Here is a 57671-nt window from a genome sequence, read left to right as displayed (position 1 = left end):
TCGCCGTCGCCCTGTAGTACCACCGCACCGGAACCGGTCGGGCACCACGGCCCATCCCCTACGGTCGGCGCCAGCCCTGACCGGCTCCACCCCCGTTGCACCCCGCGCCGAGGGCCGGCGCTCTGCAGCCGCCTCTCTCAGCTTGCCCGGGCCGCAGCAGCGGCGGATCCGGTGCCGGCCCCGTGCGCACCACCTGGCGCCCCGGGTCGGGGCGCCCCGCAAGCCCGGCCAGCGAAGTGGCCAGCCGTTCCCTCTTCCACCCTCAGGAGGTTTCCTCGCCATGTCCGAGCGACTGTGGTTCCGCGTCGACGACGTCCTGCCGCTCGCCGAACACGCCGCCGCCACCTGCGCGCACCGCCGGATCCGGCAGCAGTATCGGGCCGGCGTCCCGGACCAGGCCGCGCTCATCTGGTCCCACGACGCCGACGGTGACTGGTTGTCCTCCAACGGCGTCCCCCGCTGGTACGACACCGACGGCGCCGACCACCGCGTCCGCGCCGAAACCTGGACCCACACCGCCACCGGCGCCACCGGCAACCCGATCCCTACCGACGACGGACACGGATTCCTGCCCCTGCACACCGAACACGTCGACGGCCGCCGAGACCTGCTCGACCTGCTCCGCTGCGCCCGCCGCCACGAGATGCGCTGGTTCGGGCTGCACCCGGACCCGGCGAGCGACGTCCGCTACCGCATCGTCCGCAGCCGCGGCGACATCACCCCGCCGCTTGCCACCTGGGCCCCGGCGACGGTGACCTGCGACGTGGTCGGCGGCGGCTCCTACCGCGCCATGGTCGCCACCGGCTACACCACCCTCTCCCGCGCCGGGGTGCTGTGCCGCTTCCCCCGGTTCGCGGTGCAGCGCATGGCCGCCCACCTCGACGCCCTCCACCCCGGTGACATGCCCGGCGAGCATCCCCGGCTGCGGTTCGACGGCGACGAGGTCACCGTCGAGTGGGAGGACGACGACGGCCTGGACAGCCGCTGGGTCGAGCACGACCGGGTCGTCCCGGACGCCAACCGCTGCTACGCCATCGGCGCCTACCAGTGGCCCTGGAACCGTGTCGCGTCCGAGGCGACGACCCGCGCCACCGACCCAGAGGGCCGGTCGCGGTGATCGTTGACGAGGTGTTCCACCAGCGCGGCCACGGCACCTACGAGCTGACCCGGGTGCACCACATCGACGGGTACGTCCTGCGGGTTCGGGTCTGCCGCGATAGCTACGCCACGCAGAGCACGGCGGTCGCTGAGGTCCTCACCCCGCTGTTCACCTGGACGATCATCGCGAGCAGCCCCGGTAGTGGCTGGCACCGCACAACCCCAGCCACGCCCCCGGACGCGACACCGCTGATCACGGTCGCCGACGAGGTACTGCAGCGGGCCCGGCGGATCCTTCCCGTGCCGCCTCCGTTCACCACGCCCGGCCGCTAACCCGCCGAGACCACACCTTCCCGCGCCGCCCTGCCGGCCCGGTCGCACCTCGCGCACCAGCGGACGCCGTCCGGCACCGCGCCTTCCGAACCTCCATCCGCCCGCCGCATCAAGGCGGCCGACCTGGGTCCGCGGTCCACCGTCGCTGACCCGCCTTCTCACTGGCACCACCTGGCCGATGCCCGGCCACCCGCGCACTCGCGCACACCCGGGCACGGCCGTGCCCGGGTTTCCCGCCCTCCAGAAGGGAACCCCTCTCATGAGATCCGCCACCAGGCCGTCCTCCGGCCGCCAGCCCAGCATCGCCGTCATTGGCGGCAGTATCACCGGCCCGGTCACCGCGCTGCTGTTGCTGCACGCCGGATTCGACGACGTCACCGTCTTCGAGGCCGCGCCGGCGTCCGCGCCGCTGGGCGGCGGCCTCATCGGCCTGGAACACCCCGCCCTCGACGTGCTCGACCGCCTCGACATCGGCCAGCACGAGTTCGTGGCCCACGACTCCGAGGCCATCGTTCAAATGACCGTCCGCGACCGCCAGCCGGCCGAGACGATCCGGCGTACCTATCCGGGGCGGAACACCACCTGGACGCTGCTGCACCAGGCGCTGATCCGCCGCCTGCCCGCCGGTGTCCTGCACACCGGTATGACGGTCACCGCCCTGGCCGAGCAGGCCGGTCGGCCGGTGCTGCGGTTCCGCGACGGCCACACCGCGGCCGCCGACCTGGTCGTGTTCGCCGACGGCCGGTCCTCCACCGGCCGCCGGCTGCTGGATCCCGAGCGGGCTCTGCGGTACGCGGGCTACGTCGCCCACCGCGGCGTCGCCGACATCGCCCCCGAGCCCGGCCTGCGGGATTTCCTGCGGTTGCAGCCCTGCCCGGGCGTGCAGTTCAACCTCGCCCCGGTAGCCGGAGGATGCGACTGGACCTTCTACCTCAACTGCACCCGCACCGAGTACGCGCAGCGGTTCGGCGCCGACCCCACCCGCCGGGTCTTCGCCCTGCCCCGGCACGTCAGCCCCGCCGCCCGCGCCCACGTCGACACCCACGCCGACCTGCTCCTCCCGGCCGACCATGCCGCCGTCGTGCACGCCACCACCACCCGGATGGCGGTACCGGTCCTCGACATCACCCCACCGCAGCGCATGGTCTGGCCCGTCGGCGCCGGTCACGCCGTTCTGCTCGGCGACGCCCTCGCCCCCGTGCGCCCGCACACCGCGCGCGGCGCCAACAACGGCATCGAACAAGCTGCCGGCCTCGCTGCCGCCCTCACTCAGCACCGCAAGTACCGAGCTGACCTCACCGCCGCCCTGCGTGGCTGGCAACGCCGACATCTGCCCGCCGCCGTCGCCGCTGTGCACCGCGGGCCCGTCATCGGCCACCAGCTCGGCCTCGGCACCCACCAGCCCGCCTAGTAACCCACCCAAGAGGAAAGGAGGTGGCCCTCGTGGCCACCAAGACCACCGCGATCCTCATCGACGACCTCGACGGCTCAACTGACGACGTCGCCACCTACCAGTTCGCCTTCAACGGCGTCACCTACGAGATCGACCTGTCCGGCGGCAACTTCGACCGGATGGCCGCGGCGTTCGGCCCGTTCATCACCGCCGGACGGCGCCTGCCGAAACAACCCCGGCCACCACGGCGGCAGGACGACACCGCGACCGGCCGCACCCAGAGCCAGGAGATCCGCACCTGGTGGTGGACCGTCAACTGGCAGGAGCTGAACCTGCCCCAGCCACGAACCGGCGGCGTCATCCCCGCCGCGGTGCGCGACGCCTACCACGCCGCCCACTGACCCCGGTCCCTACCGTGCCGTCCGGCGGGCGATCACCGGGCGGCACACCTGGACGCGCCCCGCAGAGTCCCGCATCCCGGGCAGACGACTTGATCAAAACCCGATCCGAAGCGTGCATCAGTGCACGCCTCACCCAGCGACCCCTGCCGAGGGCAGGAGAAAGGGGGCCACGCGCCCATGACCAGCACCCCCACCAGCACGACCACCGGCACGGCCGCACCAGCGCCACTGGCACCCAGCGTCGAGAAGGTCCTCGCCGCGCTGCACCGGCTCGGCGAGGCCACCGCCGCCGCCATCGCCACCGACGCCGGCCTCGGCTACTCCACCACCACCCCGAAACTGCGCACCCTGCACACCGCGGGGCTGGCCGAGCCCACTCGAAGCGACACCGGACCCACCCTGTGGCGGCTGACCGACGCCGGCCGCGCGCATACCGAACAGGGCGGACACGGTGAGCCCGCAGCGGAGCCCGCTACCCGCGACACCGACACACCCGGTACCTCCGCCGGTCACGGTCCGATCGGCGACGACAGGCAGGGCACTGGGGAGGCTGACGACAAAGACGGCGACGATCGGCCAGCCGTTGAGGCCGCCGGCGGGCAGCCGAACGCCCTCCAGGAATCGGCATCGCCGGCTCCTGGTGATGCCGACGCGGTAGCCGAGGCGGCCGCTGAGGCCGAGGGCACCGAAACCGAGCACGGCGACGACAACGCCCGCTCGACTGCCGAGCTCGAGGTGCCAATCGCGGTCGACAGCATCGGCCAGGCCATCGGAGCGACGTCCGCAGCGAACGATGCGGACGCCGAACCGGCCACACCGGATGGTCTGCCTGCTGGCACGACCACCGACAGCACCACGGGTGAACCCAGCACGGAAGCACCGGCCGCGCCGCCGACCACGCAGACGACGGGCGAGGCGGCACAAACCCCTACCCGGCGGGCGTCGGGCTCCCTGCGCGGCGCGATTCTCGACGTCCTCGAGGCCAACCCCGGCCGGCAGTACAAGGTCAGTGAGCTGTGCAAGCTGGTCGACCGGGCCAACGAGGGAACCGGCGCGAAGAAGGCCAGCGCGGGCGCGGTCCACAACGCCGCCGTGAAACTCGTCGGAACCGGGCGAGCGGTCCTGGTCGCCGAGAAACCCGCCACGTTCGCCCTCGCCGACCCGACCGCCTGAACGACCCCGCCCTGCCGGTAGCCCGGAGGCGGGCGTCGAACTTCCCGGAACCACGCCCGCCCCCGGTGCTCCTTACTACAGAAGGAGCGTCCGAAGTGTCTCCCATCCTGACCTCGATCGTCACCGCCGCCGGTGGAGTCCTCGCCGGTCTCGCCCTCGCCGCAGCGCTGCTGTGGCGCCAGCAGCAGGCGCTGGCCCGCGCCCGCTACGCCGCCGGCCACGACGACACCACCGGCCTACCGAATCGGCGGGCCCTGCTCGCCGCCCTCACCCGCGCCACCCGCGCCGATGCCCCGTTCGGGCTCGTCCTGCTCGACCTCGACGGCTTCAAAGCCGTCAACGACACCTTCGGCCACGAGGCCGGCAACGACGTCCTCACCGAGGTCGGCCGGCGGCTGGCCGCCCTGCGAGGGCCGGTGCGCCTCGCCGCGCGCCTGTCCGGCGACGAGTTCGCCCTGCTGGTCGACGGCGGCCCCGACGACGTTGCCGCCGCAGCCCGCGCCGCCTGGCGGGCGGTCGGCCGCCATTCCGTCGACCTCGGCGCGCACACGCTGACTCTGCGCGCCAGCGTCGGGCATACCAGCGCCGCCCTCGGCGTCAGCCCGCGGGCCCTGCTGCACCAGGCCGACACCGCGATGTATCAGGCCAAACAATCCGGTGCCGGAGTCCATGGCGCCACCGCCATCAACAGCCGCACCGGACCGCCGCCGGGTTCCCGCCCGCGGGACCTGCGTCGCCGCTAACCGCTCACGGACACCGAAGGGGGTCGCCCGCCGACGACGTGCGCGAGGACAGCGTTCTGCCGCGTCTCGGCGGGCACTCGTGGATCGCCCTGCCCTGGCAAGATCACGGCGGGAGGTCGAGTCATTGCAGTACACGTGGGTTTCGTCGGCTGGCGGGCCGCTGCTCGTCGCCCCGCAATCGGCGCTGTCACTGTGGAGCGGCGCTGATAGCACGGATGGTCCCGTGGAGAGCTGGGGGGACTACGGCCGGGCGTGCGCGATCGACGGTTACGTCGGCGTGGTCGCCGTCGGTCAGCGGCAGGCGCTTGTTCTGGGCGATGAGCCGGCAATGACGACGTACCTGTCCTCGGAACGGCTGTTCCTACGGTGGGCACCGGCGTACGAGGAAGACGACCTGGTGAGCGCTGCACGCCGAGCGGTACGTGATGTCGTGGATTGGGACGCATATGAGGATGTCCGCTGGGTGGTGAACGGGCCAGTCGTGCTGTTCGATTCGGCGTGGCCGGGGGCGGAGTTGGAGCCCGACAACCACCTCGTGATCGATCTCTGCCCGGGCGAATACCGGGTCCGTGCGACGTACCGCGCCGATGGTGACACCTGGATGGTCCTCGTTCAGCTTCAACCCGTGTCATGAACTCGCACTACCGGGAGGCAGACGCAGATTTGATCAGGACATCCGGATCTGCCGTCGGCCGGACGCAATGGGTTGCGGGCACCGGGCAGCATCCGCGTTCCCGGCAAAGTGCTCATCCACCCGCCGAGGCCGCACATTGCAAGGAAATGCGTCACTGCCAAGATTGTCGTGAATCATCCGGCGAGCCGTCACACCCGATCAAGGGGACACGTGCTCGTCCAGTGCGGCGCCGATCATTGATCGGAGTCGCGCGGCGTTGTCGTAGACCTGCTGGTGACGCTCACCGAACTTGATGACCGGCGTCCGGAGCGCCGCTTCCTCTGCGAAGTGGTGCACCGCGCGGCACAACGTCACCTGACCGGCGGCGAAGAGGCAGTTCGCCAGATTGGTCAGCAGGTTGCACCAGTTGATGCTGAAGTCCCAGGGAACGGTTCGCCAGTCGAGAAGAAGGGCGATGTTGCCCGTGGTGATCGGCATCAGCTCGCCCGACTGCCGGCGGATCCGGCAGACCGCATGCCACTGGAGGACCACGGCGACGACGTAATCGCCCGTCGCGTGCAGCAGGTTGCCGTAACGACCCACGAGCAGGGCGAACTCGGTCGTGCCCAGCGAGTCCCGGCCGAGGTCCAGGGCAGCCTGGTAGAGCGTTTCCGCCTCGGCGAGGCGGCCCCGTTGGCGGACGACGGCGGCGAGATATCCCAACTGCTCTGCTCGTTCCGCTGTACCAAAATCGCTGCTTTTCTCCATGATCCGGCAGACGAGGGCCCTCGCGGCCTCCGCCTCCTGCAGCTCCGCGCGGTCCCAGTGGCGCTCCGACGCCTCAAGTAGCAGATCAGTGACCGGCCGACCCACGATCAGATAGTCGTCGACGATCTCGGCGAGGTGCTTGAGCGCGGTGAGGACCGGCAGCCCGGTAGGGTCACGGTCGGTGTTGTCGCCTCTGAGGATGCGTTCGAGCAGCTTCGTCGCCGCATTCAAGATGATACGGTCCGAGTCCTCGGGCGAGAAGCACCTCAGCAAGTGGATGGTGCTGTCGCGAGCTTCTCTCGCCCCGAGGACCGCAACGGCCGAGCTGGCCGTCTCGACGGCGCTACCTATGCGGCCCTCGGCGTGGTCGATCGCGGCGCGGATCAGCGTCCGAACACCCTGAGGCAGAGCAGAGCAAACCTCTTCCGGAAGATCACGAAGAGCGTCGAAGTCGCGGATCCTGGCGAGCTGGTCGGCCAGGGCGATCGCGCAAGCCCCGGTATAGTCGATCTCCACGCCGACGCTCCGGGCGCCCAGGCTATCCCGGTATCTGTGTATCGCAGCCTCGCTCGTCACGCCCACCCGGAGGACATTGACGGCTTGATCCGGTGGCAGGAGCCCGACGCGGGCGAGCACGAAGGCCGCAGCGCCGGACAGATGGCAGTCCGCGGTCGCGACCTCGGTCAGGATCTGCGTGGCGGTGTGGGTGTTTTCGTCCTTGACGGCGAGCACACCACGCGCGAATCTCAGAGTGGCGGAGTCGGCGACCCGCGGATCCTTGTCGATCGTCGTCAGGACCGTGCTCAGCTCCTCGCGGCTGGCGCCGACGGCGGCCGTGTAGGTCCAGAACTCGACGAAGTACTGGAGCATCTTCCGGTTGTCGAGGTCCGACGCGAGCTGAGCTCCCTCACGGGCAACCACAGCCAGAGACGCGTAGTTGACGCCCGCGGATAGCATCGTGGTCAACAAATGGTGACGGTTGTGCAGGCGCCGGTCGCGCGACGGCGGACCGAGGGCTTGCTCCTGGATGAAGTACTCGATCGCCAGCGACAGGTTCCCGTTCGCAGCGGCGAGTTCGCCTAGGAGATGAAGCGTCTCACACTGGTTCCACCGCACCATTCCTGGATAGGCCCGGATTAATGATGCGACGGTGCGCGTCGCCTCGTCGATCCGGTTCAGCTTGATCAACGCGAAAGCTTCGAGAATGCGGGCACCGTGGGCGTCGCCCCCGGGCTCGGCCGACAGACGCTCGCGCGCTTGGTTGAGGGCCTCCTCATGCCGGCCCTCATGGAAGAGCTTGTGCGCCTGCCCCGCCGAGGAGTCGTCGATGTCGACCTGGGAGTCGTTCGTTCCGGTGATGCGCGTGATTCGGGTGTATTCCGCGTCCGTCTCCGGCGACAACGGCGCCCAGCCGGGCAGCCCGGCGTGCAGGCGGGTGCACAGGAGATGGACGGTCTGGCGGTCGGAGCCGTTCAAGGCGTGGTCGATCCACACGATGGAGGCCACGTCGACAGTTCCCGCCTGCCGCGCCGCCACCGCCGCCGAAAGCCGGGCGAGTACGGCCGCGCAGCGCCGCTCTGTGAGGGGAATCTCGGTGGCGGCCGTCTCGGGTGTTGCGGTGCCCCCCCATATGACCAGAGCCAGTGCCGCTTGCCGCGGCTCGACTAGACGGCGGATCGCGAGCTGGTCCCAAGGTCTCAACGCTGCGTGGCGGATCGACGCATCGACGGCGGCACCGTCCGAATACCGTCTCGGATGTGCCTCGTCTATGGCCTCTAGGAAAGCCTGGTCGCCCAGGAAGAGGTCCGGCACGGGAATCTCGTCGGTTGCTTCGCCGAGCCGGAAGAGCGGGAGGCCCAGGGTGACAACGCCGGAGGTCGTGAGGCTGTCGAAGACGAACGCGTCGTCTCGCGCTTCCGGCGGCAGCGCCCCGTCGATCGCAGCCCGGGCCAGCACGGCAAGTCGCCGACCGGCGTCCCCTCGCCCGCCGGTATCCGGGTTGTCCGGTCCCCACGACAGCACATGCAGCAGCGCGGATGCCGCATCGTGGCGGTTGTGCCTGGCCAGGGCGTCGAGACTGATCAGGTCCCGGGGGGCGGCGAAGCCCAACAGGTGGTACAGGAGGGAGGATCCCGCGAACCGGGTGCTGATGTGTGCGACGGCTTCCGCATGCGTGATGCCCAAGAAGCGCAAGGTCTCGGGCTCCGGGCCGTCGCCTACCGCCCCGAACACCTTTCGGAGCAGCCCGGTCAGCTGGTCGACATCATCGGGCGCCATGTCGCAGATCTCGTGCGCCGCCGCCTCGTATGCCCGCCCGGGCCCGGTCCAGGCGCGATCCTCGACAAAGGATGCCAGGGCGCTGACCGACTGATCCGACCCCATTAGTGGGAGGTAGTCGAGTACCGGTGACGATGTGCGCGCGTCCTCGGCCGGCTCGGGGAGGACGAGCCCCACGTCGGCCGAGGCTCGAAGCCAGAGCACCGGCTGGGCAAGCAGGCGCGCCGCCTGGTCCCATCGCTCGTGCTCCTTCGAGTCGGGAAAAAGCGCCGCGATCGCCGCCTTACCGAGCATGGCGCAGGCCCGGGCGAAGGAGTCACCCAAGGAGACCCCGCAGCCGAACAGGCCGTAGAAGTGGGCGAAGAAAAGGGTGGCAGCAGGGCGCGCAAGCGGCTCCCGCGCGGCAATCGCGAAGCGCCGGCCTTCGGCGACAGCCTGGGCCGGCATGGAGAACTCCGAGGCGGAGCGCTGCTGGGCGCCGAAGCAGGCATTGGTTATAACGGCGTCGTACGAGGCCGATGCCGCCAGGTGGAGCAGATAGGTGTCGGGAACGACCACTGCCCTATCGTCGGCATCCTTAACCGCCAAACCGAACTGGTGGTCGACTGGAATCTCACCGTCGCCGATCTTCATGCTCGAGATGCCGTGGCCATCCAGATGGAGGATACGCAGGCCCGGACCGTCCGGCGGTGATATCGCGCGGTCGAGCTCGCCGACGTGGAAATCGGTCCGAGCGGTAACGATGGACAGCCGACCACCCGGCTGCAGCACGCTCGCGAGTACCGGCCCCAGCACCGAGTAGCGCGGCGCATCGCCGTCGAGCGGCCGAGCGCCGACCCAGGTCAGCGATGCCGCCGTGAGCATTGGAGCCGGCGACGCACCGCCAGGGGCAGAGGGCGTCCTGGCGACGGTGACGGCACGGGGCTGCCACCTCCGTCCCGGCAGCGGAAGGCGCAGGGCCTCCCACACCCACTGATGGACCTGAGGTTTCCCGCACACCAGGACGACGGCGTCGTCGGCGAGTGTTACGTGGTCGAACCCGCTGGCCCGGGCGATCGTCGCCAGGAGGACCTGGGCATATCGCTGGCCGGCCTCGGCCAGGCCGGCCGTCGTGTTGGAGCCGAGCCCGTGCAGAAAGCCGGACTCGTTCAGCAGGAGGCGAGGAATCGTAGCCGTTCCACGTCGGCGGCCGCCGTCGTCCGTCACGGCCTCGACGTCGATGTCGGCGGCGGCCGACCCGCCGAGAATCGTGACTCTCGTTAGCGTGGTCACGCGGGCGGACGGTCGTTCCGCAGCGTGATGACGACGTCGACGACCTCGCCTCGCACGGTCACAGAGACGCTGGGCGTGGTCGTGGGGGCGGCGGCGACGTCGATCACGGCGTCGCCCGCGGCCGGGACTTCCGATGTCGGCGTGGGCGCTGGGCTCGCCGGAACCTCCTGCCGCCGCGTCCTGACCCGGCGAACAAGAGCATGCACGGTCGCGGTGAGCAGTTCCGTGCTGACACCGGTCACGGCGGCCACCATGAACGCCTGCATGAGCTCGAGGGCGTCGAAGTGTCCGGGCGCCTTTCGTGCGTCGCTGATCGGCACGAGGACCTCCGAGAGGGCGGGGTCCGCACTCAGCGCTTCCGCCAGTTCGTGGCCGAGCTTGTCGTCGTGGCTCCGCACGCTGATATTGACGATGGCACCGGTCGACACCTGCACAACAAACCCTCCATGACTCCAGCCTTGGCCGCCTGTGAGTCTACGAAGGATCGGCAACGTCGGCGGAGCGGCGGCAGAGCGGGTGGCGGTCCGCGCAAGACGTCCGGGCCGCCACCCGGGCACGGATTAGGCGAAGATCAGGGTGCTCGGGTAATGCACGCCGCGTCGGAAGCACCACGACCACGGGCTTGCCTTCGTTCCGCGACGCCGACGTCAGCCAAGGCTTCTGGCGCGCTCTCGCACACACGGCATCCGCAAACGGAGTCTGACCCAAGCGCTATCCGTCCGGGTAGCCAGGGCGCGGCGCATCGAGGCGGAGAACCGGCGCATCGTCGCCGAAACGCGGCGAGCCGGTGGCTGGCCCGCCGGTGCTCATGGGCATCACCAAGGCGTCGCTGGCGACGGACTCGTAGCTGTCGCTGGTCTCGTTTCAGGAGACGACCTGGGTGCTGGGGGTCGGCCGTCTCGTCGCAGACACGTACGCAACAGGCATGGCCAGCACGAACGGAGTACAAGCATCTTCGCCTACGGATAAGTCCGCGGCCATTGGCGACGCCTCATCTACCGTGGCGGCCGCCCGTACCGGATCGGGATCAACGCCCAATCAAAGGCGCCGACAGGGCGCCCCTGCTGCACGGCGAAAAGGTTGCAGTCCTCGCCCGCTGAACACCCCCGGCCGAAGGCCGCGCGTCGCCGCTCCACAGGCTCGCGGCCCTCACCGTCCCCGCGTCCCGCCGGCCCGCTGCCTGCCCTGCCTTGAAGGAGTCCAGTCATGACCACCCGCCCGCTGTCCGGGATCGCCCTCGCGGTCACCAGCGCCCTGCTGCTGTGCTCCGGGCTGACCACGACCCTGATCTTCGATGGCGGCGGGGTGGGCGCGTGCGGGCCGACCAGCGTCACGCCCACCACCTCATCGGCCGCCCAGGGCCCTGCCCTGGGCCGGATCGGTCCGATCGGGGACTGGAACGCCAAGCAGGTCGGCAACGCCGCCACCATCACCACCCTAGGCATGCGCCTCGGCGTCCCGCCCCGCGGCTGGGTCATCGCCGTGGCCACCGCGATGCAGGAATCCTCCCTGATCAACACTGCGGGTGGAGACCGCGATTCCGTCGGCCTGTTCCAACAGCGGCCCTCCCAGGGCTGGGGCACCCCGGAGCAACTGCACGACCCGCGGTACGCGACGACGAAGTTCTACCAGAGGTTGCAGTCCGTCGACGGCTGGCAGGCGATGCCACTGACCGAGGCGGCCCAACGGGTGCAGCGGTCGGCCTACCCGGACGCCTACGCCAGGTGGGAGCCCGACGCCGCCAGGATCGTCGCCGCCCTGTCCGGGCTAAACGCCGGCTTGATCGCCTGTCAGGTGGGGGTTAGCGGGCAGGGCTGGACTGTGCCGGTGCACGGGGATGTCGGCTCCGGTTTCCGCACCTCGGGCCGTCCCGGGCACGACGGCGTCGACCTGATCGTGGGCAAGGGCACCCCGATCCACGCCGCGTCCGCCGGCACCGTCTCCGTCGTGCGGTGCAACGCCGTCGATGTGCGCACTGGCCGGGACTGGGGCTGTGACCGCGACGGCGATCCCGCTCTGACCCGCGGCTGCGGCTGGTACGTCGACATCACCCACGCCGGTGGGGTGATCACCCGCTACTGCCACCTGCTCACCCGCCCTTCCGTCGCCGAGGGTCAACGGGTCGCTGCCGGGGACGTCATCGGCGTCGCCGGCAGCTCGGGCCACTCGTCTGGACCGCACCTGCACTTCGAGGTGCACCTCGGTGATCACACCTCCGGCACGGCCGTCGACCCGGTCGCCTTCATGGCGTCCGTCGGCGCGCCCCTGAATCAGTAGTCCCGATCGCGGATGCCGGCGACGGCTCCGTGATCCACCCCCAGCCCGGCGGGTCGATTCGTGCGGGGACGACCGCCGCGACCCCATCCACATTCCTTGAGGAGGACAAGGCCGTGAGCACACCCACGCTCATCGGTGTCGCCGCGTTCCGCGGCAGCTACACCGCCCGCTTGGTCCAGTTCGGCGAGAGTCCGGAGGTTCTGGTGCCGCTGTTGCGCCGGATCTGGACCGACACGTTCGGCCGTGACACCGGCGCTATGGCCGCCGCGCTGCTGGCCCACGACTGGTGGTCCCTCGCCGTCAACCCCAAGCCCAGGCGCTGGGACCGGCAGCCGCCCGTGCCCGGACTGGGCTACCCGGTCGTCACCGAGGACGCCACCGTTCGGCGGGGCGCGCTGCGCGAGGACGTCGGCGGGGCCCTGGAGTGGCTGTATCTGCTGCACCTCGACCAGCGGCGGCTGGTGGTGTACGAGGCGACGATCCACGGCCGTTGGCTGCGGCACAGCGCGCATCACCTCGACCCGGTCGAGGACCTGTTCGTCACCGCGCCCGCCGACGACGGGGGCGGTCCGGAGATGACGGTGTGCACCGTCTGCGGCGCGGTCGACGAGATCGATCACGTCGAGGTGCCGTCCATGGCCGGCTACGGCTACGACACCGTCACCAGTTGCGCCCGCTGCGGTTCCTCGGTCGCCAGCGACCCGATGTTCGGCGATCGCGTCACCCGTAAGCCCTGGCCACCGCAGAACCCCACGGCAGGCGACACGGCGGGCGAGACCCGATGAGCACCGACCGCCCGCCGTCAGCGGCCACCGGCGACGGCGGCCCTTCCACCGGCCCCGTCGGCCGATCGGGAACTGCCATGCCTAGCTACGAGGCCGGGCAGCGTGTCGCCCTGGTCCACACCGACGACCCGTACACCCTGCTGCGGCCCGGCGACACCGGCACTGTCCGCCGCCACGACCAGCGACAGAACCTCGTGGAGGTCACCTGGGACAGCGGCTCGACGCTGGCGATGTGCCTCGACGCCGGCGATCGCATCGCACCGGCCACCACCACCCCGCCTCGCACTGGCGGGGTGGTCGGCGAGGCCACCGGATGGGCCGCCGCGCTGCAACGGATGCGCGCCGCCGGCGCCGAGGCCGGACGCACCGCCGCCGAGTGGTGGGCGCAGGACACCATCGGTACCCGGGTCGGCGGTGACAGCCGCCTGGCCGCGCGCCGGATCCTGGTTGGCATCGACGACGGCGATCCTGCCGTCCTCGACGCTCTGCCCCGCTTCTCCTCGGTCGGAGAGCCGGTCGACGTCGCCGGGTGGGAGCTGTTCGCTGACGCCACCGGCGACAGCGCGGGCTGGTTCGGGCTGCGCATCCCGCAGCGCGACGAGGCGATGGCCGTCTACCGCGACGCCTACGACACCGCCGTCACCGACCGCGTCGCGGAACTGTGTCATCTCGCGGCCAGCCCCACCGGCACGGATGTGTCCCACCTGCACCCCGACCGGGTCCGGATCGGCGGTGTCGGTGTGTTCGCCGGCGACTGGGCGCGCACCACCGGCCCCGACGGCGACGACCGGGTCGAGGTCGGGTTCGTCGGCACCCTGATCGATTACTGGAACGGGTGGGCGGTGTTCTCCTGCACCCGCGACGTGGCCGAGGCGATCGTCGCCGACCAGCAGCGCCACCGCGACCGGTACCGCGACAGGCTGCGCGAGCAGGGCGTGCCGGCCGACGACCTGGACCGGCAGGTCGACGAAGCGCTGGCCGGTCTGTCCTTCGACGGCGACGTCCTCGTCGCCGACCAGCGGGCCCTGTCCGGCGACCCGGACGCCATCGACCGCATCACCGCGGACGGGGACGGCCGGTACGTGGTGATGGGCCGCAGCTGGTGCTGGGAGGCCGTCGATCCGTACGTCTGCGACCGGATCGTCGGCGACCTGCCCGACACCGACAACGCATAGGCCGGCAATGCCCACCGATGCCCTACCTCGACGGGTGGGGCCGACAGGAAGGGAACAAGTGACCATCCGCACCCAAGAAGAGATCGTCACCCGGGTCTGGGCTCTGCGCGCCAACCGCGGGGACATCTTCGGCTTCCGGGAGGAGGTCCTCGTGGAGGCACTCGACCTGGACCACGCCCGCCAGGTCATCGCCCCTCGACACCCGGGCGAGTGGACCCGGCGGGTCGACCACGAGACCCATGCCCGGGACTACCTGCGATTCGCTATCGGGAAGATCCTCGACCACCGCGGCAACTCGGCGAGCCGGTCGGCGGACAAGCTCAGTGAACTCGCCTGGCTCCTCGGCCGCGACGACGTCGTGGCGGCGATGGAGCACGCCGGCTACCCGATGTACGGGGCGCCCAAGGTCAAGGCGTTCGCCGACGGGCTCGGCTGGCGGTTCCTCGATGACCTCGACGGGGGCGACGGGCTGGCTCTGGCTCGGATGGCGGAGGGACAGCAGTGCGACCCGCAGGGCTGCGAACGGGGCTGCGCCGACTGACCACGACCGCGCCGCCAGCATCGCTGTCGGCCCTCACGGTGCACGCGTAGTCAGCCGGCGCTCCCGCAATCCCGCACCCGCGCACCCATTCGACTTGATCGATTGGGCTGGTGGGGGTTCCATCGTCGGCGCCGACACCGCCCGCGCGGCCTCGACACCGACCAGCACGTATCAGCGGCGATCTGACGTGTCGCCGTCACCCTTCAGCACCACCAGGGGTGTGGTCGCCGACCTGCCCGGCCCGATGCGGGCCGGCGTGGTTGGCCCCGCCCGTCTCCGCTGTGCGGTACCCACCGCCCGCGCACCCGGAGACGGGTGCGCGGCCCTACCCCGAATCGAGGCAATCCCATGACCACACCACACCCACCGGCCGTTTCGCCGCAGAACGACCCGGCCCCGGCCAGCGGCGCTGGCACTCCCGCCACCGGGGCGGGCTCCGGCCGGTCCGGCTACCTCTACCGCAAGGTCGCCCTACACCTGGCCGACCACGCCGACCAGATTCTCAAGGTCGGCGAGATCACCCGGGCGATCGGGGCACCGTCGTCCGGGGCGGTGTTCGAGGCGCTGAAGAAGATGGCCGCCGCCGGGCACGCCACCCACCACCGCGACCCACACCGGTTCCAGATCACCCAGGCCGGCATCGACGCCGCCGGCGCCCTCCCGCCCGCCGCGCCCCGCACCCGCTCCGGCGGCAGCGCTGGTGGCCGGCAGTCCCGGCCGGCGCCGGTGCCGCGACCGAACGGGACGCTCTATCACCCGCGGCGGCTCGGCAAAGGCTGGGACGTCGAGGAACTGCGGCGGCTGCGCGCCCAGCAGGTGCCGGTGCTGCTGTACGGGCCGCCCGGCACCGGAAAGACCGCGATGGTCGAGGCGGCGTTCCCCGACCTGCTGACCGTCGCCGGCACCGGCGACACCGTCGTCGACGACTTCCTCGGCTCCTACAACCCGGTCCCCGGCGGCGGCTACGAGTTCGTCCACGGGCCCCTGGTCACCGCGATGCGCCAGGGGCGGGTGCTGCTGGTCGACGACGCCACCCTCATCCCGCCCCGCGTCCTGGCCGTGCTGTACCCGGCCATGGACGGCCGCGGCACCGTCACCATCCCCGCGCACGGCAACGAGACCGTGCAGGCCGTCGACGGGTTCTACATCGTCGCCGGCCACAACCCGGGCGTGCACGGCGCGGTGCTCACCGAGGCCCTGGCCTCCCGGTTCACCGTCCACCTGCACGTCACCACCGACTGGGACCTCGCCCGCCAGCTCGGCGTCCCCAAGCCGGTCGTGGCCGCCGCGATCGACCTCAACGCCGACCTCGCCGCCGGCAAGACCGTGTGGGCGCCGCAGCTACGTGAATTGCTCGGCTTCGTCACAGTCCGCGACCAGCTGGGTATGAGCGCCGCCCTGGCGAACCTGGCCGGCATCGCCCCGGAGGACGCCCGCGACGACGTCACCGCCGCCCTGTCCCGGCACACCGGCACGCCCATCACCGCGCTCGCCCTCGGCAAGCGCTAACCGCCCCCCTTTTTCTGGAAGGAGCCATTCCGTGTCCCACCCGCACACCCACCTGCGCCCCGGCACACCGCCGCCGCCGGCCGGCGCCGCCGACTGGCGGGCCTGGTCGCAGGCGTGGACCCAGCACGTTCCGGTGCTGACCGGCCGTACCGACCTCACCGTCCTCGTCGCCCCCGGCGCCGCCGGGGACGCGCCCGAGTGCTTCTACCCCGCCCTCAACAGGATCGAGGTCGACGCCACCTACATCGCCGACAGCCCTGACGTCACCGACCCGGCCAAGGCCCGGCACAAGCGGCTCGTGCCCACCGGCTACGGGCTGCTCGTGCACGGCGCCGCGCACGCCGCGCACAGCCGCTGGACCACCCCGCCCGGCACCCCGCCGATCCTCGCCACCGTGGCTGACCTGCTGGAGGAATCCCGGGCCGAAGGACGCCAACGCGCTCGCCGCCGCGGCGACCGCCGGTGGCTGCGCCACGTCGTGACAACCCTGCTGCGCCCCGACGACGCGGCCGTCGACGACGCGTGGCACGCCGGGCAACTCGCCGCGCTGCTCCTGGCCCGCGTCGACGCCCGCATCGTCACCAGCAAAGACGTCCGCCCCGTTCGCGCCGCGGTCACCGGCGTCCTCGGACGCAAGCGCCTGCGGCAGCTGCGCGACATCTGGCGGGAGGCCCACACCTGCGACGACACCGACGCCGACACCATGATCTGCCTGGCCCGCCGGTGGTGTCAGGTCCTCGGCATCGACCCCGACCAGCAGTACGACACCCCGGTACCGGACGCCGGCCTGTTCCCCGGCCGCCTCGCCGCGGCCCTCGTCGACTACCTCGCCGTCGCCGCCGGCGTCACCCCAGCCGAGTACGCGACGGCGCTGCTCGCCCACCGGCACAGCCCACCCACCGAGTGGGACCGCACCGACCCGACCGAGCAGGAACACCGCGCGGCCCGCGATCTCGCCAACCGGCTGCGGCAGGCCCGCACCCGCCACCCCGAACCCGGACGGCGCCCCTCGCCGATCCCACCCGGTCGGCTGCGGACCCGCCACGCCATCACCGCCGACGCGCAAACCGCCGCCGGGCAGATGCCGACCGCCGCACCGTGGCAGCAACGCGCCCAGCTGCCTCCGGAGAAGCCCCGCCTGCATCTGGCGATCCTGGTCGACCTGTCCGGGTCGATGGCCCGCTACACGCAGGCGATGTCGTCGGCCGCGTGGATCTTCGCCAACGCGGCCCGCCGCGCGCAGGCGACGACCACCACCATCGGGTTCGGTGACCGCACCACCGTCCTGGTGCCCCCACGCACCTACCCCCGGCAGGTGCTGCACATGCGCACCGAGCTGGCGACCGCTACCTTCCCGGAAGCGGTCAAGGTCGCCGACCAGCTGCTCGACCTGCGCCACGGCCGCGCCCTGCGGATGCTCGCCGTCGTCTCCGACGGCTACCTCGACGACATCCCCGCCGGGCAGCAACTCGTCACCACCCTGCACCGCGCCGGCTGCGCCGTGCTGTGGCTGCACCCCGCCGACCCGCCCACCGGCGGCGAACCGGCCGACCCGGACCAGATCTGGGGGCACACCTTCACCCACGCCACCACCCTGGCCGTCACCGACCCGACCGAGGCCATCGCGGCGATCGCCGACGCCGCCGTCACCGCCCTCACCCAGGCCTGAACCCCAGCCGAGCGGGCCCCGGGCCGGCAGCCGACCAGTCCCACCCCGCGCCGCGGCGCTGCCTGGCCGCTGCCCGGCGGCGCCGCGCACCGCGACCTCGCGACATACCGGGCCTGGAATGCGGGGCTGCCGCAGGCGGCCCTACTCCCATCTCGCGGAGGGCCGATGCCGAACGGCATCGCTGCCGCCCCCGGCGACTTGACCATCCCGCGCCATCGAAGCGTGCATGCATCGCGCCCCGACCGATCCAGATCCCGGGGCGCGGCTACGACGCTGCCCGACAAGGAGTTCCTCATGCGTTACGGCACCGACGACGAACACCCCTTCGACACCGACAACCGCGCCTGGCGGCGCCTGCGCGACGTCACCAGCGAACACTTCGACGCCATCACCTGGAACCGGGACCCGGACGGACGGCCGGTCCTGCTCACCCTGCGCGACATGCGCACCGGCGACACTGTCACCCTCGCCGTCCTCGACTCCCTGGAGATCCGCGACCCGCACGCGCTGATCGCCGTCCACACCAGCGGCGACCTCGACGCCCACGGCCCCACCAGCGGCGCCGACGCAGCCCACTCCCACGCCGCCACGCTCGCGCTCGACAGCACCACGCTCGCCGTGACCAGGCCCGTACCGCTGCACGACCCCGCCGTCACGGATCTACCCGCCACCGGCTGGGTGGACCTCCCGGCCGACCTCGCCCACGTTCTCCGGCCGGCGCTCGACGACGCCCGCACCGCCGTTCTCGTGCTGCTCGACCGCACCGACGGCAGGCTCGCCGCCGTCGGCCCGTTCCCCACCCACGCCGCCGCCGACACGTGGCAACCCGCCGACCGACCCGGCCGCACCGCCGACCGGCTCACCGTGCCCCTGCACCCGATCCTCAGCGAGCAGGCCCAGCCGTGACCACCACCCGACCACCGGCACAGCCCGCCTCATCCCCCGTCGTGGCCATCGACGTCGACGGCGTCCTCAACCCCGCCAACCCCGCCCACGCCGAGACACTCGGCTACCGGCCGCACCGCTACAACGGGCCCGCCCCCGACGGCCGGCACGTCACCGGCACCGTCTGGCTGAACCCCGACCACGGGCCCTGGCTGCGAGAACTCGCCGCGCACGCCCAACCGGTCTGGTGCACCAGCTGGAACCACCTCGCCGCCGCATGGATCGCGCCACGGCTGGGCCTGCCGACCACCTGGCCGCACGTCCCCGTCCACGCCAGCGGGGTCCGCTTCGGCCACCAGAACAAACTCAGCCCCCTGTACGCCTGGGCCGCGCGGCGCCCACTCGCCGTACTCGACGACGAGTTCGGCGGCAAGGACCCCACCACCGCCGACCAGCGCACCGCCGACGGCGCACCCACCCTGCTCCACCCGGTCGACCCGTACAACGGGCTGCGCCGTGCCGACATCGACACGGTGCTGACCTGGCTGCGCCGGCTCTGACCACGCCAAACCGGCACCGCAGAACTCCGATCACCCGGACTCACGGGTCCCGCATCCCACGCCAAGCGGGCCCGTGCCGCAACGACAAGGAGCTGACGATGGACAGCATCTTCGATCCCGCCGACGAACCGGACGCCGACCGGTCACCCCGACTCAGCGTCGGCGACCCGGAACTACGCAAGACCCGCCGGCTCGCCCGCGAATGCGCCACCTGCATCTTCAAGCCCGGCAACCCAATGCACCTCACCCCCGGCCGGCTCCAGAAGATGGTTCGCGAAGCGCGCGGCGACGCCGGCTACATCATCTGCCACTCGACGCTGCCCTACGCCGGCAGCCCGATCCCGCCCGCGCTCTGCCGCGGCTTCGCCGACCGCTACCGCACCTGGCAACTCCAGGTCATGGAACACCTCTGGGGCTTCGTCGACGTCGAGCCACCCCACCCCGACCCCAGCGCCGAATGCCCAGGAGGCACCGACCATGCGTGACATCAACGACTTGCTCCGGCGTCAAGAACGGATCATCGACACCATCGGCTGGGCCGTCACGTACGTCCTGCCCACCGACGACGGCACCGTCCCCACCGCACCGTTCGCCTACACCGTCGGGCTCACCGCCCACGACTACCCCGAACTGATCACCGCCGGACTGCCACCCGAGGTCGCCCACCGTCTGCTCAACGACCTGGCCCGCCGGGTCTACGACACCGCCGAACGGTTCACCCACGGACAACGCCTCAGCGACCTCATCGCCGGTTACGACGCGATCATCATCGACGGGCCGTCGACAGACGAGCTATTGCCCGGGTTGGCGATCAGCCGCTACGGCCGCGACCAGGTCCGCCTCCAGCAGATGGTGTGGCCGGACCAGCAGGGCCGATTTCCCTGGGACAACGGATACCGGTTCGACCCGCGGACACAGCCGCTGATCGGCCGGCTGTAGCCGAACACCTGGCCGCCGTCGTCCGCGATCGGCGCCCCGTGGTGGTCAGCCAACCGTGTGAGTCTCTGCGGCCCAGCGCGTGATCGGCGAGCTCGTCGTGCACCCGCTGGGCGGCTTCGCCTGTAGATGCCCGTCGTTTCGGGCACCGGCGGCGCTCAGTTTCCGCCTGCGACAGAAACAGCCGGTCCAGGTACGTGGTGAGAACCGCGTAGGCGTAGTAGAGGGTGCCGTAGCCGAACATTGGAGTGACCTGGCTGCCCGCTATGCCTAGCGCGCCAGCGTCTGCCGCGCCTGTCAGGTTCTCATCGCCGCCATCATGCGGCGACGGTTATCGGCGGAATCTAGCCGGACCATCTCGCGGTAATGGCCTCTTCAACACCGAAGCGCTCGCCGCAGGCCGGGCAGTCCGCTCGGCCGAACACGTAGGTCAGCTTCTTGGCGACGTCGGGATGGTGGTCGGCGATCGCGCGCGCGTGCAGGCGTTTTCCGACGCCCGTCAAGTCAGCAGGATCAGCGGGCAGCAGTGGCAGCTGCTTGGAGCCGGAGTCGTTCATGTACATGCTGTCCAGCGTGGTAAACGTTCCGTACTGGCCGAACGCGACGAAGATCTCTTCATCGCATCGCGGGCACGCCACCTCGTATTCCTCGTTGTTCAGTCCGTCGAGGTGTCTGCCCCAGACCTCGGCGCCTTCGAACGCCAGCAGCGCCTGCAACATATAGACGTAGGTGCTGGGGTCGTCATCGGAGCCGGAGCTTTGGAGCGTTTCCTCGGTCAGCGCTCTCAGTCGAGCGATTTCGCAGGAATAGGTGACGTGCGGGTCGAGATCCCCGTAGGGCTGATCCACGCTGGACACGATGTCAGCCGCCAGCGCCAGCGACATCGTCCGCTGCGCGGTCGACCAGCGGCCCGCGATCTCCGTCAGGACTGACAATGCCGGGAAGCTTGCCGGGTACACCGTGCCCTGATGGCACAGCCGGGACCACAGTTCGCCCCAGACCGGGCTGCGCGGGTCCGGTTGAGCAACCTCGCAAACAGACCCGGGACGTCATCTGCCACGCCGTAGGCATGCCTGAGCTGGGACCAGTCCGTCATGCCGGTGATCTAAGCAAGTCCCCACCGCGCCCGCACCACCAGAACCTGCCTGACTCCCCCATGACAAGATCGACAGGATATTGCCTGGGGCTCACTGGCACGCCTTCCACAGGCCCGTCGGCACCTCCTCAAGGAGGGGACAGACACCAAGAGTCTCTACAAGATCGAGGGCGGGTCAGGGTTAGGACGCCCGGGGACGGTCGGTTGCGGGCCGTGGTGGTGGGCGTTAGCCCGCTGCAGTTTGGCCGGCGGCCAGTACCGGCGCACGGTGCGCTCGGATCTGCCGATCCGCTCGGCGATCTGCGCGGGATGCATCGACGGATCCCGCTGATACCAGTACGCGACGGCCGCCGGAGTGGCCGCGGCGACCTGGGCGGTGTTTCCGTGGTCGGAGGGGATCGTTGCTGGGGTCTTCGCGTCGCGGGTTGGCGTCCTGCCGGCGCGATCGCCGGCAGGACGGGACGGCTCGGAATCGCCACGGACGTCGTCGCGGTCGGGCTGAGCCGGGCGGTCTGGTGACCCATCGCCTTGCGTGCTCGCGGCCTGTCCTCGCGATGGAACCGGGGTAGACACGGCGCCCGGCGACGCAGAGGTGGCCATTGGTTTGGTCTCGGTGACCGTTTCGGTGAGGCGGGGCGTTCGCCGCCTGGTGGTCCGGTCGGCGCTGGTCCTCGGGGTGTGGTGTCCTGGCCGATCCTGAGGGGCCGCTGGTTGCTGCGGAGACGCGGGCTGCCCGGTGCCGGCGCGGATCCTTCCGGTGATCTCCACGAGGCTGATGCTGGCCACGACGACAAGGCCGTCCACGGAGATCGGCAGCAGGTAGGAGGCGCCGGCGTCGATCTCGCCATAGCGGGCGGCGACACCGACCATGTGCCAGTAGCTGACCCAGCCGGCGATGCCGGCGATCGCCGCGGTGGCCAGCAGCCGCAGGGCGGCCAGGGACCTGCGGTGGCTGGGCACCCTGGAGATCAATTCCACGGTGAGCAGCAGCGCCAGCGGCGGCCAGGCGGCGATCAGCTGGCTGATGAGGTTCGGCCGGGCGTGCAGCACGTTCGCCGCGATCGACGCGGCGACACCGAGAGTGAGCACGGCACGCACCGCCCACCGCAGCGGCCGTAGACCGACCAACTGATCCCGACTGGCCGCGTTCGAAGGGTCACGGTGCGAGGACGGTGAGGTGGCGATGTCGGTCATGCAGTCGCTCCGTCCTCGTCGCGGGAGTGAGGCTGCGCCTGCGGTCGGGGGCGGGGGCGCTGCTGGGCGGCGATGAGCGCGTTGGCGAGAGCGAGGGTGTCCTCGTGTGGTTCGGCGTCGATCTCGGCGAGAGCCCGCGTCAGTGCTCGGCGCAGGGATCGGATCGCGTCTGTCTGGCCGAGCGCGGCGCGGGCGCGCATGGCGTGCTGGTAGAGCTCCTCGGTATAGGGGCTGTGGCGGATCGCCTCGTCGAGCACTGTCAGCTGGTGGGCGGGATGGTCAGCGAGGGCGTCGGCGAGCGCGAGGTAGGTGTCGAGGGCTTGCTGCCGTACGGCCTCGCGGTAGGGCTCGATCCACTCGTAGTCGACGCCGTCGGCGAGGTACCCGCGGTAGGTGTCGACGGCGCGCCGTAACGCGGCGACCCGCGCTTGCGGGTCGGTGGCGCGTTCGGCGTCGCGGATCGCCGCGCGCATCCGCCACAGGTCGACGTCAACGAGGGCGGGGTTGAGCGTGTAGCGGTTCTGAGGATGGGTGAGGTAGTCGCCAGGGCCGGCCGTGTGCCGCAGGACGGCCCGGAGGTTCGACACGTAGGTGTACAGCCGCCCCGGTGCCTTGCTGGTCGGGGCATCGGGCAGCAGGTCATCCAGAATGGCGTCCACGGTCGCTTCCCCGTCGTGGACCGCCAGGTACACGAGCACCTCGAGGGCCTTGGCGCGCAGCGGCGGATGGGACGCGGCGTCGGTGATGCTGGGCGGGCCGAGCACCGATACCTGCACGCGGCGGGGCTGCCGCTGCTCGCCGTTCACGGCGGAAGGCACCGTTTCCGGTCCGTCGGCGAGTGGGGTGTCGTGACCACCGGCATCGGCAACGGCGCGCGTAGCGGCGATCGGATGGGGCCGGGTGTCGATGATGTCGGTCGACCCGGCCGATGCCTGGGGATGGGCGGCAACGGGGTTGTGGCCGGTGGCCTCGACGGGGCCGGGTGACGTGCTGGCAGTCGTCGGAGTGAGCGTTTCCGCTGGTCCCGGCGTCTCGGTCAGGGTGCCTCGGCCGGCCTCGGTCGAGTTCGCGGTAGCCGGTTTCCGGTCGTCTGACGGGGGCGCGGCGGCGCTGGGTGTCGGTGGTTGGCCGGTATGTGACTCGGCGAGCACGCGGAGCAGAGCGAGGGTGTCGGCCGAGGTGAGCACGGCCAGACGCTCCACTGGGACGGGATGATCGCTCTGGCCGGCGGGGCCGTCGGCGAGGGCTGTGGTGCCGTCAGCGGCGACCGCGACGGTGTCACCGTCAGGCCATGCGCCGAGCAGCACCCCGTGGATGTCCAGGCGTGTGCCTTGGGTAAGCAGCGCGGCGATGCGGATGTCCTGCCGGGCTGCGGTGACGTGGGTCAGCAGCAGCACCGGCGGCAGCGGCTCCCCCGCAGGATCGAGCGTCCGCAGGTCGGCCACCGTGTCAGCGCCGCTTGCGTCGACGAGACGGCTGCGGTGCAGGATCTGCGCTTCGATCAGGTCGAGGGCCTCCTCGGCGCCGGTGGTGACCGTCAGGCGCGGAGTGTGGGGCAGGGTCGCGGTATCCGTGCCGAGGAGAGTCGTCGCGGTCGTCGATGGCATCACCACCTGGGTCCGTTCGTGTGGGGCGTCGAGGCCGCCGGCGGCGAGCGCGGCGGTCAGGAAGCCGCGGGCAGCGGCGTCGGCGCCGGGGCCGGTGAGCCCGAGTCCTGCGGACGGCCAAGTCTCGGCCAGCGCGTGCGTCAGGGACGGCACGGCCGGGCGCGACACTGGTGTCGGGTCGCCGTCGGTGTCCTTCTCACCGTCGAGGGCGGACGCGTCCGGGCCGGTGTTCCCGTCAATGGGGTCTGGGGACGAGTGGAGGTCGCGCCGTTGGTGGCCGGTGGCGGGGGGTGTTGCGGTGCGTTGTGCGGCGCCGCGCAACCGGCGGCGGATCTGCGTCACCAGGGTCGGCATCGGGGTCGTGTCGGGGCCCTCGACGTGGGTACCGGTCGAGGGCGGGCGCGGGGTGTAGCGGCGACGCCGGTGCGCCCAGACCAGCGCGGCGGCTGCGGCGATCGCCGCAGCCAGGCCGACATCCACCCAGCTACCGCCCGGCACGTCGATGCCCGGCGACCGGTGGGGTGTGGGCAACAGATCCCGTGTCGGAGGCTGCGAGTCGCCGCGGGGTGGTGGAGTCACACCGGCGGTGCCCGGCGTGCTCGCGGTGACCTTGGGGCCTGCCGGGGGTGGTTCGGTCGCGGGTGCTGTCGGGCCTGCCGTGGTGGTGGTCGTGGGTGTCGGTGTTCCGGCCGAGGAGTCAGGCTTCGTGGGTGGCGCCGGGAGGTCCGGGCGGCCGGGTTCGGTACGGGGCTGCTGATCGTGGCGCCGCGGCGGAGCATGGTCGCTCCGGTGTGTGGCGTCGGTTGGCAGGCGGAGAACCCAGCCTGGGTAGATGAGGTCGGGGTTGCGCAGGGCGCCGCCGACGTGGGGGAAGCGGGCGCCCCGGTTGAGAGCGAAGATTTCCGGCCACCGGTCGGCGTCGCCGAGGGTTCGGGCAGCGATCTCGCACAGGCTGTCGCCGCGGCGCACGGTGTAGGTGGGCGGAGGCGCGGCCGGCTGGTGGCTTGCAGCGGGGTGGTGGGAGGCGGGTGAGGCGGTCGCGTGCTCGGCTGCGGCTGGTTCGTTGGACGTGGTGGTCGCTGGAGTGGCGTGTGCGACCGCGCCGGTAGTGGTGGTGACGGCGGTCGCGCCGAGCAGCGCAGCGGTAAGGCCCTGGACCGGGCCGGGAAGGCGTAGAGCGGGTGCTCGGCGCAGCCGGCGGGCCAGCGACGCGTACGCATGGGTAAGGACGGCCGTGGCCAGCAGCAGCCAGAGCGTCACTGCCGCGGCTGCGGCGAGGACGGCGACGACGCCGCTGCTCATCGGGTCGGCTATCCACTGCCGCATGGTGGCCAGCGCCGGCAGGCGCGGCGTCCAACCGCTGTTCAGCGCCGTGACGACCATGATGGCGGCGGTGGACAGGACGCTGGTGGTGGCTGCGGCGGTGCGGGCTCCTGGGGATGTCACCTGCCCTCCTCCTGCTCGCCGCACATCCAGCAGGACTACTGGTGGGGGCGATGCCGTGACGCTAGGACCCCAGCACAGCACGGAGGGCAGGTTTGCGGCTCACGGCGCCTGACGGCACCTGACACCACCTCACAAAAGCAGGTCAGTGCAGGTCGAAATAAGGACGTTGAGGCCATCGAGTCGGGTCACGCCGATCTGGCGCCCGCCGACGCGACAGCCCGCCGGCAAGGCTTACCAGCAGATCCGCACCACGTTCCGCGTCACCGCCAGGGGACACCTGTCGCGCCTTCAGTGCCGGCGCCATCGCCTCCTTGCCTGCCAGATCCTGGCCGAGTCCGAACTCGGCGGATTCACAGGCCCGGCCGTCCCTGTCCCGCTAGCCCATCGTCCGGGTCTGAAGTCGGCGCTGAATTGGGATCCCGGTCTCCGATGCTCGTACCGTACGAAGGTCCGTAGAAGGTGATGTTGTACTTGTGACCAGCCGGTTCGCGGTCGACTTCCTGGAGGGCGAGGACGTCGGCGTCGAGGTCGGCAACTTCATGATCGACGGAGGGTGGGCCTGGCCGGAGGGTCGGCTCGGGACCGGGGGGACGTGCTGTGAACGTCTCGACCAACCGATTTCTCAGTGCTCGAACGGTGAGGCTACCAGGCAGGTCCGGGTCCAGGATGGAGAAGTGGTCCCCCGGTAGCGAGCCGACGTGACGGAACGGCCCCTGCCCTGAGGCACGCCGCACCACGTTGTCGGAGCTACCGGAGTACGCGTACAGAGGAATGCGGGTGCTGTGCATGACGGTGCGGAGAGCATCGGCAACATCAGTATTGTGCGGCTGCAGGTCGCGCGCTTGTGGGCGGCGTCCGAATCCCATGGCGACACGAAGTGAGCCCAGGTATTCGGACCCTCCGTTGGGGCAGGCGAGCATGACGACTAGCTCGATGCGTGCGACGTCCGACTTGCGTCTCTCACGCAGCATCCATGCCAAACACCTCTGGACGACGAGTCCACCTTGGCTGTGGGTGACCAGAGCCAGCGGACCGTTTGGATGCTGGTGTTCGATGTAGTTGGCCAGGTCCTGAGCGACATCATTAAGGTCCGGGATCCGAGAGGGCAGGAGGGGTAGCCACAGCTTGGGCGACCGGTAGCCGAAACGATCGAACCGGAGAGACGTTAGCACGGGGTCGTCTTCAAGTTTTTCGATAATCCGGTCCCAGGTCGCCGGCGAGGACCAGAAGCCGTGGACGAACACTACGGCGGCTTCACGCATCAAACCCTCCAGGGCCTGTGTGAGTGGTCAGATGAAGGACGGCCCAGTGGGCCGCTGTTTTCCTCCAGTCTCGGGTCCATTCGGTCCTAGCCGCTCGAAGCTGCCCGCACTTAGGCGGCCATCGATCTTGACGATGGACTTTTGAACGGTGCGCTCGCCGACCATCGCACCATCCACGCGGGTGATCTTCATGCTCGGAGAGGGTCTCAAGGTACGCGCTTGCTGGCGCCCGTTGACGAAATCCACCGGCAGTCTGGAAACGGTCCGGTTGATGATGTTGAGCAGCGACACGGTATCGGTCGTCGGGCTGGCCGGGCAGATCAGGCCAGCGACGGCTCGGGCCAGTTCGACGTTACCGGCCAAGAGGTCCTGAGCCTCGGGCAGGCTGGATGCGATGTACGTGAAGCGATTGGTCTGCCGACGCCCGTCACCGACGATGGTGTTGACGTTGATGCCAAGCAGGGTGGCAAGGAAGCCAGCCGAAGGCATGGCCCCCGGATCTCTGACCATCAGTCGAGCCGGATGCCACGAGACGAACCAGCCGGGATGCGCGAGCGCGTTAATCCACGCCGCGCGCAGGCCCTCGTCGCCGGGGTTCATGACGACGTCGTCCATCGCGCTTCGCACTTCCGGCCGAGCAAGGACACGCTCGAGATCGAACTCCGCATCCCGCACCGTGATGTCGAAGCGGTTGATCTGATGGTTGTCGTCGCCGATCATCACCCCGCGCACATCGCTCAAGGTCAGGTCATAGGCGGCTTTGATCGGCGGCGCTTCGGCAGCCAAGCGGACGAATGCATTCGATGGTTGAACGCAGGGGTCGAAGCCGCCGCCCGCGAGCGCGGCGACGTCAAGGATCAGCGATGCGAGCCTATGGGTGCCGACCACCATCCGATCCTGCGCAAGGACTCTCGGTTGCTGTGTCTCCGGGTGTACGAGCGTGTGGGTCGAGAAGAGCAAGTGGACGTTGGGTTGCCGCAAAACCTCGCTCAGTGCCCACAGGTCATCCAAGTCGCTCGAAATCCGGTACAACTTGATCGATAGAGGACGATACGGCACTGGTCCTCCGGAACAGAGCTGCTCCCATTGCACGGGATCGAGGAGTGTCCCCGTCTCGGCCACCTGGCCGTCGCTGACAGGCAGCGACCACCACATCTCGCAGAAGCTGCTTGCTGGGTGGTCGACAAATCTGACCAGAATCAGACGCCCGACCTCATCGCCCCACCAGAGTAGACAAACCCGCACACGAGTCAATCTTGGTCCCATGAGATCTCCCGTCAGCTGCCATTCAACTCTACGAGTTTCTCGCAGCCACTGGGCTAGCGCCTGAGCACAGCTACCAGGGCCGCCTAAGCTGGCATACCCAACCAGCAACGGATGCGCATTCTCCGGCCCGCGCTAGACACTGAAGAGGGCGAAGCCGCCGGTCACGGAGCTCAGGGGTGCAGCTCTAGCGCACAGAGATCACGGGTTGATCGAGGATGCCGGCGACGCGCAGGCGTTGCCGGTGGGCGTCGAGAAGGTCGGCGGCCGCGGCGGAGTCGCCGAGGGCGTTTAGTTCGTCGGCGGAGAGCTGGTGGAGCTGCTGGTTGTAGGGGTCGATGCGGATCGCCGCTTGCAGCAGCCGCAGGCGCTCGTGCGGGTCGGTTTGTGCTGCTGCTGCGGTGGTGTGGGCGTCGAGGACCAGGCGGCGTGTGGCCTCACGGGGTGGGTCGATCCATGGCCAGGTGTGGCCGGCGGCGAGGTCGCCGGTGTAGGCGTCGATCACCGCTTGCCAGCTGCCGGGTGCGTCCGTGGTGGCGCTCTGGTGCGCGGCGGCCTGCAGGCGCCACAGGTCCACGTCGGTGCGTGGGTCCAGGCGGTAGCGGTCCTCAGTGTGGACAACCACCTGCTCGGCGCTGGTGGCGCGGATGGTCGAGCGGAGGTCGCTGAGGGTGGTGTAGAGACGGCCGGTGACGGTGTGGGCGGGCAGGCCGGGCCAGAGGGCATGTACGAGTTGCGTCGTGGTGGCGCCGTCGGGGTGCACGGCGAGGAAGACGAGGATTTGCAGGGCGGCGCTGCGGCGGATGGCGGCCTCTTCGCTGTCGATGAGCAACGCCGGACGGCCAAGCACCCGCAGCTGGACAGCGGTCGCTGCGGCCTCGGTGGGCCGCCGCGGTGTGGGCGGTGAGATTCGGCTGGCTTGGCGGGGGATCGTTGCCTGTGCCCGGTTGATCGGCCGTGCTGGTGCGGATGCGGCGGTGTCGGGTGCTGCGGTGGTGGGTTGGGCTAGGACGGCGAGTAGGTCCGTCGCGGCGGTGCTGTCGAGGACACACATCCGTGGCCGGGGTTGGCCGGTCTGGTGGTCCACGGTGTGGCCGTGGCGGTCGACGCGCCAGGTGGGTAGTGATGCGCCGGCGTCGAGGGTGACGAGACGGGCGCCTGGGAGGTTCGGCGGTGCCGCCGTCGCAGGATCGGCAGTCAAGACGAGGCTGGGTGTGCCGCTGTCGACTGTGGCCGACGTGCTGGATGCAGGTAGCAGGGCGGTGGCCCGTTCGAGGGTGTCGATGACGTGCAGGCCCGGGATGGTGGCGGCGGTCTCGGCGACGCTGGGCAGGAGCCTGGTGAGGGCGTTGCTGGTGACGATCACGGGGATCGTGTCGGTGGGGTCGCGCAGCGCGGTGAGGAGTCTGGTGATGAGTAGACCTCGGGCGGCGTGGTCGGCCCCGTCGCCGGCGAGACGTATGCCGGCCGGGGGCAGCGGCGCCTGCATGGCGCCGGTGGTGGCTGCTGGTGGCGGTGGTTGGTCGGCGATGGCTGCTTGGACGGCGGTGACGGTGGCGGGTAGGGGTGTCAGCTGGGTGGCGTCGGTGTCGGGTTGGCCGGGTTGGTGGGCGCGACGGCGGCGTAGCCACACTAGGGCCGCTGCGGCGGCGATGTGGTGGGCGGTGTCGTCGGGTAGCCAGCCGCCGGGCACGACCACCCCGCCCCGCTCGATCTGGGGCGTATCGGAGGGGTGCTGCAGTTCGTCGGCGGTGACTGGTGTCGGTGGGTTCGGTGGATGGGTGGTGGGGGTGTGGGCGGTGGTGAGGGCGGCGGCGCCGGCGATGCTGGTGGCGGCGGCCTGCCATGGGGTGGGTAGTGGCAGGTGGCGTACCCATCGGGCGCCGGCGCCCAGTCGGCGGGCGGCCGTCGCGGTGACGGTGTAGGCCATGCCCAGCCACAGCAGCCAGGCCACGGCGATGAGCCCTGTGGTGAGGGTTGCCGGGGTCAGCGGGTCAGTGAGCCAGTCGCGTAGCTGCGTGCTGGTCGGCCAGCCGGGCAGGTGGGCTCGGGTGAGGGTGGTCAGCAGCCACGGCGGTATCGCCAGGACGGCCAGGACGGCGGTAGCGCCTGCGAGTCGCCGGGCCCCGTTCACCGCAGCTCCTCCCCCACGTGGGTCGGGTGGTATCGGGTTGGTGGGGTCATTGCTGCGGCTGGTGAGGGCGTAGTAGGTGGGTCCACATCTGGCGCAGCCACCAGGTGGTCACGGCGATGGCGTAGATGGCGCCGAGGATGCCGGAGGCGGGCCAGGAGACCAGGGCGGCGGTGATGACGGCGAGGGGTGCGCTGAGGATCAGGCGCAGGATCGGCTGGGACACGACGGCCATGACGGTGCCGATGCCCAGGAGCAGTCCTCCGACTCGGCCGGCGAGGTCGATCCAGAGGATCAGGTGGGGCCACCGGTCGGCGGTCAGGCTGTATTGGATGAGCAGCATTCCGGCGGCGGCGGTGAGCACGGAGCCGGTGGGGAAGGCGAGCAGTTTCGACCATCCGCCCGCGGGGGTGCGCCATTGCCGGGCGGCGATGAGGGCCATGACGGCGGCGGCGGTGATGGTCGGGGTGATGGGTAGCAGTGTCCAGCGCAGGAAGCCGTTGACGGGGTAGCCGACGTAGAGGCTTCCGACGACGGCGTACATGCCGCTGACGGCGACGCCGAGGGAGGCTGCGGCGAGGATTCCGGTTCCGGTGTGGATGCCGGGGCTGGTCGGGGTGGTGGTGCGGTTGGCGATGGTGGAGGCGAGGACGGTGCCGGCGCTGAGGCAGGCGATGACGGCGAAGACGGCGGCCATTGTCAGCTCGCCCCAGTTGAGGATCGCTTCGCGGTACATGAGGGAGCCGCGCCACTGGGGTGTGAGCAGGAACTGGGAGACCAGGGCGAGGGAGGCGAAGCCGGGGAGGGCGATCGCGGCGGCGCGCCGTACCGGCGGTATCGGCTCGTCGGTCGTGGTGGGGTCGGTGGCGGTGTTGGTGGCGCCTGCGTCGGCGGCGCCTCGGGCTGCGGCCAGGGTGGGCTGGTCGACGAGGGTGGGGGTGATGCCGGCGTCGGTGAGGGTCTTCGCCAGTAGGGGTAGGCGGGCGGTGCCGCCGACGCAGTAGACGCCGGTGAGGTCGCGGGGTGTGAGTTCCGCGGCGGTGATCGCTTCGGTGGTGAGGTGGGCGATGCGGTGCAGGACGGGCTGGGCGGCTTGGTCGAGCAGGCCGGTGTGGAGCACCACGGCCGGCGCGTCGGGTAGTGGCACGGTGACGGCCGGGTGGTCGGTCAGGGCGTGTTTGCCGGCGCGGAGGCTGGCGGCCATGGCCCATCGTTGCCCGTCGGTGCCGGGTGGGTTGGTGGTGAGTGTGGTGGTGAGGGCGTCGTCGATGGCGGTGCCGCCGGCGGTCGGGTCGGCGAGGGTGGCGAGGACTTCGAAGCCTGCGGGGCCGCGGCGCAGGACGCTGACTTCGGCGGTGGCGCCGACGTCGCAGACGGCGATGTAGGTGCCGACGGGCAGCTGCTGGCCGGTGGCGAGCAGGTGCCCGGCGACGGCGGTCGGCGCGTCGATCAACTGTGGTGGTGGGAGGCCGGCGCGGTGCGCGGCGTGGCGTATCCAGGTGCGTCGTCGTGGGCCCCAGCCTGCCGGGACGACGAGCCGCACGTCGTCGATGCCGGTGCCGGCGATCTGGTGGGCTTGCTCGGCGACGTGGCGCAGGGTCGCGGCGACCAGATCGATCGGGTCGACGTCGGTGTCGGCGACGGTGAGGCGCTGCTCGGAGGGTTGGCGGGGGTGCGGGATGAACCGGTGCGGTGTGGCCGGCGCGGCCCGCCAGGCGTGGTGGCCGGTCACGGTGGTGCCGTCCTCGCTGAGGAGGACGGCGCTGGGCAGGGCGGGTTCGCCGTCGAAGAGCAGCGGCGTCCAGGTGCCGTCCGGCCATGCCAGTACGGCGGTGGTGTCGGCGCTGCCGTAGTCGATCGCCAGCCGCGCCTGCCCCGATCGCATGGATGTCAGTCAAACATGAAGATCTCATTCACGTCATCCCTGAATCACTCACCGCAACCGGCCGCGGTGCCCAGCAGGGCCACAACAGTGAACGCCGGGACTGACGATCGGCTGTGCCACCTGCTGGTGGCGTCTGGCCACTTGACCTGCAGCGGCATCGTCAACGGCATGCCGCGCCATCGATGATCTGTCAGGAGGACACCATGCATGACTCCACCAATCCGATCTCAGCGCACGGACAAGCCGTGGCGAGCCGATGGACGCAGGCGGTGTTGTCCTGCGAGCCCGCGGACCAGGCGCGCGCGGAGGCCGCCGTTCGCCTCGCCTACCGCAGCGCCGGGCATCCCGAGCCGTCGCGGTTCCTGTGGTGCCCCTCTCCCCCGGCCGCGCTGCAGCAGGTGCGGCGGCTCCTCGAGGACGGGCACCCGTCGCTGGTCGCCTCGGTCCGCCGCGACGTCCTGAACCGTGCGCTGGCAGCAGCGCGAGCGCCGATCTGGGAGCAGACCAGCGACCACGACCGGTTCACCGCCTTCGGCGATTTCCACGACTTCATGGAATGGCACGGCTACTACGGCGAGCAGCGCTACGACGGCTTCGAGGCCCGCTACAACCTGATGGAGCACCGGTACCTCTGCAACCCGGTCACCAAGGGCGAGCGGTCCGCGCTCACACCGGCGCTGCAGGCGGTACGGCAGGTGTATAACCAGGTGCTGGGTCCGGTCTGGGCGGCGGTCGACCGCACCCTCACCGGCAGCTACATCATGCAATTCGCCTGGTTCTGGAGCGACGAGCAGACGATCGTGAAGCGCAACGACGAGGGACGCGCCGTGATCCGTTACTGCCTGAATCCTCGCGACTGGTTCTTCGATCCGGCCTGGAACCTCTACCCCGACTGGCTTGTGCTCGCCGCGATCGACACCTACCAGCAGGTGCTCGGCACGGCACCCACCCCAGGGTGGGAGGGATGCCGTGACGTGGCGCTGGCGGCCGGGCCGTGGTGGCCCCTATCGGGGGTGGCCGTGATGATGCAGCGCCCCACCGTTCTGCGACTCACCGACGACGGCCGGCTGCACGGCGTCGACGAGCCGGCCGTTGTCTGGCCCGACGGCAGCACCCTGTGGGCCCGTGACGGCGCCATCGTCCCACCCGGGTGACCGCCCCGCCAGCGGCACCTACGCCTCATCCGATTGCGCCTGGGTGCTGGAGGGCGGGTCCTGTGTGGCGACCCGCCCTCCAGCGCGTCGGCGCCGCCGTCCGCGGGCGCGCGGGCGGGGCCGATGACGGATGGCTCAGGGTTGCCGTGCGTCGGCGCTCGTGCGGTCAGCCCCGGAGGGGTGCGGAAGGCTAGGAGCTGCAGGTGTTCAGCATGCTCTGCAGGGCGGACTTCTCCGACGACTGCAGGCTCAACCCCCAGTTGTACTTCACGGTGATCCACATCTTGCTGTAAGTGCAGCGGTACGACGACAACGGCGGCTGCCACGTCGACGGGTCCTGGTCACCCTTGGACTGGTTCACATTGTCGGTCACGGCGATCAACTGCGGGCGGGTCAGGTCATTGGCGAAACTCTGCCGCCGGCTGGTCGTCCAGCCACTGGCGCCTGAACGCCACGCCTCCGCCAGGGGCACAACGTGATCGATATCGACGTCCGAGGCAGCGGACCAGGTCGCGCCGTCGTACGGGCTGTACCAGCGGCCCGAGGTCGACGCGCAGCTGCTGTCGGTGACCACGGACGTGCCGTCGCGCTTGAGGACCGTCTCTCGGGTGTTACAGGCCCCGCTGATGGTGATCCAGTGCGGGAACAGATCCCGCGAGTACCCACTCGTCGACCCCTCGCTCTTCACCGTCAAAGCGTTGAGCTGCGACTGGGCGCTCGCCTTGGACGGAATACCGGGCGGTGTCGCCGAAGCCACCGAGGCGTCTACGGCGACCAGGCCAGCGCTGGCGACCACCGCCACCGCTGCTCCGGCTATGGCACGCCGCGCCAACGCAGATGTGGTGAGTCGTCGGGTGATTCGCATGAGGGCCTCCTCGGGCATCCGTCGTGGACAGCGACCATCTCGCCCCATCATGTCCATCGATCGTCACCACTGTGAAGAGCGAGGAAGACTCCCGCGAACACTGATCACAGCCATTCCCTGTCCGCACCACCGGCCCCGGGCGAACTCGCCTGCCCGCTGCCCGCAGCCGATCGCGCCTGTCGAGATGGCGGCGAAACGGCGATCAGCAACAATCCGACGTCCTTGCCGCCACGTCCAAAGCTGACCGCCGTTGACCGTCGTCACCCACTCGAACGGGCACGCGACGCCTCACTCGTCGGTGGTCGGGCGAAGGCGTTCCCACTGCGGGTCGTAACAGACCAGCCCGTGGTTTGCCGCCATGCGAGCCCGCCTCGGCCGACACCTCCTCGCACATGCTGTACCGCATGGTGAAGTAGACGAAAGGGCCCGATACCTCGTCCATCAGAGGACCAGCAGACCACGGGCTCACGTCGTGCTCGTCATCAGTCATCTCGACCCACCGCTCAAGCACCGCCAGGACGTAGGCACGGATACGCGGGGTCGGCGGAAGTTCCTCACCCTCCATGTACAGGGCGTAGAGCTGGTCGTAGGCCTCACCCGCAGCGCCGTCGTCGGCCGGCAGCTCACCCTCCCAGACCGCCAAGTCGTAACTCATGCCGGCAGTCTGCCCGCCATGCCCGACGCAGCCGTAGATACCAGCGGGCTGACGCTGGCTGAGCCGTGGATTACGGGATCAAGATGCGCGACCCGTCGACCTTCACACCTGGCCATCTATCAGCGGAAGCACCTCTCGGCATCTCTCACCACTCCCCCACCACCCGACGACCTCTTGCGGACTGAATGCAGACTGTCGCCGCTGCCGCAGCCCGTCCGGTTACTAGCGTTTAAGCGCGAACTACCCTGACCGCCGTGACGACGATCGAGCAGCTTGAACGGAGCGCGTGGCCGGATCCCGCTCCCGACGCTACGTCTCTCGTAAGACGTTGCACCGAACTGCGACGCAAACCGCTCGCTGAGTTCACGGTCGAAGACCTGCGCATCATGCTCGGGCAGGAGATCGGCGTGCCGGCGCTGCTGCCTCTCGCGGTACAAGTACTGTTCCGCGACCCCATGACGGAAGGCGACTACTACCCGGGCGACCTGCTCTCCACGGTGCTGCGGCTTCCCGACTCAGCGTGGCTGAACCTGCGAGGGGAACGGAAGCGGCTGGCATCAGTGCTGGCCGAGCTCCTGACCTGCCCGCCGTTCTCCAATCCTGATCTTCGACCTCGCGACCCGGACCAACTGCTTCGCGACGAAATCATGCGGTTCCTTAGTCGATGAGAGCGGATCTCCTCGTCGGGCAGTCGTAGACTGAACCGCCCCGGATCTTGTAGAGACCCTCCGGCAACCGGGGTCCCACGTCCCATGGCCGGTGGGCCAGACCGGCGGCGAGTTGGTCTTGCCAACCCTGCCGAGTCCGGCTGCCACCTGACACACGACGGCCCCATCCCCTGTTGCCGCGATGTCGGTGGCGTGGCCAGCGGGGCATTCCTGCCGACACTGCCCCACCGGCTGGCCGCGTACCCCCGGAATGCTCGACAGGGGCAGCTGCCGGAGCCGTGCGACGATGCTTCGATGAACCACAGCAGCGTCGGCTTGGTCATCTGGGACGTTGACGGGACGCTCATACCCGCTGATTTGCGCTGGCTGACGCGCGCGATCGCTCGTGCGTACGGCATCGCGGAGTCCGAGGTTGTCTTCCCTGACAAGAAGGTGCATGGGTATACGGACGAGTCGATCGCCGTGGACACGGCGATCGCTTCGGGCGTGGACCCGTCAGCTGCGGAGGCGGGCATACCCGCCTTTCGTCAGGCCATTGCCGCGGTCATGCAAGAGGGTCGGCAGGAGTTGGCTGAGGTTCAGCCGCCGTATCCAGGTGCCGTGGCGAGCATCGCGGAGCTGCACGAGCGTGGCTTCATCCAGACCGTGCTGACCGGGAATCTGCGTTCGGCCGCCGACGTGAAGCTGCACGTGGCGGGCTTGGATGAGTTTCTTGATCTTCGCATCGGCGGGTTCGGATCGGACGCTCGCGATCGCTTTCAGCTTCCGGCGGTCGTAACGCAGCGCTATTCCGCGATCTACGGTGCTCCGCTCGATCCTGCTCAAGTGATCGTCATCGGGGATGCGCCTAACGACATCGCTTGCGCACGTCACGCCGGCTTTCGTATCGCTGTGGTCGCTCACCGGCTTGGGCGTCAAGAGCTGGTCTCCTACGAGCCTGACGTGGTACTAGAGAGTCTTGACCCGATGACGGTGGCGGCCGCCGTCAGTTCGCTGTTGAGTGCGGGCGGGTCGTCAGCTGCTTGTTAGGCGGCCATCTGCTCCTCGAGTTCGAGGACAACTGGCTCGTCACGCCATCGTGCCAACCGCTGTCGGGCTCGTTGGGCTCGAGCGATGCCTCGATGGTTTCCGCCTGCTTTTAGCTGGTCGTAGGTGTGGCCAAGCAGGGTGCAGGACTGTTCAAGTTCGCCGGCCTCGGCGTAGGCGCCGGCGAGGTCTACGGCTGCTGCCAAGGCGACGTTGACGTTGGCGTGGTCGTGTTCCAGCATCTGTACTGCGCTTTCGAGCACGGTCACGGCCTGGCGGGGCTGGCCAAGGAGGAGATGGCATGTGCCCGCATAGACGAGGAGGCGGGCGCCGCTCCAGTCGCTGTAGAGACCGACACAGTCAACAGGAGACAGATCGTTGACCGCTTCTTCTGCCCGCTTCAAAGCCGCCGTGGCCTCGCGTGGAAGTCGCAGGGCGGCGAAGGCTTGGGCCTGTTCGGCAGCTAATCGAGCTCGTGCGGCGGAACTGAGTTCGGTGGACGCGCGGGCGGCCTCGTCGAGTAGTCGCAGGCCAATCATGATGTCACCGTCTGCTTCGATCAGGGTGGCGGCTTCCGAGTGAAGGTTGCTCTCGAAGATGCGTGCGGTCGCGCTGACCCTGTGGTTACCCAGCCTGTCGCCGAGCTGGCGAGCGTAGGCACAGTGAGCAAGCGCGAGGGTTCGGTTGCCCTGTGCGCTCCACAACCGGCTGGCGACGATCGAGGCTTCGGCGAGCATCGCTCCGATATCAGTACGAATGGGCGCACGGCCGGCCTTGCGGTATAGCGTGGACAGGCATTCACGGTGGGCCTCGATCAGACCGAGTAGCGCGTCGGGCGACACGGCCTGGCGCTGCTGGGCCAGCATGCTGGTGAGCGTGGAGAAGCTGTTCCACTCGCCCATCAGGTAGTCGGTTCCGGACGTGCGCGCGAGCATTTCCCCGGCGTTGGAGGAGTACGACGGCGCCCCAGCCGCCTGGAATTCCTGAATGGCAGCCACGCCGTTCCGCACGCGCTGGGTGCTGGCGAGTCGGATGCGATCGTATTCCCGGGACAGCCTGCCGTCGGTTCCCAGCAGTTCGTCGCTCCGGGTCCAGAAGTCACGCCCTACGCGCTGCCGGCCGGTCTCCACGTTGGCGATCGTGCTCCGTCCATACCTCACCAGTGGCGCGAACGTCTCTTGCGTGTAGCCAGCGGCCTTGCGGCTGCGCGCAAGCATCTGACCAAGGGCGCTCCAGACATTGGCCACGTCTTGCGGTGGCACGCTCGGCATCAGCAGCTCCCGATTAGTACGGACGCTCGCGCAGGGGCGAGACGCGGTGGCCTGGGAGCACTGTAGTGCAGGATCGCGATGCGTAGGCCAACCAGCGGCTTCTTCCAACAATCTCCGACAAAGTTCCGACATCACACTCGCAGGTGGTCCGAACTCGCGTGACCTGCGATTCCGCGCCCGTGACCAAGATCTGGCCGAGGCTGATTATGACCTTGAAGGCAAGTACCGCGTTGATGAAGCCGGTCAACAACGAGTTGGTGTTCCCCAGCACGAGTGCGTGATCCTCAACCCGGACCGTCAATGAAGGGGCGTCTTGTCAAGGGATTGTCAGACGTTGACGATGAGCCTTGCCGACCTCGAGCGTATTCGCCTTTAGTCACTCTCGTCGTCGATGGCGCATTCCGCGTTTCGGCCCGAACGCATTACCACCAAACCCATCACGGAGGGCGTTCCCGGCGGCACAGGTACCGATGATTGATTGACGAAATCTGAGGGGGATCCCGGATGCCGGATCATGATAAGCTGAGGCGTTACGGCTACACACAGGAGTTGGCGCGTCGCCTCCGATTCCGGGACCTGGTCGCGTATGGCTTGGTGTATATGGTGCCGATCGCGCCGATGGCGATTTTCGGCAGCGTGTACGCCGGCTCCGGCGGGATGGTGGCCCTGGCGTACGCGGTCGGTGTGGTGGCCCTCGTTTTCACCGCGTTCTCGTACGCGCAGATGGTGAAGGCGTTCCCGATGTCGGGCAGCGTCTACAACTACGCCGGCCGGGGCATCAGCGCGCCGGTCGGTTTTCTGGCCGGTTGGGTGATTCTGCTGGACTACGTTCTCGTGCCGGGCTTGCTGTATCTGGTGGCGTCGGTGGCGATGCATGCCACCGTGCCGGCGGTGCCGGTGTGGCTGTGGCTGCTGGGATTCGTCGCGGTCAACACGATCGTCAACTCGGTCGGCATCCGCATGACCGCGATGGTGACCCGGGTGATGCTCGTCGGCGAGCTGATCATCCTGGCGGTCTTCCTGGGCGTCGCCTGCTGGGCTCTCGCCTCGGGTAGGGGCCGGTTCAGCTGGGACGCGTTCTACAACGCCGACACGTTCACCTGGTCAGTGGTGGCGGGGGCGGTGTCGATCGCCGTACTCAGCTTCCTGGGCTTCGACGGCATCAGCATGCTGGCCGAGGAGACCCGGGGCGGCTCCCGACAGATCGGCCGCGCGATGGCCACTGTCCTCGTCCTGGCGGGGGTGTTGTTCATCGCCCAGACGTGGCTGGCCGCGATGCTCGTCCCCGACCCGGGCGTGCTTCTAGCGCAGGGTGATCCGAACGGCACCGCCTTCTACGGCGCGGCCGCGGTGGCCGGCGGTGGCTGGCTTGCGACGCTGTGCGCGGTGGCGACGGCGATCGCGTGGGGTCTGCCGAATTCAATGGTCGCGCAAGTGGCGACGTCCCGGCTGTTGTACGCGATGGCCCGCGACCGGCAGCTCCCGGCCCTTCTGGCGAAGGTGTCGGTACGGCGCAACGTGCCGATCAACGCGACTCTGCTCACCGGCGTCGTGTCCCTCGCCCTGGGCCTGTACATGGCCACCCGCGCCGACGGGATCACCCTGCTGTCGTCGCTGATCAACTTCGGGGCGATGGTCGCGTTCCTGGTCCTGCACGTCTCCGTCGTCGTGCACCACCTCATCCGGCGGCGCAGCGGCAACTGGTGGGCGCACCTGGTCATGCCCGGTATCGGGTTCGCGATCCTCGCCTACGTGGTGGTGAACGCGAACATCGCCGCGCAGCGCCTCGGCCTGGCCTGGCTCGCCCTCGGCATGGTCGTGCTCGCCGGCCTCTACCTGTCCGGCCGCCGCCCGTCGCTGTCGGGTCTGGCGCCGGCGCAGCGGTCCGCTCGTGACCTGGAGCGGGTGTGACCACGATGTCTTCCGGAAGTCACTTCACGTATCGGCCGGCGCGCGACGAGTTGGCCTACACCTTCGGCGGGCGGATCCCGGTGGCCCATGTGCGCTCCGGTGACGTGTTCACCGTGCACACCGAGGACTGCTTCGGCGGCCGGGTGCGAGGGCCAGCGGACCTGCCGTCGCAGGTGTGCGCGATGCCGTATCTGAATCCGGTGTCGGGGCCGTTCTTCGTCGAGGACGCCGAACCCGGCGACACCCTCGCCGTCCACATCGCCTCGATCGTTCCGGCCCGGGACTGGGGTGTGTCCGCGACGTTCCCGTACTTCGGGGCGCTGACCTCCACCGGGCACACCGCGACCCTCCAACCACCCCTCGACGAGCGCGTCTGGGTCTACCACATCGACCCCACCGCCGGAACCGTGCGGTACTGCGCCACCACCAGCGACCACAGCGTTGAGCTGCCGCTGGATCCGATGATCGGCACAATCGGCGTCGCCCCCGCCGCGATGGAAACCCGCGCCACGATCGTCCCGGACTACTACGGCGGGAACCTCGACACCCCGCAACTGCGTCCCGGCACCACCCTCTACCTCGGCGTCAACGTCCACGGTGCGCTCCTCGCCCTCGGTGACGGACACGCCCGCCAAGGCGAAGGGGAGGCGTGCGGGGTCGCGGTGGAGATCGCCACCGTCACCGCCCTCGCCGTCGAGGTCATCAAGGGCGGCCGTCCCACCGCGTGGCCGCGGCTGGAAACCGACACCGCGATCATGTCCGTCGGCTGCGCCCGACCACTCGAGGACGCCTACCGCATCGCCCACCAGGACCTCACCACCTGGGCCGCCGACCTGTGCCGTCTGGACACCCTCGACGCCTACCAGCTCGTCTCCCAAGCCGCCCGGGCGCCGATCGGCAACGTCTGCGACCCCAACTACACAATCCTGGCCGCAATCGACAAGGCCCACCTCCCTCAGCCGCAGCCCGCCTACGCAGACGCCCACGCCCGGCTCCGCAGCCTCACCCAGGGGCAGCCATGACCGCGCCGGTGCCCGGGCTGCCGCTGCGCGACGAGCTGTACCTGCTCGCCCACAACGACGACACCGGCCAACCCCACATCCACCGCCAAGCCCTGGCCCTCGGTCTCGCCGGCGCCGTCCTCATCGACCTCGTCCTCACCGGCCGCACCACCCTCGACGGCCACGGCCAGGTTGGGGAGCAGCGGGTTCGGCTGCACATCGACCGGCCCGTCGGCGACCTCATCACCGATGCCGCCCTCACCAGCCTGCGCCACACCCGGCCCGCCCCACCACTGCGCCACTGGCTACGCGGATTCGCCGACGACCTCTACGAACGCACCCGCGCCGGCCTGCACGCCGCAGGAATCCTCCGCCACACCAGCCACCGCCGACTCGGCGGACTGATCCGCGCCGACACCTACCTACCCACCCACCAGCGGTGGCCAGTCATCGCGCGCGCCCGCCTGCGCTACCTCGCCGACGGCCGCGAACAACCCGACAACCACACCGCCGCCCTCGCCGGACTCGTCGTCGCCCTCCACCTCACCGGCCACCTCTATCTCCACGACGACACCACCACCGTCGCCAACCAGCTGCGCGCCATCGCCGAGCAACACCACCGGCCCGTCCGCGACATCACTACCGCCGTCGACGCCGCAGTCGGCGACCTCGCCACCGCCACCTACCGCTAAACACGAGGAAGGAACCCCCGACACCGTGATGCTCCGCTCGACGGTCCCCACCCGCCTGGCGGTGAACCTGGTCGGCAGCGTCCTGGTCGCCGACTGCTTCGCCAGCTCCCCCGGCCAGCCGAGGCCCGCGTCGACCGCGCCCACGGTCACCGGCAGCCGATCCGCCACCACGCACCCCAGCGCCACCGGGCCAGCATTGACCCCGTGGCAGCGGCTCACCGCCCTCGCCGACCCCATCGACACCACACCCGGCGAGGCACCGAAGAAAACGAACGAGCACCTGCCCGGCGGCCTGCACCCATACCTGCCCGAAGCACTCCTGAACGACGCGGACGTGCTGGCCGGCGCGGCAGCGCCCCGAGAACTGGCCACCGACCTCGCCTATCCCCGGCTGCTCATCAGCGGCGTCGTCACGCTCGTGAGCAGCCAATACCTCAACCAGGCCCAGCGGGCGACGAGCCTGCGCGTCCTCGCCGACATCCCCGGCATCACCTACCGCGGCCAGAGCACCGGCCTGACGTTCACCGTCACCGCCGACGGATCCACCTCGCAGCTCCTGAACGACCCGCAAAGCGGCGAGGCCCTCGCCACGCACGAACGGCTGACCGGCCGCCGGGCGGGCCTGTTCTCGTACGTCCTCATCCTCGAACGCGGCCACACCACCTACGCCGGCGCCCCGTCGGACCCTGACCGGCCGGCCACCAACCTCCACCGTCGCAGGCGTGATCAGCAGCAGGGGTCACCCGAGCTGCGACGCGTAGCCACTGCAGCATCAGGCCACCGAATCATCGCCACCGCCTACCGACAACGGCGAAGGAAAGAGGTACGTCCTCATGGATCTACGAACGTGGGCCGGCTCTGGCCGTCGAACGGGCCCGAGAGAGCAACCCCGCCAGGAATGGCAGGTGCGAGCACCTGGGAGCCGTCGGTGATGTCGTCGCACCTGCAGACGCCGGACGCCGGCCCCACGCCAGATCGGCCGCGCTACAGAACCGAAACGACACCTCCGCACACCCCGCTGCGGCCGACGTGGGCATGCCGGGCATGCGGTCAGCCGTGGCCGTGCCCGCAGGCCCGGCTGCTGTTGAAAGTGGAGTACGAATCGGCGCTCCCCGCGCTCTCGATCTACCTCAGCGGGCTGATGTTCGAGGCGATGCGCGACCTGTTCCACCTCAACCCACACGACGGACCGAGCCCGCAGGAGATGTTCGACCGCTTCGTGGCCTGGGGCCCCTTCCGCAGATCGATCCTCAAGCAGCAGTGAGCAAACACCGCAGCCTGCCGCTGGTGAGGGGACCTCCGCGACGGCCTGGCCGCGACGTCCCCTCTACATCACCGCACGACAAACGCTCGCATCACCGCCCCGAAGGCGGCCTGATACGCGCTCATCCCCGTTCGCGATCAAGGAGGAACCTTGAGCATCACCGCAGACAGACCCGTCACGACCGTCGCACAGAACCCGCGCACGCTCGTGTCGACCGAGGTGTTCGACAAGCTGACCCGCTACTTCGCCGCCCGGCAGGAGGTGAGCCACACCTACGCCGAGCGTGCCGTCGGGCAATTCCTGGTCTTCCTGAAGGCCCACGCCGACCAGGCCGGCAAGCCCGATTTCGGGATGCTCCTGCCGACCGGCGAGTCCTACCGGGTCGTGCCCACCCGACCGGTCGACGCCGTCTGGCACGCCCTCCTGCAGATCAGCGAGCCCTACACCGCCGCCTGCCACCAGATCGCCGGCCACTACGTGCACCACCGCCCGATCCTGACCGAAGCCATGCGAGACGGCACCGCCATCACCTACACCCTCGCGGCGTTGCACGACACCGGCTACCAGATCGACATGGAATTCTGGGGCGGTGAGGCCGAGTCCTGCTGTCCGCCGAACCCGCCGCAACCCGGCCGGTAACAGGAGAACCTGATGCGCAGCGACTGGACGACCCTACCCCGCAGCGTGATCACCAGAATCACCGAACAGGTCGGTGGAGCGTTCGAGGCAACCCCGGCACCCGACGGCAACCACGCACAGATCGCCTCGACCGTCACCGGCCCGTCCGGACCGTTCTTCGTCAAAGCGGCCTGCGGCGAAAGGGGCGTCCGGTCGCTGCGCTACGAGCTGGCCGTCACCCAGGCCGCCGACCGGTACCCGCCGGCGCTGCGGTGGCACTTCGAGGCCGATGGCTGGCTGGTGGTGGGCACCGAGCATCTCGCCGGCCCCCACCCCGACCTGTCCCCCGACAGCCCGGATCTCGACCTGCTCACCGCCGCCCTGAAAGACCTTCACCAGACGCCGGCGCCCGGCGATCGGTGGTTCACCCCGGCCGACCGGCTCGGGTTCACGCACCCCGCGATGGACGGCGGGACACTCGTGCACTCCGACCTCAACCCGACCAACCTGATCATCACACCGCACGGCCTGCGCATCGTCGACTGGGCCTGGGCCACCAAAGCAGCGGCATGGGTCGAACTCGCACTACTCGTCCAATGGCTGATCGGCAGCGGCCACACCCCCGCCCAAGCCGAAGACTGGCTCCGGCAATTCCCGTCCTGGACCGCCACAAGCGCTGACGTGCTCAACCACTTCGCCTCGGCCAACGCCGCGAAGTGGGCGACCAAGGCCCGACACAACACCGAGCGCTGGGTACACGACCTCGCCCGATGGACCGGCGAGTGGGCAATCCACCGGGCCCACGGGGGCGTAGCTCAAGGCCGTGAGCCACGGCCGAGGGCCCGGCAGTCTTGACAACCGGCAGGCTGTACAAGGTCACCCCACGCCACAGGATCTCGGCCCGACAAAGTCAGGAATGAACTCGCGCGCTGAGCGCCCGAACCGCAGGGAGCCAACGATGGCCGATCCGCTCGACACCGAGCTCACGAAGACGGCTCGCGCTCGACTGGTCGACAAGCTGCTCGCCGACGGTGCGATCACCTCACCGGCCGTGGAAGCGGCCTTCAGACAGGTCCCCCGCCACCTGTTCACGCCCTCGGGAGTCAGCGTCGAGGCCGCGTACGCCGACGACGTGGTAGTCACCCGCCGCGGCCCGGACGGCAAGGCGACCAGTTCGATCTCCGCGCCGTGGCTTCAAGCCGCCATGCTGCACGCCGCCCACCTTCAGCCCGGCGCACGGGTGCTGGAGGTCGGATCCGGCGGCTACAACGCCGCGCTCATCGCCGAGGTCGTCGGCCCGCACGGCACGGTCACCAGCATCGACATCGACCCCGCCGTCATCGCCTACGCCCGCACCGCCCTCGACACCGCCGGCTATCCGCACGTTGCGGCGGTGCACGCCGACGCGGACGAAGGCTGGGGGGCGGCCGCCCCGTACGACGCCATCATTGTCACCGTCGAGACCAGCGACATCCCAGCCGCCTGGACCGACCAGCTCGCCGCCGACGGCGTCCTCGTCACGCCGCTGCGGATGCGTGGCCACACCCGCTGCCTCACCCTCGTCCGCGACGGCGAGCACCTGGTTGCCACCGATGCCTTCGTCTGCGGCTTCGTCCCGATGCAGGGCGCCGGCGCCAACCCCGTCACACCACACCACCTACGCGGCGACGACGTCACCGTATTCGTCGACGACCCTGTCACCGAGGCCCTGGATCTCCGCGCGCTGCCCGCCGCCCTCGACGGACCGCGGCACGACGCCTGGTCACCGGTCACCACCTCACCGGCGACCCCGTTCGACACCCTGCAGCTGTGGCTGGCCAGCCAACCCCACCCTCACGGTCTGCTCGCCGTCGACCGGCAGCGCGCCGCCGACCTGGCACCGCAGAACTGGGTGGCCTGCCCGGCCCTGCTCACCGCCGACAGCATCGCCTACCTCGCCACCCGCCAACTCGACGACACCACCTGGCAGTTCGGCGCCCACGGCTACGGGCCCCACGCCGCCGCACTCACCGGCCGCATGCTCGACCTCATCGGCGCCTGGGACCGCCACCACCGACACCAACCCGGCCCGCACATCGCCGTCTACCCCACCGGCACCGCATCCAGCCCTACCAACCACCTGCAGCTCCTGATCCCCCGCCCACACACCACCATCGCGATCACCTGGACCAGCAACGGCCAGCCCGCATAACCAGCAACAGCCCCTCCACGCCCGCGCGAAGAACCGTCGCAAAAAGAAGCGGCAGAACGGCCTGTGACGGCACCCGCGCCCAAGTTCCATCCCCGGCTCACGCCGCAGCCCACCCTTATGAAAGCGGTCAAAGGGATCTGCGGACCGCAGCGACTCCGCATGCCAGCATGAACGCGAGCGCGATCATCGCGATCCGCAGCCAGGGCACTCCCGTGCCGGGCCGGACACCGATCGATGCCGCCAGTCCCAACTGAGCCAGCAACAGCACACACACGGCGACGCTCAGCGCCCGATACGTGTTCCCGAACTCGAACCAGAGCACCCAGGTGCCGGCGATGGCGGGGACGACCATCAGCAGGCTCAGACCGATCAGCGGGACGGCCAGCCTCCGCCGCATAAGGGCATCCACCGCCGCTACCTCCGTCTACCGCCGTCGCCGTCGCCGGCACACACACTGCCACCCTGCGGTCAGCAGGAGCTCCACGCGCGGCGGATCCTCGGCCTCCGCGGCAGACTGCCGCAGGAAGCCGAGCACCCTCCCCCATGGGCTCTCGCGTTTCCCGTACGGTGTCCCCTGCGCCGTAACGAGCAAATCACCGTATGCGTTGGCCATCTCGCGGGGGCTGAGACTGATGTTCGGAGACAGAGCCAACGTTCGGCTGTCCTTGGCGAACCTCGACTTCCTCGGCGACGACGACGCACTGCGCACGAACGCCGCGCAAGCTGTCGACGAGTTCGCTTCCCGGTCCGCGCCGAGGCTTCACTCCGGTCAGGACCGCACAGCGTCCGTCAGCCTGCTCCTCACCAGAGCCGGACAGGTGGAGGACGTGACGATCAGCCGCGACTGGCGACGCCAGGCCGGTGTGACCCGTATCGGGGATGCCGTCTACGAGGCGTACACCGGTGCGCTGGGGAGCCTCCTCGAAACCATCGCAGTCGAGGAGTTGCAGCGAGACCAGCCCGCCCTGGCTCGACCAGCACAGCCGCCGGCTACCAGCACGGAGCCCGAACTCGACCAAGCCCTCTGGCTGCAGCGCACGTGGGGCGCCCTGCACCACATCGACGCCGACCTCGCCCGGCTGTCCCACGCACCGGAGCAGCCCGAGCAACGGACGATCTCCAGTCCGCACGGATGCCTGACGCTTCACCTGCGCGGCGCGGGCATCACGGCGATCACCTCAGACACGGCGCGCGTCGCCGGCATGGACACCGAACAACTGCGGTTCGAGGCTCGATCACTCTTCCGGACCTACGAGCTCGCCCGTCCCGGAGAGACGGAGGCGCGACGATGAAGGACCTGGAAGTCATCACCGACGCGCTGCGCGACGAGGGCAAGAAGTGGCTGGCGATGTCCGACAGCATCGCGGAGGTCAAGACAGCCGCCGAACAGCTGCATCTTGAGCCGTCCGCGTTCTTCATCGGCGACGCGAGCGTGGTCCTGCACGCCGGCTCCTACCGGGACTTCCACACGTTCATGGTGCGGATCCTGAGCGGTGCCGTCACGGAGTTCGATCAGATCGGCGAGGCGCTGCGGCGCATCGCTGACGAGTACGACCGGGCCGACGAGGTCGTCTCCCTGGACCTCGACAAGATCTACCGCGCATGATTATGGAAGGCAGTGCAGGTGCAGCCCGCAAGCAGAGACCTTGAGTACGGCGAGCCGTTCAACAAGGCGTTCGACCAGATCCGCTCCGGCATCGACCGAGCCGTCGGCTCCTTCAACGACATCGTGGAACGCGTCAACGAGCACAGGTGGCTTCTCGGACCCGCCGGACTGTGGTGGATCAAGCAGAACCTCGACGCCACACGCCGGGCCATGACCACGGTGCTCGACCAGGTTGACCACGCGCTGGAACGCCAGGTGCCGGTGCTGTCGCTGATCAACGTCAGCTTCCGGTGGGTCAACGACGTCAAGACTCCCGTCTCCGAGTTGTCGTTCACCGCCACCGAGCCGCGCAGCGACAACATCGCCAAGTGGAGCGGTGACGCGGCGATCGCCTACAACGCCAAGGCCACCAAGCAGAAAGCCGCGATCGACGAGTCGGTGCTGAAGGCCGAGTTCATCAGCCAGTGGCTGTTCAAGATCGCCCGCTCGAACGTCGATTACGCCGTCGAGCTGGCCAAGATCGTCACCGGACTCGCCGGCAAGTTGGCGCAGGCTGCCACCGAGGCCAGTACCGTCATCGACATCCCCTGGGCCATCTCCACCCTCGCCAAATCGGTCGGTGACCTCGTCACCGCCGGCCTCAACACCCTGCTCACCGTCGGGCAGCGCTTCATGGACGCCCTCGGCAACATCCGGGACATCGCCACCCAGGTCGGTGACTACTCGAAGCTACCCGGAAGCCAGTGGCCGCAAGCCGTACGGGACTGACCCAGCACAAGGCGCCCCTCTCCAGAGGCCACAGCGTGCGCTACCCGGCAAGCGCGGGCGTTCACGCCAAAAGGCAGTGGTCTCGGGGGGACGAGCCAAGGCCGCTCAGGCCGTCGGCACCGCCGCTTGCGTGGCCCGCAGAATCGTCAACGACTTCTCCGCCAACACCGAGTTCGCAACGTAAGACTCGCCGCCGACGGCGAACCACACCTTCACCACCAGGTTGCCGGTACGCGCGTGCACCATGTACTCGGCGTACTTGAACCCCGGGGTCGACCGCTTAGTGAAAGCCTCCGCCTCCTCCCCCACCCCTGGCACACCTCCGGCGGGCGTCATCCCCGTAGCCCGCCGCGTCCCGCGATACAGCTGCCGCGCCTCGTCGGCCGTTGCAAGCGTCGACGCCTCGACCCGAAGATTCGCCTGGTAGCCAGCCCTGGTCTGCATCTCGAACAGGCAGGCGGCACCGGGCCGAGCCAGCGGCGGCCGCGGATCTTCGCGCGTCACCTCGGGCGCCAGGTCCGCCACGACCTTCACATCCGTCCTCGCGCACAGGTCCAGCCCATCCGCGGTGTACGCCGGATCGGCAGGTGCCGTCGGGCTGGCCGTGACGCCGGTAGCCGAGGCAGATGGCGGGGTAGGCGCCGCGATGGGACCATCATCGGCGTTGTCACAGCCAGCCACCGCCACGGCGAGCAGGACGGCAGCGGCGACGGCCGGGAGGCGGACCGAGGTAGGCACGACCCGAACATACCCGCTGTCACCGAACGCGACTGTCCGTGCAAGCGACGACTAGGGTTCACGTATGGCCGCCCGTGAGACACCGGAGCAGATCGCCCGCACGAGAACGGTCACCGCCGACGCGGTCCTCGGCGGCAGTGTCGACCTGCGCGTCTACCCGTACCGGCTTCTCACCGTCCTGTCGCATCGCGGCGTGGGCGGTGACCAGGTCACGCAGGCCGTCGCCGCCGCAGAGGTGCTGGAACGATTCGGCTGGGAACTGATCACAATCTCCGAGTTCGCGAGCAGCAGGATGGTCTACGCGATCATGCGCCGACGGTGACGCCAGACCCTCCATGACTACCGCGGAACGCCGTCGCGAGAGCGACTACTGGGCGATGGCCCACAGAATGACAATTATGTTTACAAAGCCCTGCGCAGCAGAGCTGCCTCGCGATTCGGTCGTCCATACCTCGTGAGCACCTACCATCAGGAGACATGCTGCTCGAATGCAGAGCCGTGCCAAGCACTGTGGAGTCTGGTCGACGAGGCCTGGGGTACCTGCGCAAGGAAGTCACCCGGGTAGCCCTGTAGCCTCAAGGCGTGCCTTCGCCGAGTCCTCGGGCGCGCGACCGCCGCCAAAGTCTCGTCGGGCGACTTGCGGCCATCGCCGACGAGTTGCAGGCGATCCATCCACCCCGTCACACAGCCACCCGCAACGCGCTGCGTGGGGCCCTCGCCGCTGAGGCGAAGCGGCTGGACCAGGCCGTTGCTCGCCTCGACCCGATCTTGAGGCCACGAGGCCTGTTCGATCCCAGCGCTCCCAGCACCACGGGTCGTATCGTCGCGCTGACCATGATCGCCCAGCAGAGGCATCCACTAGCGGCCCTCAGGCCTTTCTATGGAGCCGGGGTGTACGCCCTGTACTACAACGGCCCCTTTGACGCGTATTCGCCGATTTCCCGCACGGAGCAGCCGATATACGTCGGCAAGGCGGACCCGCAAGACGCCGAGGCGAAGGACGCGGTAAGCCAAGGAACGCGTCTGCATCGCCGTTTGAACGATCATCGCAAGAGCATCCAGAAGGCCACGTCAACCTTGCGCCTAGAGGATTTCGAGTGCCGATTCCTCATCGTGCAGACGGGGTATCAGAGCGCGGCCGAGGAGCAGCTCATACAGTTTTTCCAGCCGATTTGGAATAACGAGACGAAGATTTGCTCCGGAATGAGCAAGCATGGCGATAATGCCGAGACCCGCAGTAACAAGCGATCACCTTGGGACACGCTCCACCCAGGCAGGCAGTGGGCGGACGCGCTCGCCGAGGATCAGAAGCCGGAGAGCCTGATCCGAAAAGAGATCGATGTCCACTTCCGACGAGTGCCGCCCCACAGGACCCTCGAGTCAATCATGGCCGGCGTCATTGGTGACCTTGCACAGCTGGCACCCACTAGTTTCACCACCGCTGCCGGGAAAGACATACCTGTTGAGGCAGATTTTGACGAGAACATGCCCAACGATGTGTGACTACGGCGTCACCGCCGAGACGAGGTGACTCCGAAGGCTTTCGACGACAGCCAGAGCCTCTTCTTCCTCGATGTCGTCAGCCCATCGCAGCCGCCAGGCTGAACCGTTCGCGAGCACTTCGCCGAGCGCTTGCACGGCCAGGTCTCGAATTGATGAATCGACTGCCATGGCCCCTTTGTCAGACAGGAAGCGTGGAGCGTACGCCGAGTTCGAGAACGGCACGCCGTTGAGCGATTGGAGCGCCGTGGCGGCCGCCGCCACCGCTCGAGCGGCTTCCCCCGCCGTGAGGACCCGCCCGGCCACCGCGACCGCAAGGGTGTCGCGTACGAGTTCGGCGCGTTGGTCGAGGGGGGCGGCCTCTAGGGCATCGCACCACTCAACCGCGTCGTCGTTGTCGAACGGACCGAACTGCCAGGTTGCCATCGCCCTCCTCACGATGGCGATACCCAACCACACCCCGAGTCGCGCGGATGCCGCGGCTCGGACGGACTCAGCCGACACCAAGACCCGGCGGTTGGCACGCACGCGCGATTCACCTTTTCAAGATCGACAACTCCGCGGTATGCTCCCCCCATGTCTGAGCCGCCCGGGAAGCAGATCAGGGACCGCACCTCAGTGGAACTCTTCGCAGGCGGCGGCGGCTTGGCGATGGCTGTTCACCGGGCGGGCTTTCGTCCTCTTCTGGTCAACGAACTGGTCAAGTACGCGTGCGACACGCTGGAGGCCAACGCCGCCGTTGACCGTGGCGAGACCGAACGGGTGCCCCTTCCCGGCGAGAGGTGGCCCTTGGTCAGGGGTGACGTCAGCAGGGTCAAGTTCGACTACCTATGGGATCGGGTGGATCTCCTCGCTGGGGGACCCCCATGCCAGCCGTTCAGCCTGGGCGGCGTCGCGAGGGGCGACGAGGACAAGCGGAACATGTTCCCGGAGATGTTTCGCGCCATCCGCAAGATCCAGCCCAAGGCCGTCATGTGCGAGAACGTGCGCGGCCTGCTGCGCCCGTCCTTTCGACCATACTTCGAGTACATCGAGCGCGAGTTGCGACTCCCCTTCCAGGAGCGTGACCACGACTCGACCTGGCGCGACCATGACGAGGTACTCAAGGAACGTCTGGCCGAGGACCCGCCAGACCCCAAGCAGCGGTACGACGTCGTCACCACCACCGTCAACGCCGCCGACTACGGCGTGCCGCAGATCCGCAACAGGATCATCATCGTGGCGTTTCGATCGGACCTGGGAGTCGACATCGAGCGCTTCAAGCGGTCGGTGCGTCCGCGGTACTCGGAGGCTGCGCTGGTTCGATCGATGCTCGACGGCACCTACTGGCGGAGGCATCCCCAGGTGCCCGAGTACGTACGCGAGCGCGTCATGTCCCGACTACCAACTACCCCTCCCGAGGATGACGGCAGGCTTCCGTGGCGGACCCTGCGGGATGCCCTCCAAGGACTTGACGGACAGCCCTCCCTTCCGCCCGTGCCTTGGGATCGGCTCGATCGGCGAGAGCACAATCTCGGTGGGTTCACCGACCACATCGGCTGGCCAGATGCGCGCATCTACGCCGGCCATACACCCAACGAGCTCGACCGACCCGCCAAGACGGTCAAGGCAGGGGTGCATGGCGTCCCTGGCGGCGAGTCGGTGATGTTGACCGACGACCTGTGGCCTGAACCGGCCAGCGAGAAGCCGTATCCCTACCGGCATCGGTACATGACGGTACGGGAGACAGCGCGAGTCATGACCTTCCCGGACAATTGGCTTCTCGCTGGTCCGCGCGGCGAGAAGATGCGCCAGCTCGGCAACGCTGTACCCGTCGTCCTCGGCGAGTTCTTCGCCAAAGCCATCGCTGCGGCGCTCGACGAGGCCGAGAGCCAACGGTGACCACCACTGCGGCCAGATCAGAGAGTCACTGGGCGGTTAAGCCCCCAGACTCAAGAGCCTGGAGGGGCCGGCGTGGCCGCAGCAGAAAAGCGGCATCCCTGGAGCAAGACCGTGCCGCCGGAGGACCCGATCGGCGATGGGTTGACCTCGGTGATGGACGTCGGGCCCGTGCCTCCGTGGACCTCAAACTACTGCCCCGAACTCGCCGGATTCGGGCTTATCTGCGATGGTCTGACAGGGGTCGCTCGCCCGCTCGGTACCTGGGCGAGGTCGAACACGACACCCGGGCCGACAACCTGGCCGAGGGATGGCGGTTGGCCTGGGCCCGAGGCCTTCTCACCCCACCCGACACCGCCTCATCGTCCTGGGCGAAGAGCCCGGCCGTACGGACCGTCATGCGCGCGAACAAGGCTCGGGACACAGGCCCGGAGCGACGAGTACGCTCGCTTCTGCACAAGATGGGCTTGCGGTACCGGATCAACGCCAGACCACTGGCCGGCCTGCGCCGAACCGCTGACGTCGTCTTTCCCGCAGCTCGCGTCGCGGTGTTCATCGACGGCTGCTACTGGCACGGCTGCCCCGAGCATTACCGTCCCGCTCGCGCCAACGACCGCTTCTGGAGCGACAAGATCGCTGGGAACCGCGCCCGCGACGCGGAGACCAATGGACTACTCACCGAAGCCGGCTGGACCGTGATCAGGATTTGGGAGCACGAGAGTCCCACCGAGGCCGCCGATCGCGTCGCGACCGCAGTCCGGGAGGCGGCTTCCAACCGGCGGGCTCGTCCAGAACGATCCTCTTTGTCGTCTTGATCTTTCTCACGATGCGAGTAGTTGACCGCTGTACGTGGCAGCTAACCGCAGCGGCTTGACGCCTCGAACGGACGACCCATGCCGAGCCGATAGGAATGCGAAGAACCACCAGGACAGGACGGTGCCTACCGAAAAGGAGTACCGGATGCCGTCGAGGGCGTGTCTCCAAAGATATGCAGGTGGTGCCACGTTAGGTATCTCGCCCGCGGAGGCGGCGCTGCCGCAGGCAGGAGGAGACGGTCAGCCAACGGCGGTCGACCGAAAGCGGCGCGGGTCGCCGTGTCTGTGCGTACGGCGTCCGCGAGTGAGGGCTTGAGATGGATACGTAGGCCGCCGTTGACCGTCATGAGGCCAGTGTCGAAGGCGACGTCATGCGTAGGGCAGGCAGTAAGGCCGTTGCGCGCGTCTAGGCGCTCGGCCGGGGTGCTCGTCCGCCATGGCTTGATGTGACTGGCAACCAGCATCCGGGAAGCCCTATCGCCCGCTACCTTCACCGACAGGCCGCAGAAGACGCAGCGGTGATCATGGTTGCGCAGCACCTCCTTGGCGAATCGGTGCTGACCGATGCGGGCAGCGGCGACGAGGAGGCGTTCTGTCGTCTGTTCGTCGAGATCGGCGCGCGACTCAAGCCAGGCAGTCGAGGTCGCCTGTACGGCCTCCTCGACTTCCGCTGCCTCGAGTTCGTCCTGACCGATAAGCCGAAGGTCAGTGTCGTCGTTGGTGAGGCCAAGAAAGTCCGGCAGGTTCTCTGAGCCGATACCGACGTCGCGCGCTGCGGCGAGTATGACCCGGTAGACAGCGCTCAGGCGCCCCGGAACCGCGAGGAGATGAGCGGCTACCTCGATCTCGTACTTGGCGCCGTTGCGTCTACTGCCATCAAGGTTCGCCATCTTCGCCAGGACGCTGCTGTTCGGGCGTTGAAACAGACGCCCGAGTGCGGGGACCGGCTCCTCGGCCCTATGCGCGGTCGAGCCGCCGTACTTGCGGTGGTTGACCAGCAGGCTCGCGGCGAGGCACGTCAACGTCTCGACAGGAAGGAAGGCCACTTGCCGGCCGGCTGTGACCGGTGTGCGCGTAAGAATGGCCTGCCACTGCTCTCGCGCGGCGGCGGGACTGATCTCGACGTAATCGACGAAGGTGGGCACTCGCGATCCGCGCCTCTCAGTAAGTCAAAGTCACGCGTCAAGTCCGAAGAGCGAAGTGGCGTCGCCAGCACTCACATCCGCAGTCTCCGCGTCCACCGCACCTGCTGCGAACTGGCGGGGACCCGGGGTGTACTTCACGTCACCGCCCGACTCCCGTCGCCACCAGCCAAGGGCACTGTCATACCGTCGACGCTCTTGATACAAGATGAGGTAGCCAGGCAAGGCCGTCAGCTGCCACCCAGCGGGTAGAGCGGCGACCAACTGATGGGCTAGGTCTCTCGCGGCCAAAGGCTGAGCGGGCACAACCATCAAGGCGTCACGGTAAGTCTTCTTGGCCGCCGCGCCGCTGTCGAACCGCAGCAGATAGGGCAACTGGCCCTTCGCGGCCTCCAAGACGGCCGCCACCGACTGCATCCCCGGCTCCTGACGGCACGGGTAGTCAAGATCAATGGGATAGGTGGCATCGAAATGTGCCGCCTTGACCACGCTCGTGTCGCGATTGCGGCCCGGGTCCTTATTACCGAAACCGTTGGTGTTCCACGGGATGCTGTCATGTTCCCGATACTTCTTGATGAGCAGCTTTTCCGGCGCCGCCGCGTCGAGGTCCTCATCGACGTAGACGCACACGAATCGAACGGCTGCGGAGTCGAGCCCAGTGCGACCGGACAGCTTGCGGAGATGTTGGGTGAGCCGGTCCTGCAGCGATCTGGCGGCCTTCCCGACGTAGACGCGCCGTTCGTTGAAGAACAGCGCGTACACGCCGGGACGACCTAGGACCGCGGAGAGGTTAGCCGCTGTCAGGGGGGTGGGCTTGAGCGGCCGCAGGGTGGTTTCCAGTTGGTCGGCGAGTGCGCGGGTGATGCTGAGGCGAAAATCAGCCGCCCACTTGTCTGTCAACGCCGCCTCCGAGAGCTCGCCGATCTTGGTTTCGCAGTCTGACATGTCGAGCCCCGCGTGCCAACCACATGACTGAACTACCCGCTGCGGTCACGACCCGACGTCCGACGAGCTGTCGGACAGGTGGGCACGCGTGCGGTCCAACGCCTCGTCGTGGAACCCGGCGTGGACGTCCACACCACATAGGGCCGAGTTGGAGTGCGGTCAGGCCGGTGGTGCCGCCTCACATTTGGTTCACAGAACACTGCCTAGGCCCCGCTGTCACGACATCACTGTTTGGCCGAGATTCTCAACGTTCTGACTTCACGTCCCTTTGAGTACGGTTGTGATGCTGGGTGACCCGCACGATGCGTCCATCCGGGTCCTTGACTTCGAGGACGTCCTGAGCGCCTCTCGCACTGGGTTTGGCATCTAGTCCGAGCCGTCGTGCCACATCGGCAAGTAGGCCGACCGTGATATGCACGCTGACCGATGCGGTATCGATCGGAGTATCGACGGCTTGTTGCTGGAGTAGAAGCCCTGGGCTGATATGGGCTGTGCCGGAGCGTACGGGAATGTCGCGGCCGGTGAGCTGAGCGTAGAACGCTGCTGACCGCGTGAGGCTTCGAGCGACGAGGATGACAGCTGCTTCCGGTCTTGCGTCTTCGCTCGCTGATTCGATGGCACTACCGGGGTTGACTGCCGTGGGTACGACCGGATCGTCATGGCGTCTGGCGGGTTGTTGGTCGGCGCGGGTAAGTGGGGGTAGGGAATGGGGTATCGGCGCGTCAACGAGGACGGTCTGACCATCGCTGAGCTGCAGTCGTGCGCGAAGAAGACGGTCGTCGAGGGCCTCAAGGCCCGCGATGCGGAAACGGCGCCCGTCAGGAAACTCGTGCAGTTTTGAAGCACCCTTGCTGGTGAACGCAGTGAACAACGTTAGCTTCAGCTCTTCGCGTAGGCTTCGCGGGGAAGAGTCCGGCCAGTGACCGGGGTCCACCGTCCGCGCGTGGCTTTGCTCGGCAGTCTTGGCTAGGTAAGCGGCATCCTGGACGGTGAGTGCGAGATCGCCGAGCCAGTCAGTGCCGTGCAGGGCCCCGAGTATCGCGGCGGTCATAGATGCCAGCGTGTCGGTGTCGGCTTTGCGCAGGAACGCCGCGGTTAGCAGCCCGCCTTGAGGGCGCGCAGCGAATCGACTGGCCAGGTAGATCGAGGCTGTCGCGGTGACCGTCCCGGAACCGTTGACCTTGGGGTCGGTGCAGCCGATTCGTTCGAGGGTGGTCTCGGGGTTGCTCATTGCGCCGTGCTGCAGCGAGTCCGCGATGATCTCCAACAGTTGCTCAGTTTCTTTGTTGGTGTCGCGCCAGGCATCGGCGAAGTGATCGAGTTCGCTGCTGGTGGCCCAGCCGGCGGGCAGTTCCGAGAGGATCTGGTCGGCGTCGATTAGGCCGCTGGCGGCGGCGGCGATGCTGTCACCGAATCCGTGGGTGGCTTGTGCCTGAGCGGCGTGTCGTAGGGCGAAGGCGTAGATTAACGCGCCGACCAGGGCTCGTGGGTGCCCGTGAGTGGTGATGCCGTCACGCACGACACGTTGAGTAAGGGCACGAGGAGTATCGGCCCACAACACGTGGGGGGCGATACGCATGGCGATGCCGTTGGCGCCCGCGTTGCGGTATCTCTCCCGTGCGTCTTGGGCGCGGGCCGACTTTCCGGGGTCCCAGGGTGGGCGGCCGGAAGCCCATGCGGCGGCCGCGCGCAGCACTGCTCCGCCGCCGCCGCGCTGGTAGAGCAGCCACGTCGGAAGTTCGGCTTCGGTGAGCCGCTGCCACCAGCGGTCGCCGGCCAGGCAGGCGCGGGCGGTGGCGAGTAGCAGCTGGGTGTCGTCGCTGTATTCACCCGGCCGGACCGGGTCGTGGTAGCGGCTGGAGTAGTGGCCGGCGTGGCGGATCCAGCTGCGGAAGGTCATCTGCGGCTTGGCGCGGTCGCGTTCCTTTTGGCCGCCGATCAGTCCGCTGCGGGCTTCCTGGGGCCAGCCGAGTGCGTCGCCGGCCGCAGCGCCCAGGAACATGCCTGTCGCGACCTGCGCGTTCAGGCGGGTGTTTCCAGTCATCATGCCGCCTTGGGAGACCACGGGGTCTCGCTGAAGTATTGGCTGTTCCGGACAGCTTTGGTGATCGACCACTTGTCGAACATGCCGGGTGAGATCACGTAGTTCACGTGGTCGGGCGAGGCTAAACCAAAGCGGTCCAAACGTCCGAATTCCTCTTCTGCTGCTGCCTTGCTGGGGAACACGATCGCACGGATCGCCGACATTGGCACCGGCGCAACGACCAGGACTTCGGCTTGTACGTCGGTCGGGCTGCCGGGGTCGTGGTTCGGGCCGCGGGTGTACACCTGCTGCCCGACCACCATCTCCGCATAGCAGGCGCGCAGACCTTCAACGCCAGCCCGGGCGATGCCGGCCGACGCGGCGGCGTTGCGCGGGCAGAACAGGGTGCCCGAGGCTGCGGCGACCATCTTGTCCAGGAGTAGGCAAACCCAGTCAGGGTAGTTCACCGACGTCGTCTTGCCTTTGGCAATGGTGAAGTAAAACCCGTTCGGGTATTGGAAACTGCAGCAAACTCGGTCAGGTCGGCCGTCCAACCGAGCTAGGTCGGTGGTGCTGTAGCAGGCCCGCACGTCCTGGGCGAGGTCAGCGACACTGCGCAGGAGGCCGTCGCGGATGATGTGGGGCAGA

54 protein-coding genes (2 of these 54 cut by a window edge) are annotated in these 57671 nt (G+C 69.0%); 35 read left to right on the top strand and 19 right to left on the bottom strand.

Annotated features, from left to right (window positions below; translation table 11 throughout):
* The 8 genes from IRY44_RS25020 to IRY44_RS24985 form a co-directional block, all read left to right on the top strand.
* Nucleotides 1–17 carry the 3' end of a hypothetical protein gene (locus IRY44_RS25020; protein ID WP_194802655.1) on the top strand. 796 nt of this gene lie to the left of the window's left edge, so 17 of the gene's 813 nt are visible here — the last part of the coding sequence; its start codon lies beyond the left edge, outside the window; it ends in the stop codon at nucleotides 15–17.
* A gap of 263 nt (nucleotides 18–280) precedes the next feature.
* Entirely contained in the window at nucleotides 281–1117 is an 837-nt protein-coding gene (locus IRY44_RS25015; protein WP_194802654.1) for a hypothetical protein, read from the top strand.
* Entirely contained in the window at nucleotides 1114–1431 is a 318-nt protein-coding gene (locus IRY44_RS25010) for a hypothetical protein (protein WP_116509040.1), read from the top strand. The genes IRY44_RS25015 and IRY44_RS25010 overlap by 4 nt, the downstream gene beginning before the upstream one ends.
* Before the next feature lie 259 nt (nucleotides 1432–1690).
* Entirely contained in the window at nucleotides 1691–2842 is a 1152-nt protein-coding gene (locus tag IRY44_RS25005) for an FAD-dependent monooxygenase (RefSeq protein WP_194802653.1), read from the top strand.
* 32 nt (nucleotides 2843–2874) lie between these two features.
* A complete protein-coding gene (locus IRY44_RS25000; RefSeq protein ID WP_194802652.1) occupies nucleotides 2875–3225 on the top strand; it encodes an Lsr2 family protein in 351 nt (116 codons plus the stop codon).
* Between the two features lie 177 nt (nucleotides 3226–3402).
* Complete coding sequence (locus tag IRY44_RS24995) at nucleotides 3403–4398, top strand: MarR family transcriptional regulator (protein ID WP_194802651.1); 996 nt, start codon at nucleotides 3403–3405, stop codon at nucleotides 4396–4398.
* A 95-nt stretch (nucleotides 4399–4493) separates the two neighbouring features.
* Nucleotides 4494–5141, top strand: a complete 648-nt coding sequence (locus IRY44_RS24990; RefSeq protein WP_194802650.1) for a GGDEF domain-containing protein — start codon at nucleotides 4494–4496, stop codon at nucleotides 5139–5141.
* Complete coding sequence (locus IRY44_RS24985; protein ID WP_228532748.1) at nucleotides 5068–5775, top strand: immunity 21 family protein; 708 nt, start codon at nucleotides 5068–5070, stop codon at nucleotides 5773–5775. Before IRY44_RS24990 ends, IRY44_RS24985 begins: the two co-directional genes overlap by 74 nt.
* A 198-nt stretch (nucleotides 5776–5973) precedes the next feature.
* On the opposite strand, the gene IRY44_RS24980 is transcribed toward IRY44_RS24985, so the two are convergent.
* Nucleotides 5974–10071, bottom strand: coding sequence for a hypothetical protein (locus IRY44_RS24980; protein ID WP_194802648.1), 4098 nt, complete (start codon nucleotides 10069–10071; stop codon nucleotides 5974–5976).
* Nucleotides 10068–10505, bottom strand: a complete 438-nt coding sequence (locus tag IRY44_RS24975) for a hypothetical protein (protein ID WP_194802647.1) — start codon at nucleotides 10503–10505, stop codon at nucleotides 10068–10070. The genes IRY44_RS24980 and IRY44_RS24975 overlap by 4 nt, the downstream gene beginning before the upstream one ends.
* Before the next feature lie 772 nt (nucleotides 10506–11277).
* Between IRY44_RS24975 and IRY44_RS24970 the strand changes: the two genes are divergently transcribed.
* From IRY44_RS24970 to IRY44_RS24925, 10 genes are all read left to right on the top strand, one after another.
* Nucleotides 11278–12348 carry a M23 family metallopeptidase gene (locus IRY44_RS24970; RefSeq protein ID WP_194802646.1) on the top strand — a complete coding sequence of 357 codons (1071 nt, stop codon included), beginning with the start codon at nucleotides 11278–11280 and terminating at the stop codon, nucleotides 12346–12348.
* A 113-nt stretch (nucleotides 12349–12461) separates the two neighbouring features.
* Nucleotides 12462–13133: a hypothetical protein gene (locus tag IRY44_RS24965; protein ID WP_194802645.1), complete on the top strand. Its 672-nt coding sequence runs from the start codon at nucleotides 12462–12464 to the stop codon at nucleotides 13131–13133.
* A 77-nt stretch (nucleotides 13134–13210) separates the two neighbouring features.
* Entirely contained in the window at nucleotides 13211–14308 is a 1098-nt protein-coding gene (locus tag IRY44_RS24960; RefSeq protein ID WP_194802644.1) for a DUF4314 domain-containing protein, read from the top strand.
* Between the two features lie 58 nt (nucleotides 14309–14366).
* Nucleotides 14367–14849, top strand: coding sequence for a hypothetical protein (locus IRY44_RS24955; protein WP_194802643.1), 483 nt, complete (start codon nucleotides 14367–14369; stop codon nucleotides 14847–14849).
* Nucleotides 14850–15197: 348 nt separating this feature from the next.
* Nucleotides 15198–16358, top strand: coding sequence for an AAA family ATPase (locus IRY44_RS24950; protein ID WP_194802642.1), 1161 nt, complete (start codon nucleotides 15198–15200; stop codon nucleotides 16356–16358).
* 31 nt (nucleotides 16359–16389) lie between these two features.
* Nucleotides 16390–18027 (top strand): VWA domain-containing protein, encoded by a 1638-nt coding sequence (locus IRY44_RS24945; RefSeq protein ID WP_194802641.1) that lies wholly within the window; start codon nucleotides 16390–16392, stop codon nucleotides 18025–18027.
* 294 nt (nucleotides 18028–18321) lie between these two features.
* Nucleotides 18322–18933 carry a hypothetical protein gene (locus IRY44_RS24940; protein WP_069089469.1) on the top strand — a complete coding sequence of 204 codons (612 nt, stop codon included), beginning with the start codon at nucleotides 18322–18324 and terminating at the stop codon, nucleotides 18931–18933.
* A 41-nt stretch (nucleotides 18934–18974) separates the two neighbouring features.
* Complete coding sequence (locus tag IRY44_RS24935; RefSeq protein WP_228532747.1) at nucleotides 18975–19472, top strand: hypothetical protein; 498 nt, start codon at nucleotides 18975–18977, stop codon at nucleotides 19470–19472.
* A gap of 98 nt (nucleotides 19473–19570) precedes the next feature.
* A complete protein-coding gene (locus IRY44_RS24930; RefSeq protein WP_194802639.1) occupies nucleotides 19571–19957 on the top strand; it encodes a hypothetical protein in 387 nt (128 codons plus the stop codon).
* Nucleotides 19950–20411 carry a DUF4262 domain-containing protein gene (locus tag IRY44_RS24925; RefSeq protein WP_194802638.1) on the top strand — a complete coding sequence of 154 codons (462 nt, stop codon included), beginning with the start codon at nucleotides 19950–19952 and terminating at the stop codon, nucleotides 20409–20411. The genes IRY44_RS24930 and IRY44_RS24925 overlap by 8 nt, the downstream gene beginning before the upstream one ends.
* Before the next feature lie 341 nt (nucleotides 20412–20752).
* Here the strand turns inward: IRY44_RS24925 and IRY44_RS24920 are convergent, their stop codons facing one another.
* The 7 genes from IRY44_RS24920 to IRY44_RS24890 form a co-directional block, all read right to left on the bottom strand.
* Nucleotides 20753–21367 (bottom strand): hypothetical protein, encoded by a 615-nt coding sequence (locus IRY44_RS24920; protein WP_228532746.1) that lies wholly within the window; start codon nucleotides 21365–21367, stop codon nucleotides 20753–20755.
* Between the two features lie 293 nt (nucleotides 21368–21660).
* Nucleotides 21661–22374 (bottom strand): hypothetical protein, encoded by a 714-nt coding sequence (locus tag IRY44_RS24915; protein WP_370585008.1) that lies wholly within the window; start codon nucleotides 22372–22374, stop codon nucleotides 21661–21663.
* A gap of 320 nt (nucleotides 22375–22694) precedes the next feature.
* Nucleotides 22695–25751: a BTAD domain-containing putative transcriptional regulator gene (locus IRY44_RS24910; RefSeq protein ID WP_194802636.1), complete on the bottom strand. Its 3057-nt coding sequence runs from the start codon at nucleotides 25749–25751 to the stop codon at nucleotides 22695–22697.
* Nucleotides 25752–26101: 350 nt separating this feature from the next.
* Entirely contained in the window at nucleotides 26102–27013 is a 912-nt protein-coding gene (locus IRY44_RS24905; protein ID WP_194802635.1) for a triacylglycerol lipase, read from the bottom strand.
* Between the two features lie 27 nt (nucleotides 27014–27040).
* Entirely contained in the window at nucleotides 27041–28168 is a 1128-nt protein-coding gene (locus IRY44_RS24900; protein ID WP_194802634.1) for a hypothetical protein, read from the bottom strand.
* Between the two features lie 295 nt (nucleotides 28169–28463).
* Nucleotides 28464–30230 carry a hypothetical protein gene (locus IRY44_RS24895; RefSeq protein ID WP_194802633.1) on the bottom strand — a complete coding sequence of 589 codons (1767 nt, stop codon included), beginning with the start codon at nucleotides 30228–30230 and terminating at the stop codon, nucleotides 28464–28466.
* A 226-nt stretch (nucleotides 30231–30456) separates the two neighbouring features.
* Entirely contained in the window at nucleotides 30457–32292 is a 1836-nt protein-coding gene (locus IRY44_RS24890; RefSeq protein WP_194802632.1) for an Hsp70 family protein, read from the bottom strand.
* A gap of 203 nt (nucleotides 32293–32495) precedes the next feature.
* Here IRY44_RS24890 and IRY44_RS24885 point away from each other — a divergent pair, with 203 nt between their 5' ends.
* The gene (locus IRY44_RS24885) at nucleotides 32496–33446 is read left to right on the top strand and encodes a DUF6745 domain-containing protein (RefSeq protein ID WP_194802631.1); all 951 of its coding nucleotides are present in this window, start codon (nucleotides 32496–32498) and stop codon (nucleotides 33444–33446) included.
* A gap of 190 nt (nucleotides 33447–33636) precedes the next feature.
* On the opposite strand, the gene IRY44_RS24880 is transcribed toward IRY44_RS24885, so the two are convergent.
* Both IRY44_RS24880 and IRY44_RS24875 read right to left on the bottom strand, forming a co-directional pair.
* Nucleotides 33637–34311 carry an HNH endonuclease family protein gene (locus tag IRY44_RS24880; RefSeq protein ID WP_194802630.1) on the bottom strand — a complete coding sequence of 225 codons (675 nt, stop codon included), beginning with the start codon at nucleotides 34309–34311 and terminating at the stop codon, nucleotides 33637–33639.
* A 202-nt stretch (nucleotides 34312–34513) separates the two neighbouring features.
* Nucleotides 34514–34966: a hypothetical protein gene (locus IRY44_RS24875; RefSeq protein ID WP_228532745.1), complete on the bottom strand. Its 453-nt coding sequence runs from the start codon at nucleotides 34964–34966 to the stop codon at nucleotides 34514–34516.
* A gap of 254 nt (nucleotides 34967–35220) precedes the next feature.
* On the opposite strand from IRY44_RS24875, the gene IRY44_RS24870 reads away from it, so the two are divergent.
* Nucleotides 35221–35634, top strand: a complete 414-nt coding sequence (locus IRY44_RS24870; RefSeq protein WP_194802629.1) for a contact-dependent growth inhibition system immunity protein — start codon at nucleotides 35221–35223, stop codon at nucleotides 35632–35634.
* Nucleotides 35635–35928: 294 nt separating this feature from the next.
* A complete protein-coding gene (locus tag IRY44_RS24865) occupies nucleotides 35929–36663 on the top strand; it encodes an HAD family hydrolase (protein WP_194802628.1) in 735 nt (244 codons plus the stop codon).
* Here IRY44_RS24865 and IRY44_RS24860 read toward each other — a convergent pair.
* Nucleotides 36660–37931 carry a helix-turn-helix transcriptional regulator gene (locus IRY44_RS24860; RefSeq protein ID WP_194802627.1) on the bottom strand — a complete coding sequence of 424 codons (1272 nt, stop codon included), beginning with the start codon at nucleotides 37929–37931 and terminating at the stop codon, nucleotides 36660–36662. The genes IRY44_RS24865 and IRY44_RS24860 overlap by 4 nt on opposite strands.
* Nucleotides 37932–38435: 504 nt before the next feature.
* On the opposite strand from IRY44_RS24860, the gene IRY44_RS24855 reads away from it, so the two are divergent.
* The 7 genes from IRY44_RS24855 (at nucleotide 38436) to fxlM (ending at nucleotide 45608) form a co-directional block, all read left to right on the top strand.
* Complete coding sequence (locus IRY44_RS24855) at nucleotides 38436–39842, top strand: APC family permease (protein WP_194802626.1); 1407 nt, start codon at nucleotides 38436–38438, stop codon at nucleotides 39840–39842.
* Between the two features lie 5 nt (nucleotides 39843–39847).
* On the top strand, nucleotides 39848–40864 hold the full coding sequence (locus tag IRY44_RS24850) for an acetamidase/formamidase family protein (protein ID WP_194802625.1): 1017 nt from the start codon (nucleotides 39848–39850) through the stop codon (nucleotides 40862–40864).
* Nucleotides 40861–41535 carry a GPP34 family phosphoprotein gene (locus IRY44_RS24845; protein ID WP_194802624.1) on the top strand — a complete coding sequence of 225 codons (675 nt, stop codon included), beginning with the start codon at nucleotides 40861–40863 and terminating at the stop codon, nucleotides 41533–41535. Before IRY44_RS24850 ends, IRY44_RS24845 begins: the two co-directional genes overlap by 4 nt.
* A gap of 931 nt (nucleotides 41536–42466) precedes the next feature.
* Complete coding sequence (locus IRY44_RS24840) at nucleotides 42467–42799, top strand: hypothetical protein (RefSeq protein WP_194802705.1); 333 nt, start codon at nucleotides 42467–42469, stop codon at nucleotides 42797–42799.
* A 150-nt stretch (nucleotides 42800–42949) separates the two neighbouring features.
* Nucleotides 42950–43438 (top strand): hypothetical protein, encoded by a 489-nt coding sequence (locus tag IRY44_RS24835; RefSeq protein ID WP_194802623.1) that lies wholly within the window; start codon nucleotides 42950–42952, stop codon nucleotides 43436–43438.
* A gap of 12 nt (nucleotides 43439–43450) precedes the next feature.
* Nucleotides 43451–44272: a phosphotransferase gene (locus IRY44_RS24830; protein WP_194802622.1), complete on the top strand. Its 822-nt coding sequence runs from the start codon at nucleotides 43451–43453 to the stop codon at nucleotides 44270–44272.
* A gap of 103 nt (nucleotides 44273–44375) precedes the next feature.
* Complete coding sequence (gene fxlM, locus IRY44_RS24825; protein WP_194802621.1) at nucleotides 44376–45608, top strand: methyltransferase, FxLD system; 1233 nt, start codon at nucleotides 44376–44378, stop codon at nucleotides 45606–45608.
* Nucleotides 45609–45735: 127 nt separating this feature from the next.
* Here the strand turns inward: fxlM and IRY44_RS24820 are convergent, their stop codons facing one another.
* Complete coding sequence (locus IRY44_RS24820; protein ID WP_194802620.1) at nucleotides 45736–46017, bottom strand: hypothetical protein; 282 nt, start codon at nucleotides 46015–46017, stop codon at nucleotides 45736–45738.
* A gap of 223 nt (nucleotides 46018–46240) precedes the next feature.
* Between IRY44_RS24820 and IRY44_RS24815 the strand changes: the two genes are divergently transcribed.
* Genes IRY44_RS24815 through IRY44_RS24805 form a run of 3 tightly spaced genes read left to right on the top strand, consistent with a single transcriptional unit; the run spans nucleotide 46241 to nucleotide 47982 of the window.
* Nucleotides 46241–46900 carry a hypothetical protein gene (locus IRY44_RS24815; protein ID WP_194802619.1) on the top strand — a complete coding sequence of 220 codons (660 nt, stop codon included), beginning with the start codon at nucleotides 46241–46243 and terminating at the stop codon, nucleotides 46898–46900.
* The gene (locus tag IRY44_RS24810) at nucleotides 46897–47214 is read left to right on the top strand and encodes a hypothetical protein (RefSeq protein WP_194802618.1); all 318 of its coding nucleotides are present in this window, start codon (nucleotides 46897–46899) and stop codon (nucleotides 47212–47214) included. Before IRY44_RS24815 ends, IRY44_RS24810 begins: the two co-directional genes overlap by 4 nt.
* Nucleotides 47215–47232: 18 nt before the next feature.
* Complete coding sequence (locus tag IRY44_RS24805; RefSeq protein WP_228532744.1) at nucleotides 47233–47982, top strand: hypothetical protein; 750 nt, start codon at nucleotides 47233–47235, stop codon at nucleotides 47980–47982.
* Nucleotides 47983–48087: 105 nt separating this feature from the next.
* Here IRY44_RS24805 and IRY44_RS24800 read toward each other — a convergent pair whose 3' ends face one another.
* Complete coding sequence (locus IRY44_RS24800) at nucleotides 48088–48720, bottom strand: hypothetical protein (protein ID WP_370585006.1); 633 nt, start codon at nucleotides 48718–48720, stop codon at nucleotides 48088–48090.
* Between the two features lie 64 nt (nucleotides 48721–48784).
* On the opposite strand from IRY44_RS24800, the gene IRY44_RS24795 reads away from it, so the two are divergent.
* Both IRY44_RS24795 and IRY44_RS24790 read left to right on the top strand, forming a co-directional pair.
* Nucleotides 48785–49042 carry a transcriptional regulator gene (locus tag IRY44_RS24795; RefSeq protein WP_194802616.1) on the top strand — a complete coding sequence of 86 codons (258 nt, stop codon included), beginning with the start codon at nucleotides 48785–48787 and terminating at the stop codon, nucleotides 49040–49042.
* A 260-nt stretch (nucleotides 49043–49302) separates the two neighbouring features.
* Nucleotides 49303–50223 (top strand): Eco29kI family restriction endonuclease, encoded by a 921-nt coding sequence (locus tag IRY44_RS24790; protein WP_194802615.1) that lies wholly within the window; start codon nucleotides 49303–49305, stop codon nucleotides 50221–50223.
* Here the strand turns inward: IRY44_RS24790 and IRY44_RS24785 are convergent, their stop codons facing one another.
* Nucleotides 50224–50646 carry a DUF4259 domain-containing protein gene (locus tag IRY44_RS24785; protein WP_194802614.1) on the bottom strand — a complete coding sequence of 141 codons (423 nt, stop codon included), beginning with the start codon at nucleotides 50644–50646 and terminating at the stop codon, nucleotides 50224–50226.
* Nucleotides 50647–50796: 150 nt separating this feature from the next.
* On the opposite strand from IRY44_RS24785, the gene IRY44_RS24780 reads away from it, so the two are divergent.
* On the top strand, nucleotides 50797–52101 hold the full coding sequence (locus IRY44_RS24780) for a DNA cytosine methyltransferase (RefSeq protein WP_194802613.1): 1305 nt from the start codon (nucleotides 50797–50799) through the stop codon (nucleotides 52099–52101).
* Between the two features lie 395 nt (nucleotides 52102–52496).
* Nucleotides 52497–52913, top strand: coding sequence for a very short patch repair endonuclease (locus IRY44_RS30840; protein WP_228532743.1), 417 nt, complete (start codon nucleotides 52497–52499; stop codon nucleotides 52911–52913).
* A 125-nt stretch (nucleotides 52914–53038) separates the two neighbouring features.
* On the opposite strand, the gene IRY44_RS24770 is transcribed toward IRY44_RS30840, so the two are convergent.
* The 4 genes from IRY44_RS24770 to IRY44_RS24755 form a co-directional block, all read right to left on the bottom strand.
* Nucleotides 53039–54058 carry an HNH endonuclease gene (locus tag IRY44_RS24770; protein ID WP_194802611.1) on the bottom strand — a complete coding sequence of 340 codons (1020 nt, stop codon included), beginning with the start codon at nucleotides 54056–54058 and terminating at the stop codon, nucleotides 53039–53041.
* Between the two features lie 30 nt (nucleotides 54059–54088).
* The gene (locus tag IRY44_RS24765; RefSeq protein ID WP_194802610.1) at nucleotides 54089–55000 is read right to left on the bottom strand and encodes a GIY-YIG nuclease family protein; all 912 of its coding nucleotides are present in this window, start codon (nucleotides 54998–55000) and stop codon (nucleotides 54089–54091) included.
* A gap of 244 nt (nucleotides 55001–55244) precedes the next feature.
* Complete coding sequence (locus IRY44_RS24760; protein WP_194802609.1) at nucleotides 55245–57044, bottom strand: ADP-ribosylglycohydrolase family protein; 1800 nt, start codon at nucleotides 57042–57044, stop codon at nucleotides 55245–55247.
* Nucleotides 57044–57671: the 3' portion of a DarT ssDNA thymidine ADP-ribosyltransferase family protein gene (locus IRY44_RS24755; protein ID WP_194802608.1), read on the bottom strand. 86 nt of this gene lie beyond the right edge of the window; only the last 628 of its 714 coding nucleotides appear in the window; its start codon lies off the right edge, out of view; its stop codon occupies nucleotides 57044–57046. Before IRY44_RS24755 ends, IRY44_RS24760 begins: the two co-directional genes overlap by 1 nt.

It is taken from the genome of Micromonospora sp. ANENR4, from assembly GCF_015354395.1.
Taxonomy (GTDB): Bacteria; Actinomycetota; Actinomycetes; order Mycobacteriales; family Micromonosporaceae; genus Micromonospora; species Micromonospora aurantiaca.
The sequence above is the reverse complement of the archived record's forward strand: the minus strand, read 5'-3'. Positions and strand labels throughout refer to the sequence as shown.

Bases quoted from the DNA above. Each gene is read 5' to 3' on its own strand.
- IRY44_RS25015 (WP_194802654.1), top strand. From the start codon at position 281: ATGTCCGAGCGACTGTGGTTCCGCGTCGACGACGTCCTGCCGCTCGCC.
- IRY44_RS25005 (WP_194802653.1), top strand. From the start codon at position 1,691: ATGAGATCCGCCACCAGGCCGTCCTCCGGCCGCCAGCCCAGCATCGCC.
- IRY44_RS24995 (WP_194802651.1), top strand. From the start codon at position 3,403: ATGACCAGCACCCCCACCAGCACGACCACCGGCACGGCCGCACCAGCG.
- IRY44_RS24985 (WP_228532748.1), top strand. From the start codon at position 5,068: ATGGCGCCACCGCCATCAACAGCCGCACCGGACCGCCGCCGGGTTCCC.
- IRY44_RS24970 (WP_194802646.1), top strand. From the start codon at position 11,278: ATGACCACCCGCCCGCTGTCCGGGATCGCCCTCGCGGTCACCAGCGCC.
- IRY44_RS24960 (WP_194802644.1), top strand. From the start codon at position 13,211: ATGCCTAGCTACGAGGCCGGGCAGCGTGTCGCCCTGGTCCACACCGAC.
- IRY44_RS24950 (WP_194802642.1), top strand. From the start codon at position 15,198: ATGACCACACCACACCCACCGGCCGTTTCGCCGCAGAACGACCCGGCC.
- IRY44_RS24940 (WP_069089469.1), top strand. From the start codon at position 18,322: ATGCGTTACGGCACCGACGACGAACACCCCTTCGACACCGACAACCGC.
- IRY44_RS24930 (WP_194802639.1), top strand. From the start codon at position 19,571: ATGGACAGCATCTTCGATCCCGCCGACGAACCGGACGCCGACCGGTCA.
- IRY44_RS24925 (WP_194802638.1), top strand. From the start codon at position 19,950: ATGCGTGACATCAACGACTTGCTCCGGCGTCAAGAACGGATCATCGAC.
- IRY44_RS24915 (WP_370585008.1), bottom strand. From the start codon at position 22,374: ATGGTCGGTGTCGCCGCCCGCTATGGCGAGATCGACGCCGGCGCCTCC.
- IRY44_RS24905 (WP_194802635.1), bottom strand. From the start codon at position 27,013: ATGCGTGAAGCCGCCGTAGTGTTCGTCCACGGCTTCTGGTCCTCGCCG.
- IRY44_RS24900 (WP_194802634.1), bottom strand. From the start codon at position 28,168: ATGTGGTGGTCGCTGCCTGTCAGCGACGGCCAGGTGGCCGAGACGGGG.
- IRY44_RS24890 (WP_194802632.1), bottom strand. From the start codon at position 32,292: ATGCGATCGGGGCAGGCGCGGCTGGCGATCGACTACGGCAGCGCCGAC.
- IRY44_RS24885 (WP_194802631.1), top strand. From the start codon at position 32,496: ATGCATGACTCCACCAATCCGATCTCAGCGCACGGACAAGCCGTGGCG.
- IRY44_RS24880 (WP_194802630.1), bottom strand. From the start codon at position 34,311: ATGCGAATCACCCGACGACTCACCACATCTGCGTTGGCGCGGCGTGCC.
- IRY44_RS24875 (WP_228532745.1), bottom strand. From the start codon at position 34,966: ATGAGTTACGACTTGGCGGTCTGGGAGGGTGAGCTGCCGGCCGACGAC.
- IRY44_RS24865 (WP_194802628.1), top strand. From the start codon at position 35,929: ATGAACCACAGCAGCGTCGGCTTGGTCATCTGGGACGTTGACGGGACG.
- IRY44_RS24860 (WP_194802627.1), bottom strand. From the start codon at position 37,931: ATGCCGAGCGTGCCACCGCAAGACGTGGCCAATGTCTGGAGCGCCCTT.
- IRY44_RS24855 (WP_194802626.1), top strand. From the start codon at position 38,436: ATGCCGGATCATGATAAGCTGAGGCGTTACGGCTACACACAGGAGTTG.
- IRY44_RS24850 (WP_194802625.1), top strand. From the start codon at position 39,848: ATGTCTTCCGGAAGTCACTTCACGTATCGGCCGGCGCGCGACGAGTTG.
- IRY44_RS24845 (WP_194802624.1), top strand. From the start codon at position 40,861: ATGACCGCGCCGGTGCCCGGGCTGCCGCTGCGCGACGAGCTGTACCTG.
- IRY44_RS24840 (WP_194802705.1), top strand. From the start codon at position 42,467: ATGTCGTCGCACCTGCAGACGCCGGACGCCGGCCCCACGCCAGATCGG.
- IRY44_RS24830 (WP_194802622.1), top strand. From the start codon at position 43,451: ATGCGCAGCGACTGGACGACCCTACCCCGCAGCGTGATCACCAGAATC.
- fxlM (WP_194802621.1), top strand. From the start codon at position 44,376: ATGGCCGATCCGCTCGACACCGAGCTCACGAAGACGGCTCGCGCTCGA.
- IRY44_RS24815 (WP_194802619.1), top strand. From the start codon at position 46,241: ATGTTCGGAGACAGAGCCAACGTTCGGCTGTCCTTGGCGAACCTCGAC.
- IRY44_RS24810 (WP_194802618.1), top strand. From the start codon at position 46,897: ATGAAGGACCTGGAAGTCATCACCGACGCGCTGCGCGACGAGGGCAAG.
- IRY44_RS24795 (WP_194802616.1), top strand. From the start codon at position 48,785: ATGGCCGCCCGTGAGACACCGGAGCAGATCGCCCGCACGAGAACGGTC.
- IRY44_RS24785 (WP_194802614.1), bottom strand. From the start codon at position 50,646: ATGGCAACCTGGCAGTTCGGTCCGTTCGACAACGACGACGCGGTTGAG.
- IRY44_RS24780 (WP_194802613.1), top strand. From the start codon at position 50,797: ATGTCTGAGCCGCCCGGGAAGCAGATCAGGGACCGCACCTCAGTGGAA.
- IRY44_RS30840 (WP_228532743.1), top strand. From the start codon at position 52,497: ATGCGCGCGAACAAGGCTCGGGACACAGGCCCGGAGCGACGAGTACGC.
- IRY44_RS24765 (WP_194802610.1), bottom strand. From the start codon at position 55,000: ATGTCAGACTGCGAAACCAAGATCGGCGAGCTCTCGGAGGCGGCGTTG.
- IRY44_RS24760 (WP_194802609.1), bottom strand. From the start codon at position 57,044: ATGACTGGAAACACCCGCCTGAACGCGCAGGTCGCGACAGGCATGTTC.